Raw genomic sequence first — 56,914 nt, 5'->3', positions numbered from 1 at the left:
TGGTGGCGCCCGAGGCGATGCCCGACCACCTGACCTGGTTCAAATGGGAAAGCTATTCCACCTGGCTCTCCGGTGCGGCGCTATTGATGCTGGTCTATTGGGCGGGGGCAGAGCTCTACCTTATCGACCCCGCCAAGGCGGATCTGAGCACCTGGCAGGGCATCCTGATCTCTGCCGCGTCGCTGACCATCGGGTGGCTGGTCTATGACTTCCTGTGCAAATCGCCGCTTGGCGAGCAGCCCACGGTGCTGATGCTGCTTCTGTTCGTGCTGCTTGTCATCATGGGCTATGGCTACAACCAGATCTTCACCGGACGCGCGATGATGCTGCATCTGGGGGCGTTCACGGCCACGATCATGACGGCCAATGTCTTCTTCATCATCATGCCCAATCAGCGGATCGTGGTGGCGGACCTGAAGGCGGGCCGTGCGCCCGACCCGAAATACGGCAAGATCGCCAAGCTGCGCTCGACCCATAACAATTACCTGACCCTGCCCGTGGTCTTCCTGATGCTGTCGAACCACTACCCGCTGGCCTTCGCCACCGAGTATAACTGGATCATCGCGGCGCTTGTCTTCCTGATGGGGGTCACGATCCGGCACTTCTTCAATTCGATGCATGCGCGCAAGGGGATGCCCTGGTGGACCTGGGCGGTGACCGTGATCCTGTTCATCTGCATCGCGTGGCTGTCCACGGCGGGCAGCGAATATGACAGCTACGAAGACAGCGAGGCCCGCGACCTGACGCATCGCGAAGAGATGCTGATGGCCGCGGAGGGGTTCGAGGATGTCAGCTGGACCATTCCGGGCCGCTGCGCCATGTGCCATGCGCGCGAACCCTCCTGGCCCGGTATTCGGCAGGCCCCGCGTGGGATCCTGCTGGAAACACCTGCCGACATCGCCCGTGCGGCGCGCGAAATCTACCTGCAGGCCGGTGTGACCGATGCGATGCCGCCTGCGAATGTGTCCTATATGGAGGAAGAGGAACGCGCCCTCATTCGCCGCTGGTATCGTGCGGCAGGCGAGGACGTGCCCTTTGGGCTGGCGATGAACTGATCACCCGTTAAGGGCTTGGAAAGGCGGGTCTGCCAGTCTGGCGGGGCCATGACCGATGTCGCACAGCCCTCCGCCCCGCTGCCGCCCGACCAGGCGGCCCTGATCAGCGAAAGCTTTGCCCTGGTGCTTCCTGTGAAGGCGCGGCTCGCGCTGCGGGTCTACGAGCGCTTCTTCGAACTGGAACCGCAGACGCGCCATTTGTTCAGTGCCGATCTGGCCGGGCAACGGGCCAAGATCATGCAGGCCCTGTCCTACACGGTGCGGGCCACGGGGTCGGATGCGGATCTGATCCGCCTGGCGGAGGGGCTTGCGCGCTCTCATGCCCGGTTCCATATCTCCGAAGACCAGCTGTGCCACATGGCCATGGCCATATTGGGCGCGTTCGGCGATTGTCTGGGAGACGCGTTTACATCGGAGATGCAGTGCAGCTGGCAGGCAGCCTTCGATCGGTTCCTGCCGATGATTGTCGCCGCCCAGGATCGGCTCGACGCCGCCGGATAGGGGGCTCAGCGCGCGGCTTCGGCAGCAGCCCGGATGGCGCGGATGTTCTCGCCGTAAACCTGCGGTTGCGCAACCGAGCCGCCCTTGAAGACAGCCGATCCCGCCACCAGCACATCGGCCCCCGCCGCCGCCACAAGGGGGGCGGTTTCGGTGGTCACGCCGCCGTCGATCTGGATATGGATCGGCCGGTCGCCGATCATCTGCCGCAGCCGGCGGGTTTTCTCGACGCCCGAATGGATGAATTTCTGCCCGCCAAAGCCGGGGTTCACCGTCATGATCAAGACCATGTCCACAAGGTCGAGCACATGTTCGATGCTGTCCAGCGGCGTGCCGGGGTTCAGGCTGACGCCTGCCATCTTGCCCGTGGCCTTGATCGCCTGAAGGGTGCGGTGGATATGCGGCCCCGCCTCGACATGGGCGGTGATCATGTCGGCGCCCGCCTCGGCATAGGCCTCGACATAGGGGTCGACCGGCGCGATCATCAGGTGCACGTCCATGAAGGTTTTGACATGCGGGCGGAAGGCCTTAACCGCAGGCGGGCCGAAGGTGAGGTTGGGCACGAAATGCCCGTCCATCACGTCCACATGGACCCAATCGGCGCCCTGGTCCTCGATGGCACGGATCTCCTGGCCAAAATTGGCGAAATCGGCAGACAGGATCGACGGGGCGATCTTGATGGAGCGGTCGAAGGGCATGGGCGGCGTCCTCTTGCATTGGTTGGCGCGGGGTTAACGTCCGCACGCGGTTTGATCAAGGGCGGGGGACGGCTTTTCGAAAAGCCGTTGGAAGCGGTTTCGAAACCGCTTGTCACGGGCTTTGCAAAGCCCGTCCCCGCGCCTAGCCGTGATGGGCCGCGACGGTCTTGAGCACGGAGAAGCCGTAAAGGGCCTCGAACCCCTTTTCGCGCCCATGGCCGGAATGGCCCACCCCGCCGAAGGGAAGTTCCACGCCTCCCGCCGCCCCGTAATTGTTGATGAAAACCTGCCCCGCGCGCAGCTTCTTCGCCATCCGCATGCAGCGCCCGCCATCCTTTGACCAGACCGAGGCGACCAGCCCGTATTCCGTGCCATTGGCAATCTCGACCGCGTGATCCTCGTCGCGGAAGGGGATGATCACCTGAACAGGCCCGAAGATCTCGTCCTGCGACAGGCTGTGATCCGGCCCTACGCCAGAGATCAGGGTGGGGGCAACATAGTGCCCGCCCGCCGGCGCGTCCTCGACAATCCGTCCCCGGCTGAGAATGTGGTTTTCGTCCGTCATCGCGAGGAAGCTTTCGACGATCTCCTTCTGGCGTGCCGAAATCAGCGGGCCCACATTCAGATCATCCAACGCAGGCCCCACCTTCAGCCCGTCATAGGCCGCCGCCATATGGGTGCAAAGCTCGTCATAAAGGCTCTCATGCACCAGGATCCGCGACGAGGCCGAGCAGGTCTGGCCCGCGTTCTGGATGCCTGCGTTCACAAGGAAGGGCAGCGCTTTTTCAAGATCCGCATCCTCGAACACCACCTGCGGGGACTTGCCGCCAAGTTCCAGCGTCACGGGCACGATGTTCTGCGCCGCCGCTGCCTGCACCAGCTTGCCGACGCCAACCGACCCGGTGAAGGACAGGTGCTTGACGCCCTTATGCGCGGTCAGGGCCGCGCCTGCTTCTTCGCCCAATCCCGGCACCACGTTCAAAGCGCCATCGGGCAGCCCCGCCTGTCGGGCGAGGTCCGCGAAGGCCAGCGCCGACAGGCAGGCCTCTTCCGCCGGTTTCAGCACGCAGGCATTGCCCATGGCCAAAGCCGCGCCCACGGACCGGCCAATGATCTGCATCGGGTAGTTCCACGGCACGATATGCCCCGTCACCCCATGCGGTTCGCGTAAGGTGTAGACGGTAAAGCCGTTCTGGAACGGGATCGTCTCGCCCATCAGCTTGTCAGCCGCGCCCCCGTAGAATTCCATGTAGCGGGCCAGCGCGATCGCGTCGTTCTTGGCCTGCGCCAGCGGCTTGCCCACGTCGGTTGCCTCGATCTCAGCCAGTGCGTCCACTTTCTGGGTGATGAGCCACGACAGCCGCATCAGGATGCGCCCCCGCTCGGCGGCGGTCAGCGCGCCCCATTCGCCTGCCAGTACCTCCTCCGCGGCGCTGACCGCGTTGTCGATATCTACCGCATTGCCCCGCGCGATGCGGCCGATTTCTTCGCCGGTCGAGGGGTTTTCCAGCGGCAGCGTCTCGCCGCTGGCGGGCAGGAACCAGCGGCCCCCGATGAACACTTCTGCGGGGTCGAACCAGAGCTGCATGGGATCAGTCCTTTCGTGCATAGTCGGGCAGGCGCGGCGCGGCGGCCAGAAGGGCCTGCGTGTAGGGATGTTCGGGGGTGGCGAAGACGGTGTCTGTCGGGCCTTCCTCCACGATCTGCCCGGCCTGCATCACCATCACCCGGTCGGTGATCGCACGCACGACGGTCAGGTCGTGGGAAATGAACAGATAGCTCAGCCCCATGCGGTCCTGAAGATCGGCCAGCAGGTCGAGGATCTGGGCGCGGACGCGGACATCGAGGGCCGACACGGCCTCGTCGAGAACAAGGATCTTCGGATGGGTGATCAGCGCCCGCGCAATGGCGATGCGCTGACGCTGGCCGCCGGAAAACTCGTGCGGGTATTTGTCCATGTCGGCGGCTTGCAGCCCCACGGCTTCCAGTGCCTTGGCGACCTCGGCCTTCTGTTCAGCGCGAGAAGGTTTTGCGGGCAGCAGGTGGTAGGGCTCGGCCACCAGATGCTCCACCGTCCAGCGGGGGTTGAAGCTGCCATACGGGTCCTGGAACACGACCTGGATACCCGCGCGCATGGCGTGGGGCATGGCGGGGGAAATGGCGTTGCCAAGGGCCCGGATCTCGCCGCCCTGAATGGGGTCAAGGCCGAGAATGGCGCGAGTAAGCGTGGATTTCCCACAGCCGGATTCGCCCACCAGCCCGAGGCTCTCGCCCTCCTTCAGCGTCAGGCTGACATCGTTCACCGCGTGGATGGCATCACCCCGGCGCAAAAGGCCGATCCGCGGGCCGGGGTAGTGGCGGTCGATGGCCTGTCCGGTCAGCAGGGGGGCGCCGGCGGGGCGGGGGGTGCGCCCCGGTCGGTGATGCGAGGCCTCGAAAAGCGCGCGCGTATAGGCGTGGCGCTGCTGGCTCAGCACGTCGCGGGTCGCGCCCTGTTCGACGATCTCTCCGGTTTTCATCACCGCCACATGGTCGGCCATGTCTGCCACGACGGCAAGGTCGTGGGTGATGAGAAGGAGCGCCATGTCTTCTTCGTCGACCAACCCGCGCAGGAGGTCGAGGATCTGCGCCTGCGTGGTGACGTCAAGCGCGGTGGTGGGTTCATCGGCGATCAGCAGCCGGGGGCGGAGCGCGATGGCGGTGGCGATGCAGACACGTTGCCTCTGGCCACCCGACAACTCATGCGGGTAGCGGTCCAGCGCGATCTGCGGCAGGCCCACGCGGTCGAGTTTTTGCCGGGCGACATCGAGGGCATCGGAACGGCTGGCCGCCCCGTGGATGCGCAGGGTCTCGGCCACCTGATCGCCGATGGTGCGCACGGGGTTGAGCGCCGTCATCGGCTCCTGAAAGATCATGCCAAGCTGATTGCCGCGCAGGGTGCACATCTCGGCCTCTGGCCGGTCCAGCAGGTCGATCCCGTCAAGGCTGGCTCGCCCGCTGGTGCGTGACCCGTCCGGCAAAAGCTGCATCAGCGCCAGTGCCGTCATCGACTTGCCCGACCCGCTTTCGCCTACCAGCCCGAAGGTCTTCCCCGGTTCCATGGCGAAGGACACGTCGCGCAGGATGGGCGTGCCGTGAATGTCGAGCGACAGGCGGTCCACTTCGATCATTGACGGACCCTCCGCAACCTTGGGTCCAGCATGTCGCGCAGCCCGTCGCCCATGAGGTTGAGCCCCAACACCATCAGCACGATGGCCAGCCCCGGCAGCACCGCCAGCATCGGGTGGGTGTAGATCATCGTTTGCGCGTCCGACAGCATTCGGCCCCAGCTTGGGGTGGGGGGCTGCACGGAGAGGCCCACATAGGACAGGGCGGCTTCCGCGAGGATGCCAAGGGAAAACTGGATTGTCGCCTGCACGATCAGCAGGTTGGCGATATTGGGCAGGATATGTTCTGCGCTGATCCGCGCCTTGCCCTTGCCCGCCACGCGGGCGGCGAGGATGTAGTCGAGCGTCCAGAGGCTGAGCGCCCCACCCCGCGCGACACGCGCGAAGACAGGGATGTTGAAGATGCCGATGGCGAGGATCGCGTTGAAGGCAGAGGGGCCGAAAACGGCGGTGATCAGGATCGCGATGACGAGGCTGGGGAAGGCGAAGATCAGGTCGTTGCCGCGCATAATGACCTCATCCAGCAGGCTGCCCCGCGTGGCGGCAGCGGCAAGGCCGAGGGGCACGCCGATGATCACGCCGATACCGACGGCGACCAATGCGACGGCCAAAGACACCCGCGCGCCCACCATGAGCATCGACAGCAAGTCGCGCCCAAACTGATCGGTGCCGAGCAGGAATTCAGCGGAGGCCGGTTGCAGCCGCTGCGAGATCACCAGTTGCTCCACGTCATGGGGCGTCCAGACGAAGGACAGCAGTGCCATGGCGAGAAACACCGACGACAGCACCGCGCCGAGGATCAGGGGGACGGGCAGGCGGCTCATGCGCGGCGCCTCAGGCGGGGGTCGGCAATCGCATAGGCGATGTCAACGAGGAAGGTGACGACGATCACCGCAAAGACCAGCAACATGGTGACGGATTCCACCACCACCAGATCGCGCTGCGTGATGCCCTGGAAAATCAGCCGCCCGAGGCCGGGCAGGAAAAACACGTTTTCGATGATGATCGCACCCGCCAGCAGGAAGGAGAATTGCAGCCCGATGATTGTCAGCACCGGAATGAGCGCATTGCGAAGCGCGTGGCGTAAAAGCGCCTGACGGCGGGAAAGCCCCTTGGCCCGCGCGGTGCGCATGTAATCCTGCGCCAGTGTCTCAATGAGGGCAGACCGCATGACACGGGCGAGGATCGCCGCCTGCGGCAAGGCCAGGGCGACCGAGGGCAACAGCAACGACTTGAGGGCCAGCAAAGGCTCCTCCCACCCCGGAAAACCGCCCGCGCTGAACCAGCGCAGGTTCACGGCGAAGACCAGCACCAGTAGCATCCCGAACCAGAAGTTGGGAATCGCGATGCCAAGCTGCGTGCCGCCCATGATCCCGTAATCCGCCGCCCGCCCCCGGTTCGCCGCCGCCAGCAGCCCGACCGGGAAGGCGATGACCGTGGACAGGATCAGGGACAGAACGGCCAGCGGCAAGGACACCCACAGCCGGTCCGCCACAAGCTCCGCCACCGGAACGCGGTAGGTGTAGGAGGTGCCGAAATCACCCTGAATCATGCCTGCGATCCACGCGAGGTAGCGCTCGGCCTTGGAGCCATCGAGCCCCAGATCGGCGCGCAGCGCCTGCACCGTCGCCTCATCCGCGTTGAGCCCGAGCATGAACGCCGCCGGGTCGCCGGGGATGACCTCGATCACCGTGAAGATGACGAGGCTCGCGACGATCAGGCTGAGAGACAGCGAGAGAAGGCGGCCAAGGATATAGCGCAGCATGGTCGCCACCTTAGAGAAACGGCAGCGGTTGGAAAGGGGTTAAGCGCGCCTTCCACGGCGGGATTTCAGCCGCTCATGCGCGGTTTTGGTGCCGTCATGGAAGGTGCCGAACCACTTGTCCCAGGGCATTTCCAGATTGCCGTAGTTCACCTCGAAATAGCGGTGGTGCATCTGGTGGTGGAAGGTGCCAAGCGCGAGGCGTTTCCTGTCCTCCACCAGCAGGCTTTCATAGCCGGTGTGGGAGGTCGCTGCGGTCAGCGCTTGATGCTGCATGTGAAAGAGGATGTGCAGTGGATGCGCTGGCACAATCAGGTGAATGAGGATCGAGCTGAAGAAGATCAGGTGTTCGACCGGGTGCATCGACAGGCCCGACCATGGCCCCACATTGACATTGCGGTGATGCAATGCGTGGGCGATCCGGTAGAGCGGCCCCCAGTGCAGCGCCCGGTGCACCCAGTAGAAATGGAAGGAAATCCACACCGGAGTCAGCAGGAACCACAGCACAAAGATCACCGGATGCTCGGCAGGGGACAGGATCGGCGCATAGCCGTTGCCCATGGCCCAGAACATCAGCACCTCATAGGCCGTCCAGAAGCCGACGCCGCTGCCAAGGCTCCAGAACATGTTGTCGCGCACCTGCCCGCCGAAGGTGAACTGGCGGCCCTTCACCATCAGGTCGCGCGGGTCGAATTTCAGCCGCTCGCCCTGTGCCTTGCGCATGTAGAAGAACCAGTGAAGCGACCCGGCCACGAGGATCATCAGCGCCATGTTCCTCAGCCACAGGCCGAAGATCCAGCCGGGCGCGAGCGTTGCCGTGACCTCCAGCGGCGGCTGAAACCAGAGCCAGCTGATCGTGGCCAGTGCCAGCACCAGAACGTTTTCCGCGATGCCAAGCCAGCGCGCGGCGAGCCAGCGGGCCATGCGGACGGGGTCGGGCGGCCAGCTGAAGAAAGGCGAGACCTGGATGGGCACGTCTGGAACATGGTTCCAGCCGGGGATGCGGTCGGCATTGTCCTGCATGATGGGTCTCCTGTTTCGCGGGCCTAACCTGCCATGCGGTCAAACACCGGAAAATTAGTATTATCAGCTCATGAAACCCTGATTCGGAGATGATATGCCCTCCTCCCCCCGCCTCTCCCTGCGCGCGATGGCGGCCTTTGCCGCAACGGTCGAGGCAGGCTCAATCGCGGGCGCGGCGCGGCAATTGAACATCGCGGCCTCTGCCGTGGCGGCGGCGGTGGATCAGGTCGAGGCCGAGGTGGGCGCGGCGCTGCTTGTGCGGACACGGGCCAAGGGGATTGCGCCGACCGGGGAGGGCCGGGAGCTTGCGGTGCGGTTCCGGGCGTTGCTGGAGGATTGCGACAGCGTGCTTGAGGATGCGCGCGCCGGGGCGGCGACGCTCTCGGGCCACTTGCGGATCGGATATTACGCACCGGTTGCGCCCGCCTTCCTGCCTGGTCTGCTGATTCCGCTGCAACGGGCGAATCCGGGGTTGGAGGTCACATTGACCGATTGTTCCGCAGACGAGGCGCAGGCGGCGCTGCTGGCCGGGCGGCTCGACCTGATCCTCTTTGCCGCCGCGCCTGTCCGGGCCGGGATCGTGACGCGCAAGCTGCTGGACCTGCCGCCATACGCTCTGGCCCCGCTCGGTCATCCGATCACGCGCGGGGGCGCAACACTGGCCGATATGGCGGCCTATCCGCTGGTGCTGCTCGACCGGCCGGTGGCGGAGCCCTATGTGACGGCCCTGTTCCGCGACCGGGGCCTTGCGCCCCGGATCGCCGCGCGCGCCAACACGACCGAGATGGTGCGCAGCATGGTGGGCGCGGGGGCGGGGCTCGCTGTTCTGAACATGCGGCCGCGAACGGACCGGTCCTATGCGGGCGACGGCCTGTCCGCGGTGCCGCTTTCGGGTGACCTGCCTCCGATCCGGCTGCTTCTGGGCCGGGCAGAGGGGCGGCCCAAGCGGGCGGTGGCGGTGGTGCAAGACCTGCTGCTGGCCTGGGCAGAGGGGCCGAAAGCGCGCGAGTTGATCGTGTCGCAAAAAGGCTAGCGGGCGCGGGCTGAATCACGCTATAGCGCGGATCAGGCAGGGGCGATGGCGTCGCCCCGGCGGCATGGCCGCTTGCCTGCGGGCCCTCCCCGCGACCGCCCTGTACGCCGGGGCCTTGGTCATATGAAGGAATTTCCCATGGACCGTCCCGAATTCTACCGCCTGCACAATGGCGACAAACCTGCCCTTCAGTTCACCCAAGCCGAATATGACGCCCGCCTGATGGGCCTGCGCGCGATCATGGACGCCCATGGCGTCGATGCTGCCGTCATGACGTCGATGCACAACATCGCCTATTACTCGGGCTTTCTCTATTGCGCCTTCGGGCGGCCCTATGCGCTGGTTGTAACCGCGTCCGAGGCCGTGACCATCAGCGCCGGGATTGATGCCGGTCAGCCCTGGCGGCGGGGCGCGACCGACAACATCACCTATACCGACTGGAAGCGCGATAACTTCTGGCGGGCGATCCTACATGTGACAGGTGAAGGAAAGGTTATCGGGTGCGAGGCCGACCACCTGACATTGCTGCAACAGGGCAAGATGCGGTCCTTCCTGAACCCGTCCTCCGAGGTCGATCTCGCGGGCCACACCATGCAGCAGCGGATGCGCAAGTCTGCGGCCGAGATTGAGCTGATCCGGGCTGGTGCCGCCGTTGCCGACGTGGGCGGATACGCCATTAAAGACGCCGTAAAACAAGGCGTTAGAGAGATTGACGTGGCCATGGCGGGGCGCGACGCTATGGAGCTGGAAATCGCCCGCCGCTACCCCGATGCCGAGTACCGCGACACCTGGGTCTGGTTCCAGTCCGGGATCAACACCGACGGCGCGCATAACCCTGTCACGGGCCGGGTGCTGCAGCGGGGCGATATCCTCAGCCTCAACACCTTCCCGATGATCTCGGGCTACTACACGGCGCTGGAACGCACCATGTTTGTCGAGGAGGTGGACGACGCCTCTCTGGCCTATTGGGAGGCCAATGTGGGCGCCCATGAATATGGCATGAGCCTGCTGAAACCGGGCGTGTCCTGTTCTGATGTTACCCATAAAATCAATGACTTCTTCGCGGAGCGGAACCTGCTGCAATACCGCAGTTTCGGCTATGGCCACAGCTTCGGCGTCCTCTCGCATTACTACGGTCGTGAGGCGGGGCTGGAGCTGCGCGAAGACATCGACACGGTGCTGGAACCGGGCATGGTGATTTCCATGGAGCCGATGATCACTATCCCCGAAGGCCAGCCCGGCGCGGGCGGATATCGGGAACATGATATCCTGATCATCACCGAGGATGGGGCCGAGAATATCACCGGCTACCCCTACGGCCCCGGCTTTAACGTCGTGGGCTAAAAAAAGGGGGGTGCCCCCCGTACACCGGGCGTACACCCCCTGTACACCCCCCGTACAGACGGAATGGCATTTGCGAAGCCGGGCCTTGTGCCCGGGTTTGTTGCGGTGGAAGGCCCCTCAAGGGCCTTGTCTCTCCCCCTTGTCGGGGGGAGAGTGGCCACTGACCGCAGCCCGGAGAACGATCTCACACGATGCGCAGCTTCCTCAGCCTCGACCTTCCCGACACCTGCCGCGATCCGCTTTTACGGATGGTGGGGGGCCTCAAGGCCGGGCGGGTGGTGCCTTGGGAGAACCTGCATGTGACGCTCTCGTTTCTGGATGACCAGCCCGAGGAGCGGCTGGAGGAGTTGCATATGGCGCTGGAGCCCCTGCGGCTGCCCGCGCCCGAGTTGCGCTTTGCGGGGATCGACTGGTTCGGGCCGGGCAAGGCGCGGATGCTGGCGGCACTGGTGGAGCCGGTGCCGGAGCTGGTGGCGCTACAGGCAGCGGTCGAACGACAGGCCCGCCGGGTGGGTATGCAGCCCGAACGGCGCGCGTTCAGACCGCATGTGACGCTGGTGCGCTTCGGGCGGCATATGTCGGAGGGCGAGGCGGCGGCGCTGCAAAGCTTCCTCGCAGCGCCGCCGGTGGTGGAGGTGCCACCAGAGCGCGCCACCAGCTTCTCGCTTCAGGGGTCGACCCTCACCGATCAGGGCGCACGGTATGAGGCATTGGCGGTTTATCCGCTGGTCTGACCGGGTGGTGCGCGACATTTCGCGATCAAGGCGTGGGCATGTATAGTCGCCCCCATAGAACACTATTTTCAGGCCGATCCATGAAAAGATTTGTTTTCGTTTTATCGCAGCTTCTGGCGACGACCGCCTGGTCGCAGGACCTTATGCCCTTGCCACCAACCATTCAGCTGGCTCCTGTCCCCGAATTCAATTTCCAGCCCGAATTCGACATGCCGGAGCGCACGGTGCTGCCCGAGGTCCCGGACAGCGGCACCTATCCCGGCGGATTGGTTGACCCGTTCATATATCTCTCACCCCTCTGTGATGACGGGCAGGGGTTCGGTCAGCCGCAGACCAGGCCGGAGATAGAAAGGGCCTTTGCAGGGGCAGCTGCGTTTTTCAGCTATCACTGCCCGCTGTTTGAGGAGGCCGCGGCGGCGCTGATGTCGGCCCCGCCGGGGACTGAAACGCCGCTCCTGCCCGAAATCACGGCCTTCGGCGGCTTTGCGTCCCTGACACAAGAACTGGCCTTGCTGGCCTTGCATATCGAGATCGGGGCGGACCCGACCCCCCGCCTTGCACGGGCGGCTGAGATCACCCGCATCCGGTTGTTGGGGGATGATGTCGAAGCGCTGCCGGGGGTTACGCTCAGCGTTGCTTCTGCCGGGACGCCGACCGGTCAGCCGCTGGCCCTGCCGCTGCCGGACGGGTTCCGCGCCCGTCATGCCGAGCTGATGCGCGCCACGGTGACGGCGTCGACCCAAGCGGAGGTCGACTCGCTTCGCTTCTCGACCCGTGGTGCGGAGGTGCGGATCGTCGGGCCCGAGGGCTGCACGCTGGCCTCCTGCGTGGTGCCGGTGATGGGCGGGCAGGCCTCTGTGACCTATGAGTTCGAAGAACCGTTGCCGGATCACACGACGCTGGAACAATGGGCCGATCTGACGATTCATGTCGAGGCCTGGCATGAGGGCACATGGCAAGAGGCCGCGAGCGAGCGCACATCGCTGCAATTCGCCCGCTGCAATGCCGCGCTGACCGAAGAGCTGACCCATGCAACGCTCTACGCCGAGATCCGGGACCGGCTCTTTGCTCTGACCTTGCCCATCGAGGGGATGACGGGTCAACGCCTGACGGACGACCCGCAATATCCCAGTTCACCCGATTTCGGGCCGGACCCGGAGTTTCATCCCGGCGATATTGACGATTTGCAGCCTGATCCCCGGACCGCGACGTTGGTGGCGCATCTAGACGAGGTGGCCGAGATGCGGGGGCTCGACCTCTATCTCGCGGCCAATTCGGATATGACCGGGGGCCTTCATGAAGCAATTGGCGGGATTGATGATTTTCGCGGCATGACCCGGTGTTCGCAGCCCGAGCGCGAGGCCGCCATTGCCCGGATCGAAGATCAGTTGACGATTGTCAGGCGAAACCTAGACCTGTGGGAACTTCGTCATCTGAGCGCGGAATCAGGGGCATACAACTGGCGGCTAAGATATGAGCGCGGGATGAACTGGTTCGATGCCACGCGCATGACTGAGGGGGAACCACTCGATCCGACGCTGATGGCCTATCTGACCGAGGTGGGCGTGGATTCGTCGGTTTTCCGGGCGCAGAGGTCTTTGGTTGGCATCATCCGTGTCGCACTGAACTACACCGTCGGCCCAGAAACCGCAGGCGAGGTGATGGGCCCGGCCGCCATCTTTACCGCCATCCGAGAGACAATTCGCGTCGGCGAAGCGCTGATGGACCTGGAAACGCTCTTCGACCTGCGCGCCGAGATGCGTGAGGCCCTGGGCTGGATGGAAATGGAGGCCTATTTCCGCATCTTGGTCGCCCGTTACCAGCTTGCCGAAGAGGATCTGGTGCTAGCCCGTGACCGGCTGCAGGAACACTGGCGACGCAACTGCATCTGCTGGCAGCCGCCTGCGGGCTAGAGGTGATTACTCGGGCTGCACCATCGCCGCTTCCCATTCCTCGATGAACTGCCGCCGTTTCAGCCGGTCGAGATAGACCAGAAGGCCGGGGCCAAGCTGGATGGGCCGCAGGCTGGCGTTTTCGGAGAGGCGCGCAGGGGTGATGCCGGGGAAGGCGAAGCGCCCGCCGCCTTCTGTCCAGGCGGTTTCGATCAGGTGGTCGATGAAGCGCCCGGCCTCCTCCGGCGCTTCGGCATTGGCGGGGACCAGAACCGTGCGCATCATAACGGTGGTGAAATCCTCGGGCGCGATAATGTGGATGCGGTCATGCAGGTCTTCGCGCACCTGCGCGTAGCTGCCGAGCACATTGTAGGCCACCGCGATGCGGCCAGAGGCGACGTCTTCGATCATGTCCGACGAGCCCCGGTAGAGCTGCGTTTGCAAGCCCCCCATCACCTGCGCCAGACGCCAGAAGGTTTCCGACGTGCGTCCGTCCTGGGTGGCAAAAAGATACCCAAGTCCGCTTTCGCGCACGTCATAGGTGCCGATGCGTTCGCGGAACCGGTCGGGGTGGTCACGCAGGGCGGTGATCAGCTCTTGCCGTGTGCGGGGCAGGTCGATATCCGCGAAATCGGCGCGCGAGAGCACCATGGTCGCCGGTTCCTGTGTGAAGGCGAAGACCCGGTCGCGCCAGATTGCCCATTCCGGCAGGCTGCCCGTGGCACCGGAGCGGTAGGGCAGGGCCAGCCCGTCATTGGCGAGCTTGATCTGCAGGTCCATGGCCGAGGAAATGGCAAGGTCGAAGCGTTCGCCCTCGTCTTGCAGGGCGACCATGATCTCGGACGAGCTGACCACGAAGTAATCCACCGCGATGCCGGGGTTCAGGGCCTGGAAGGCGGTGATGAAGGGGGCGAAGAGATCCGCATCGGCGGTGGAGATCACCCGCAATTCAGCCGTCTGGTTTGCCGCGGGGAACTGCATGTTCTCTTCGATTTCGAAGGCGAGGGCAGGCAGGGCTGACAGGATCAGCGCAAGGGAAGAGATAAACGCACGCATGCGCCGGGGCCTCCTTCGGTATTGGCGATGGTCAGGGTGCCGCCATGGGCGCGGGCGACCTCATCGGCGATGGTCAGGCCAAGGCCCGAGCCGATGACGCCGGTGGCGTTTTCGCCCCGCGCGAAGCGGCCTGTCAGGGCATCGGCCCCGGTCGCGGGAAAGCCGATGCCCCGGTCGCGGATGGTCAGGGTGGCGTTTGCTTCGTCTCGGGTGAGGGCCACGTCGATGGGGGTCTCGGGGGGGGCGTATTTGATGGCGTTGTCCAGAAGGTTGCGAACGGCGTTCTGGATCAGGATCGTGTCGCCCATCACCTCCTGCTCTTCGCTGGCCTCGAAACGCAGGTCCATATCCTTGAGCTCCGCCACCGGGCGCAGCCGGTCCACGAGGTCGGCCACCAGCGGGCGCAGGGCGACGGGCGACAGTTCCAGCTGGTCGGCGCGCAGGGACACCATGGCGTGGTCCAGAAGCTGCCCTGCCGCGCGGCTGCTCTCATCAATGGCGCGGATCATTTCGCGCAGGGACACGCGGTTTTCTTCCTTGCTGACGCGGCGCAGCGTGTTTTCGCCATGGGCGCGGACGGTGGCGAGCGGGGTGCGGACGCGATGCGCGGCCTCGGCGATGAAATCCTCGGTCCGGGTCAGGGCGGCGGAAAGCCGGGCGATGAGGCTGTTGAGCGAGGCCACCAGCGGGCGCATCTCGCTTGGCACCTCTGCCACAACCGGGCGCAGATCCTGCGGTCCGCGACGCGATACCGATTCGGCCAGCCGCGACAGCGAGGCGGCAGTGCTGCGCCCGGCCAGTACCGCCAGCAGGGCAGAGGCGGCGAAGAAGCCGAAGCCGAGCAGAACGGTCATCCTGAGGATGCGGGCCAGAACGTCGGCCTGCGCGTCGCGGGTCTGGCCAACCGTCACGTCGATCCTTGTGGGTGTGCCCCCGACCGAGACGCGGCGGGTCAGCGTGGCGATGCGCAATTCTTCTCCGCGATAGGTGACGGTATCGAAGGCCGGACCGGTGCCCTGATCCTGCCGGGCGCTTGGCAGGTCGTCATAGCCGGTCAGCCCGGCACCGTCCTGGGTGATGCGATAGAACACCCGGTCGTCGACGGAGTTGTCCAGCATGGTGAAGGCGGAATAGGGGATGTCGACGCTGATATTGCCCGACTGGACGGTGGTGGCATCGAGAATCGAGGTGGCCGAGGCGGACAGGATCCGGTCCTGCGATTCCGCGCCGATCTGGCGGGCGAAACTGTAGACGATCAGGAACAGAACCAGCGCCATTACCGCCGCGCCGGTCAGCAGTTGCAGCGTCAGCCGAAGACGGATCGAGCCGGGGGCGCGAAAGGGCCACATCAGGGCACCGCCAGCCGGTAGCCGAGCCCGCGCACGGTGACGATGGACACGTCGCTGCCCTCCAGCTTCTTGCGCAGGCGGCCCACATAGACCTCGATGGCGTTCTCGGACACGTCCTCGTCATAGGAAAACAGCCGGTCCACCAGCTTGGGTTTGGGGATGATCTGGCCCGGTGCGCCGAAGAAGACCTCCAGCAGGCGCAGTTCTCGATTGCGCAGGGGAATGACCCGGTCGCCATTCGTCAGCGTGCCCTCAAGCGCGTTGAAGGCGACATTGCCGAATCGTTTCACGTTGGTCGCGGTGCCGGTCCGGCGACGCAGAACGGCGCGGCAGCGGGCCTCCAGTTCCGCGAAATCGAAGGGCTTGGGGATGTAGTCATCGGCCCCCATGTCGAGCGCGCCAACCCTGTCCGACACCTCGGATCGGGCGGTCAGGACGATCACGGGCGTGTCCTTTCCCCGAGCGCGCTGCGCGTTCAGAAAGTCGCGGCCATCGCCGTCGGGCAGCATGATATCCAACAAAATCAAGTCGTAATCGGTGGCGGAGATGTAGTCCTCGGCCATGCCCAGATCGCCTGCGTGATCCACGACATGGCCATCCAGCGCCAGCCGGTCCAGCACGGCGGCGGCGAGTTGCTGGTTATCTTCTACAAGAAGGAACCTCATCGGCGGGGCGGGCCTTTCTCTGCGCGTGACAGGTGAATGTCAGGTTTGGGTGCTTTCCTTCAGTCATGGGCACTCGCCCCTCTTTGTCAAACTGGGAGGAGACAATGATGAAAATGAACCTGACCCGTCGGGCCTTTGCGGCTGCGGCGGTTGCCGCGATGAGCCTCGGCACCCCTGCACTGGCCGATGGTCACCAGCAGATGGACAGCATCCACTTCCTGATCCCCGGTGGCGCCGGCGGTGGCTGGGACGGCACCGCGCGCGGCACCGGCGAGGCGCTGGTGAACTCGGGTCTCGTCGGCACGGCCAGCTTCGAGAACATGTCCGGCGGCGGCGGTGGCGTGGCCATTGCCCACCTGATCGAGAACGCAGAGTCGAGCCAGGGCACGCTGATGGTGAATTCCACCCCCATCGTGATCCGCGCCCTGACCGGTGAAATCGCACAGAGCTTCCGCGACCTGACGCTGGTTGCCGGCACCGTTGGCGACTACGCCGCGCTTGTCGTTTCCGCCGACAGCCCGCTGAGCTCGATGGACGAGGCCCTGGCAAACTATCGTGAAAGCCCGATGGACTTCGCCATTGGCGGCGGTTCGGTACCGGGCGGCATGGACCACCTGGTGGCGGCCATCGTGATGCAGGCTGCGGGCGAAGACCCGACCGCCTTCAACTATATCGGCTATGACGCCGGTGGCGAGGCCATGGCCGGGCTTCTGTCGGGCGAGATCGACGCGCTGTCCACCGGCTTCTCGGAAGCGGTGGCACTGGCCGAACAGGGCGAAGTGCGCATCCTCGGCGTGACCGCGCCCGAGCGTGTGGCCGCCTATGACGCCGCACCGACCTTCGCCGAGCAGGGCATCGACGCCCAGTTCGTCAACTGGCGCGGCTTCTTCGCGGCTCCGGGCATGCCCGAAGAGACCGTCTCCGCCTATCAGAACCTGCTGGCCACCATGATGGACACTCCGGAATGGGAAGCCGTGCGCGCGCGCATGGGTCTGGTCAACATCTTCCGTCCCGGTGACGAGTTCGAAGCCTTCCTTGAAGCGCAGGAAACCCAGATCGGCGACCTGATGCGGGATCTCGGCTTCCTCTAAGCCCTGCCCTGAACCACGCCCCCGGTCGGCCAGAGGCTGACCGGGGGAATACGCCCCGGACCGCGATCCGGACCGAGATTCGGGCGGCCGCCCTTCCGCGCACCGCGCCGCTCTGGCCCCACCCCGCCCGCCTCAATCGAAAACGGAGGAATGACACATGGCGCTTGATCGCTGGATCGCGCTGGCATTCGTGGCGATCTGCTGCGTCTATGGCTATGCCGCCTTCTTCACCATGGATCACCTGTTGCCGCCGATCCTTCAGCGCAACCCGATCTGGCCTTCGACCTTCCCCAAGATCCTTGCAATCGCGGGCGTCATCGTCGGCCTGTTCGTCCTTCTTTCCCCCAAACCCGCGCCGAAGGACGGCGAAGAGGCCAAGGACGGGGTGATCGATCTGAGCCGCATCGGGGACTATCACGTCGGGCAGGCCATCGCCCTGCTGGCGCTGATGGTCGCCTATGCGATGACCCTGCGGTCGCTCGGGTTTCTGGGGGCCACAATCGGGTTCCTTGTTCTCGGAGGGACGATCCTCGGGGAACGCAAGTTTCACATCATGATCCCCGTCGCGGCCATTGCCGCGGGGTCGATCTGGTATCTGGTGCAGGAGGTGCTTGGCATCTACCTGAGCCCGCTGCCCAGCTTCCTGTAAGGAGACAGCACGATGCTTGAAGGTCTTCTGCTCGGTCTGAGCGCCGCCGTCACCCCGGTGAACCTGATGATGGTGGTGTTCGGGTGCGTCATCGGCACGCTGATCGGCATGTTGCCCGGTCTCGGGCCGATGTCGATCATCGCGATCATGATCCCCGTGGCCATCGGCCTGGGCGATCCGACGGCGGCCCTGATCCTGCTGTCCGGGGTCTATTACGGGGCCATCTTCGGCGGCTCCACCTCGTCGATCCTGCTGAACGCGCCGGGGGTCGCGGGCACGGTTGCGACCAGTTTCGACGGCTATCCCATGGCCCGGAAGGGCATGGCGGGCAAGGCGCTGACCATCGCCGCCATCGCCAGCTTCGCGGGCGGCACCATCGGCGCGATCCTGTTGATGATCTTCGCGCCGGCCCTGTCCAGCGTGGCCCTGCTGTTCCATTCGGCGGAATATTTCGCGTTGATGGTGGTGGGCCTGTCGGCCATCGCCGCCTTTGCGGGCACCGGCCAGGTGGGCAAGGCGCTGATGATGACGATCCTCGGCCTGATCATGGGCACAGTGGGCGAGGGCGCCCTGTCCAACATGCCGCGCTTCACCTTCGGGGTGATGGAGCTGCAATCGGGCTTTTCCTTCATCACGCTGGCCATGGCGATGTTCGCCCTGCCCGAGGCACTGTTCCTGGTGATGAACCCGGCCCGCGCGGCACAGGGGGAAAGCGGCAAGATCACCGGCCTGCGGATCAGCCGCTCCGAGGCGAAGGCGATTACCCCCGTGATCGGGCGGCAGTCGCTGCAGGGCTTCTTCATCGGCGTGCTGCCGGGGGCGGGGGCGACCATCGCCTCGTTCCTGGGCTACGCGGTGGAGCGCAACATCGCCAAGGGCGAGGAACAGGCGGAATTCGGCAAGGGCTCGGTCAAGGGGCTTGCGGCCCCGGAAACCGCGAACAATGCCGCCTGTACCGGGTCGTTCGTGCCGCTTCTGACGCTTGGCATTCCGGGCTCGGGCACCACGGCGATCCTGCTTGGTGCGCTCATCGCCCTGAACGTCACGCCGGGGCCACGGCTGATGACCGACACGCCGGAGGTGTTCTGGGCGGTCATCATCTCGATGTATATCGGCAACCTCGTGCTTCTGGTGCTGAACCTGCCGCTTATTCCCTATATCGCGAAGATCCTCGCGATTCCGCGCAACTACCTGATCCCGTTCATCCTGTTCTTCACCCTGATGGGGTCCTATATCGGCCAGAACAACTCGACCGAACTGCTGTTGCTGGTGGGCTTCGGGGTGGTCGCGACGATCCTGCGGTTTGCGGATTACCCGCTGGCGCCGCTGCTGATCGGCTTCATCCTAGGGACGATGCTGGAAGACAATTTCGCACGGGCCATGCAGCTTTATCGCGGGTTCGGCTTCATCCTGGAACGCCCGATGACCCTGGCACTGCTGGTCATCGCCGCGCTGCTGGTCGTTGTGCCGAGCTACCGGGCCCGGCGCGCACGGCTGCGGGCCGAGGGGGTCGCGGACGACTGAGCGGTTTCGCTGCCTTCGGCATCGATCCGGGGGCGGCCCTCGTCAGGCCCCTCCGGGGCCCTCCTCGGGCCGCGTTGCCACGGATGGGTGGTGAGGGAGTCGCGATAACCAAACGATCCGCCGGAGGCACCGTTGCGTGCCTCCGGCGGGAGTATTTGGCGCCAAGAAGAAACTCAGTAGGGATTCTTCGGGGAACGGTCAGCGGACAGGGTCTGCTGGCGGCGTTCGACCAGAAGCTCGATCGCATCGGCGAGATGTTTTTCCTGAATGTTGTAGTCGCCCGCCGCGACGCGCATCCGGTGCGCCTCGATCATCACATCGGCATGGGTGCAACCCACTGGCGGCTCGAACCGGTAGCAGGCCAGCTCGATCATCAGGCCCATCGGATCCTTGAAATAGATCGAATCCATGAAGCCGCGATCCTTGGGGCCGGAATGGCTGATCCCGCGTTCATCGAGCCGGGTCACGCATTGGCTGAACACGGCCTTGCTGACATTGAAGGCGATATGGTGGACGCAGCCGGGTTCCGTGGGGGTGCGGCGCGGATCGGGGGTGCGGTCTTCATTGGTGAAGATGGTGATGAGCCGCCCGTCGCCGGGATCGAAATAGAGATGGCCTTCGCGCGGATTGTCCAGATTGGGCTGGTCGAAGATGAAGGGCATGCCAAGTACCCCTTCCCAGAAATCAATCGAGGTCTGCCGGTCGGCACCGGTCAGCGTGATGTGGTGAACGCCCTGAACCTGTAGCTTGCGCATGGTATCGTCTCCCCTTCTGTTGGAGGGATGGTAACCCAAACGCGGCCAAAGCCAAATGCCGACTGGCGCAGGGGATCTGTGCGTCAGCCCCAGATATCGCCCACGCGGAAGCCGTGTTGGAATGGATCGGTGGGGTCGAGCATGTATTGGCTGGTGCCGTAGATCCAGGCCTGTCCGGCGATGCTGGGGATGATGGCGGGGTAGGGGCCGACCTGGGTCAGGCCCTCGATCCTTGCGGTGAAGGTGGTGCCGATGGGGCCTTCATTGATGTAGTCTTCACCGGGTTCCAGCAGGCCGCGGGCATGCAGGCAGGCCAGTTTCGCGCTGGTGCCCGTGCCGCAAGGGGACCGGTCGAGCGCGCCGGGAAGCGACAGGGGACTTGGCGGGGCCGAGACGCTGTTCGAGACCGTGACGGCGCTGCGCCCGTGGTTGCCGGCCTGCTGCGCGGGGCCGGTCAGTTGCGAGATCGTGGGGCCGGTGATGGCCGGGTTCTCGGGGTGGGTGACGGGCAGTTGCGCGGCGGCGGCGCGCCGCAGGGCCTCGCACAGGCGCACCATTTCTGCGCCGTTTTCCGGGGTCAGCTCCAGACCGAACTGGGCCGCGTCGGCGATGACATAGAACATCCCGCCCCAGGCCACATCGACGCGGGCCCGTCCATGGCCCTCGACCTCGATCTCCGCATCGAGATGCAGGGCGAAGGACGGCACGTTGTGAAAGGTGACGCGGGTGACCTTGCCGTCCTTGCACTCGGCACGGACCCGGATCAGCCCCGCCGGGGCCTCCAGCGTTAGCTCGGTCACCGGTTCAACCATCGGCAGGATGCCGGTTTCCAGCAGAACCGTCACGGTGCAGATGGTGTTCGAGCCCGACATGGGCGGGTATTCGGTCTGCTCCATGATGATGAAACCGGCATCCGCCGCCGGGTCGCAGGGTTCCACGAGGGCGTTGCAGCACAGCGCCGGGTTTCCGCGCGGTTCGCGCAGCATCAGCAGGCGGATATCGTCGGCATTTGCCTGCAACCACTGCATCTTTTCGAACACCGTCTGGCCGGGAATCGGTGGCAGGCCCCCGGTGATGACGCGACCCGGTTCGCCTTCGGCATGGGCTTCAACAGCGGTGATCATGCGAGAGAAGCGCATCGCGGGCCTTTCCTGTGCGGTTTTGCGGAGGCTAGGCTGCGCAATGACGTCGTGTCCAGCACCTGTTTGGGCGGGTCTTCACTGGTATCGGGGGGCAGGCTGCGGTATCTCCTGCCCAAGCCAAGGTGCAAAGGGACCATAATGACATTCGAGACCCCCGGGCCCGTCGAGACCGATTTCAAGGACGCGATCTCGCCCATCGAGGAGATCATCGAGGAAGCCCGGCAGGGCCGCATGTTCATCCTCGTCGATCATGAAGACCGAGAAAACGAGGGCGATCTTGTGATCCCCGCCAATTTCGCGACACCGGAGGCGATCAACTTCATGGCCACCCATGGGCGCGGGCTGATCTGCCTGACCCTGCCTGCAGAGCGGGTGGAGGAACTGGGCCTGCCGATGATGACGGTGAACAACTCCTCGCGCCACGAGACGGCCTTTACGGTGTCGATCGAGGCGCGGGAGGGCGTGTCTACCGGGATTTCCGCCGCCGACCGCGCCCTGACCGTGAAGACTGCGATTGACCCGCAATGCACCGCCGCTGATATCGCCACACCCGGTCATGTCTTCCCGCTGCGCGCGCGGCGTGGGGGGGTGCTGGTGCGCGCGGGCCATACCGAGGCGGGCTGCGACGTAGCGCGACTGGCGGGGCATTACCCGTCTTCGGTGATCTGCGAGATCATGAAGGAAGATGGCACCATGGCCCGGTTGCCTGATCTGGTGGACTATGCAAGGAAACACGGGCTGAAGATTGGCACGATCTCGGACCTCATTACCTATCGCTCGCGGAGCGATAACCTGGTCGTTGAGACGGCCCGCGATATGGTGACCTCTGAATTCGGTGGTGAATGGGAGATGCGGATTTTCACCGATCAGACCCATGGCGTTGAACATGTGGTGCTGGTGAAGGGGGACATCACCACCGATGAGCCGGTTCTGATCCGCACCCATGCGTTGCAGGCCGGGGCGGATCTGTTGGGACTGGGTCCGAAGCCGACCGCAGAGCTGCCGACCGCAATGCGGATCATTGCAGAGGAGGGCCGGGGGGCGATCTGCCTGATCCGTGCGCCCCGGAAAGAGGCTTTTGCGGCGGAAGATGAACACGGGCCCCGCACCATCAAGCGTACCGGATTGGGCGCGCAGATCCTGTCCAAGATGGGCCTGCACGAGCTGATCCTTCTGACCGACTCGCCCTCGACCCGCTATCTGGGTCTCGACGCCTTCGGGCTTTCCATCGTGGGCACGCGCCCGATCATGAAAGGCTGACACTATGGCTGGTTCCGAATCCCACTACACGCTGCCCCTGCCGTCCTTTGACAAGCCGGTGAAAGTGCTGATCGTCGTCGCGCCCTATTACAAGGATATCGCCGACAACATGATCGCGGGTGCGATTGCGACGCTGGACGAGGCGGGCGCGGATCATGAGATCATCGAAGTGCCCGGCGCGCTGGAGGTGCCCACGGCGATCCGCATCGCCTATCGGCAGGCCAATTTCGACGGGTTCGTCGCCATCGGTTGCGTGATCCGGGGCGAGACCACCCATTATGACACGGTCTGCAATGACAGTTCCCGCGCGATCCAGCTTCTGGGGCTGGAAGGGGCCTGCATCGGCAATGGCATCCTGACCGTGGAAAACCGCAAACAGGCGGAAGTGCGCGCCGATCCCGCCGATCAGAACAAGGGCGGCGGGGCTGCTGCGGCGGCGCTCCACCTTATCGCGTTGACGCGGAAGTTCGCAGCGCCTAAAGGCGGCATCGGATTCAAACCGGCGGGCAGCGAGATGCTGATTGCCGGCGATGCAAAAGGACCAAGCCGCGCATGACCACCCAAAAGGGCCCCACGAAAGACGAAAAGCGCCAGATGAAATCGGCGGCCCGGCTTTACGCCGTGCAGGCGCTCTTCCAGATGGAGGCCGCGGGGCAAACGGTGGAGAAGGTGCGCCGCGAGTTCTTCGATTTCCGTTTCGGACAGGAAGTGGCGGGCGAGGAATTGGCCGAGGCCGATCCCGACCTCTTCACCAAGCTGCTGGATGACGCGGTGAACTGGCAGGCGAAGATCGACCAGATGACCGACCGGGCGCTTGTTGCGAAATGGCCGATTGCACGCATCGACCCGACGATCCGGGCCTTGTTCCGGGCTGCGGGGGCGGAGCTGCTGGACTCGGCGACACCACCCAAGGTGGTGATTACCGAGTTCGTGGACGTCGCCCGCGCCTTCTTTCCCGAAGGGCGCGAGCCGAAATTCGTGAATGCCGTTCTTGACCACATGGCGCGCGAAGCCCGGCCCGAGGCGTTCTGAGACGGAAAACTCTTCCAGAAGAGTTTTCCGGTCTGCAAATTTTTCCAGAAAAATTTGGTGCTTGGAAGAATTTTCTGGAAAATTCTTCCGCGTCGATCAGCGCCCGTCCACGCGGAAAAACCGGGTCCATTTCTTCAGCGCCATCATCACGATCTGAAGCGCGATCACCGCCAGCATCGCCACATGCCAGGCCGTGGCGTCTGACAGGGCCTCACCCTTGCGCCAGGTCGAGAGCATCTCGAGCGCATACATCATGGTCATGGTGCTGAGCCAGCTTGGATGCTCGCGGCGGAAGACGGTGCGCCAGCTGAAGGGCAGAGCAGGGTTCACCCAGCCAGACAGGCGCGGGAAGAAGGCCGGGGTGCGCGCGGCCCAGTCGCTGTAGTCCTGGCCGAACTTGTCCGACAGGAAGCGTTCCTCGGCGGCGATGATCCGTTCGAAATAGATCACCAGCACTAGCGCCATCAGCGCCCCCACCCAGAGCCACTGGGTATAGAGCGCCACCCCCATGTAGCCGATCGCATTGGCCAGGTAGAGCGGGTTGCGCACCACGGAATAGATCCCGGTGGTATTGAGCGAATCCGCAACCTGCCCCTTGGTATTCCGCCCCGAGGTGCGCGCGGGCACATATCCCACCGTAAAGGCCCGAAGACCCACACCGGTCAGCACCAGCACGAGGCAGATCGCCTCGTAGATTTCCCCCACGGTGTCGCCGAAGCGCAGCTCGATTGCCTCGCCCTGCCAGATGGCAAAGAAAACGATGGGAATGAACAGTGTCAGAACGAAGCTGCGCCAGCGGAACAGGGTTTCGCCCATGTTCGCGAGGTGGTCATTGATAAGCATGCGGGAGGGTCCTTCCAGAAATCATCGGCCTGAACGGTCGTGCCTGCGGATAGGCCGAAGGCCGCGAAAGGCGCAATAAACCCCGGTTCATGGGCATGGGCTTGCGGTTGAAACCGGGGCTATTGCCCGCGCGAGGGGATCACCCAGTCCTCGCCCCGCGCTGTCGAGATGTATTCCGGCCAGCGGAATTGAAGCGGCGGGGCGTAATCGCAGAGTGGCGGAATATGCTCTTGGGCGGTGCGCTTGCGGAACTCGGCCTGTGCCGTTTCCAACAGGGCCGGGTCGGTCAGGCAGTCGAGCGCCGTCATGGCGATGACCTGCGCCGCGACCTCGGTCATCGGGTCGATCGTTGCCGGATGCCCGCCAAGCGCGTTCATCGCCCAGGCCGGGTAGGCGAAGCCCTCGGGTGCGGCGAGCGCCGGGCGCCCGATATAGAGCCGCACCGTGGGCGCGTGCCAGCAATATTCGGTGTAGTCGTCCGAAGTGAAGTGGCGTTGCGAGGGCGGCAGGGTCCGGCGCAGCCTATGTTCGGCCTCTTCAGGTGGCATGAGCTCCGAGATCATCGGCAGGAAGGGGGCTTCCATGGGCTCCAGCCCCAGTTCGCCCTGAATCGCACGGGCGAAGGCGGCGGCTTCCTCGCCCCACACCGGCGCGCCGACCGCTTCTAGATTGGCATAGGTGGCGCGGGCCATGGCGTGGTTGGGCAGGCCGGGGCGTGATTTCGCCACCCAGTGCCGCCGCCACGAACAGTGGCAGAGCCGTGCCGCAGCCTCGGCGAAATGATCAAGCCCACGGATGATATGTTCGGCCTCGCTGACCTCGCTGATGCGGATAAAATACTGGATCTGCGCGATCTGCGCGGGGATGTTGTCGGCGGTGGCCTGCCCGTGGCTGAGGATGGTTTCGTTCATCGACCAGCTTTGCCCCGGCGCCATCACGTGTTCGCGCAGGGCTTTGGCCGATTGATACATCTGCACCATCGCATCCGTGGCCCCCGGCGCGCGGGCCGCGGCGTGGCTGGCGGGGATGGGCGAGGCATCTTCGCCCGCCATCCAGGTTTCGGGTGCATCACAGGTGAATTCGTAGATGACGCCGTAGCCCACGCCGCAATGGGTGTCCCACCTGACGGTGTTGCACAAGGGCGCCATGTAGAACGGGTGAAAGCTGATCGCGGCATCGAGGTCGTCGTAATAGCCCGCTGCCGCGTGAATGGGTTTTGATCCCCTGACCTTTTCCGCCGGTTCGCCGAAGAACTTGAGCCGCCCGGGGATGTTATGTGCCTCCATCGCCGCCTTGGCCGCGAGGAAGCCGCCGAGTGATCCCATGCCAAGCGCGGAATGCGGATCGGTATGGCCACCCGCATGGGGGCCGAGGCCAGGACGGGGAGCTTTCCGCGGCTCTGCCGCCTGGCAGTTGCCAGGAATGCCGTCATATTCCGCGTAGCCGCCGATCACCGGCCCGTCGCCGTTTGACCATGTGGCGCAGAAGGCCGTGGGCATGCCGGCGCTGCCTTCCTCGACCTCGAAGCCCTCGCGGCGCAGAAGGTCCACGTAATAGGCGCAGGATTTGTATTCGCGCCAGGCGGTTTCTCCGAACTCCCAGATGTCGCGCGTCCAGCGGGAAATCTCGCCCATACGCGCCCTGACCGCTGCCCGCGCCGTGTCTTTTGCCGCCGTCATGCCTGCCTCCGTTTTCAGCACGACGCTAGGACGCTGCCCCCATGGCAGGCAAGCGCTTTTCAGACGGGCGAAATGTGGCCCATGGGCGGCTCTGCCGCAGGCTTGCGGGTTGCAGAGCAAGCAACCAGTGCTAACATGATTGACAAGGTCAAGGAGGACATCATGCCAGACCATATCAGGATGATCATTCGCCACGCGTTCATCGGCTTCGGGATCTCGGTCGCCTTCACGGTGATGATCCTCGCCTTCAATGTCGGCAACCTGTGGCACCTTGTAACCCACACGTCAGAAGGGCCGGTGGCGGTTCTGATGCTGATCGTGTTCGGCACCATCACCTTCGGGTCGGCGCAGATCGGCTACAAGATCATGTCCATGGGTGACGAGGATGACGACCAAAGCGGCGGCAAGCGCGATGCCTTGCCCGTGGCCGATCCGGTCGCGCTTCCGGTTCGGATCACCGACCACTAGCCCCCCACAAGAAAGAAGGCCCGAAGCATGCGCCTCGGGCCTTGGTCTTTCAAAGGTGACGGGACCACCACAACCGTTGGGAATTCAATTCCCGAGGACCTGTATATACAGGTGGGCGCCAGGTAAACGGACCACGGCCCGCACAGAGCCAGCTCCCTCGGATTTGCTTAAGGCCACCGGAATATTACCCGATACGAGAAGGGCAGACCCCGTCAGTTCCCCACATAGGCCCTTCCACGGAGTCCGACAAGGCCAATGCAGGCAATTGCATTTGTTCTTGAATTGTTCCAATCTGGTGGCATGGCAAACGACGCTCTCTTTCCCGATCTCATGCCCGGCCAGTTGCTGGCCCGGGGCGTCTGCCGTCATCTGCGCCAGCATGATTTCGCCAGCCTGGAGGAATTCGTGCCGGAGCGGGGCAAGCGGGTGGATGTCATGGCGCTTGGCCCCAAAGGGGAAATCTGGGTGATCGAGTGCAAATCGAGCCGCGTCGACTTCACATCCGATTCGAAATGGGATGGCTACCTGGAATGGTGCGACCGGTATTTCTGGGCCGTGGATCAGGAATTTCCGACCGATTTGCTGCCAGAGGGCACGGGGCTGATCATCGCCGATGCCTATGATGCGGAAATCCTGCGCTTCGGACCCGAAACCAAGCTCGCCCCCGCCCGGCGCAAGGTGCTGACGCAGAAATTCGCCCGCACCGCCGCGCAGCGTCTGCACGGCTACCGCGACCCCAAACCGGGCAGCATTTGACTAAAACTGTCCCCGCCCCCTTCTTCTTGGCCCAAATACTCCGGGGAGCGCGAGGGGCAGCGCCCCTCGTATGACAGGCCATCAAGCGACGATGCCGTGGGGCAGGGGATCAGCCCTTGGCGCCCTTGCGGATGGTTTCCGCCGCGACGCGCAGTTCCTCGGCGATTTCCAGGGCTTCTTCCGGGTCGAAATCCAGCGGCAGGTCGACGCCGTCGGCCTCTATATAGATGCGGACCATGCCCAGGGTGGTGGGGCCGATCTGCAGATTGGCGGCGATGTCGCTTTCGCTGTCGATGCCCATGATATCCTCCGAGAAACCGGTTTTCCCCTCGATAGGGGCTGGCGAGCGGCCTAGACCCTTGCCCATTACGATACAAGGCAAAATACTGGAACTGCGCGGCATCCACAAAGGGGAAATCGCATGAATGACGAGATCGAGCTGCGGGATCTGGCCATCGGCGATGCCGGCTGGCTGATCCAGCAACATGCGGAGCTCTATGCTCGAGAGGAAGGGTTCGACGCCAGTTTCGAGCCGCTGGTGGCCGAAATCCTTGCCGCCTATCTCCGCACCCGCGACCCTGCCTGCGAACGGGCCTGGATTGCCTGGGACGGGGAGCAGAGGCTCGGCTCCATCTTCTGTGTCAAAGGGCCGGAACCGGGGCAGGCCAAGCTGCGGCTGTTCCTGCTGACCCCGTCTGCGCGCGGTAAAGGGCTTGGCAAACGGCTGCTTGACGCCTGCATCGCCTATGCCCGCGAAAGAGGTTACGGGGAATTGGTGCTCTGGACCCATGCCAGCCACCGGGCCGCCTGCGCGCTCTATGAAAAGGCCGGGTTCACCTGCACCGACAGTCATCCGGTCACCTCGTTTGGGCAGCGGCTGGAAGAACAGACATGGAAGCTGAAATTGACATGACAGAGAGGCTTGCATTCCGGCGCAACGGGGGCTATCCACCCCGCCAGTGCCGCCTTAGCTCAGTTGGTTAGAGCGCTGGATTGTGGATCCAGAGGTCCCCCGTTCAAGCCGGGGAGGCGGTACCACACTCCGATCACATGGGCAGATGCGCCGAAAAGAGACAGTCCCCTGTCCTCAAAGCGCGTGGCCGGATTCGTGGAGGCCTTATATGCTACCTTCTGTCGAACGCGGGTGATCCTGCGTCAGTGCCCCCGCCTGCATTGGCCCTATGGTGCTTCCAAACAGTCCGGCAAGTGGTTCGGGACGTCGAGGTGCCTGCTTTCACTCGTAATTCGCAAAGGTCGGTGCTAGGCATAGTCGCGCTAAGGATGCGGGCAGGCGATTGGGTTAGAGGGATCGGGTTCAGATGCGTATTGCGATGATCGGAACGGGCTATGTCGGGCTTGTTTCCGGAGTGTGTTTTTCGGATTTCGGCCATGACGTGATTTGCGTCGATAAGGACGCCGAGAAGATCGCGCGGCTTGATGCCGGCGAGGTGCCGATTTTCGAGCCAGGCCTGGAAGATGTGATGGTGCGCAACGTGGCTGCCGGACGCCTGACCTTCTCGACGGATCTGAACAAGGCGATTGACGGGGCCGATGCGGTTTTCATCGCTGTTGGCACGCCGACACGCCGCGGAGACGGGCACGCCGACCTGACCTATGTGATGGCCGTTGCCGAGGAGATCGCCAAGGCATTGACGGGCTATGCTGTGATCGTGACGAAATCTACCGTTCCGGTAGGAACCAACCGAAAGGTCAAGCAGGTGATTGCCAAGGCCAATCCTGATGCCGAATTCGACGTGGCCTCGAACCCGGAATTCCTGCGCGAAGGGGCGGCAATCGACGATTTCATGAAGCCTGACAGGGTGATCGTCGGAGTCCAGAGCGAACGCGCAGCCGAGGTCATGGAAGAGATCTATCGCCCTCTATATCTGCGCGAATTTCCGATTGTGACCACCGATCTGGAAAGCGCCGAGATGATCAAATACGCTGCAAACGGTTTTCTCGCCACGAAGATCACGTTCATCAACGAGATCGCTGCCCTGTGCGAACGGGTTGGGGCCGACGTAAAGGAGGTGGCGCGTGGAATGGGGCTTGATGGCCGCATCGGGCAGCATTTCCTGCATGCCGGTCCCGGCTATGGGGGATCGTGCTTTCCAAAGGACACATCGGCCTTGGCCCGGATTGGTCAGGAAAACGCGGTACCGCAGAATATTGTCGAGACGGTGATCCGCGTGAACGACTCGGTCAAGCAGCGCATGGTCGAGAAACTGCGAGATCTCTGTGGTGGCAGCTTCAACGGCAAGACCATCGCAATCCTTGGCGTGACCTTCAAACCCAATACCGACGACATGCGCGAAGCGCCATCGTTGACGATTATTCCGGCGCTCGTTGGGTCGGGTGCCAAGGTGCGCGTCGTCGATCCACAGGGGCGGCGCGAGGGCGAGGCCCTGCTTCCCGGCGTAATCTGGACAGAGGACCCCTACAAGGCTGCGAACAATGCCGACCTGCTGGTGGTCCTTACAGAATGGAACGAGTTCCGAGCGCTGGACCTCAAGAAGTTGGCTCGCCGCATGGCCACGCCGCGCTTGGCTGATTTGCGCAACGTCTATTCCGCAAAGGACGCGAAACGGGCAGGGTTCAACGGCTACGACTCTATCGGCAGGCGAACTATTCCGCCAGCAGAATGCGGATAGACAATGAGCCCGTCTGGCGAAGTCGCCCGGAGTAGGAACCGAGTAAAAAAATACCAGGCTGCCGACAATGCGCACTGTATTTCGGCAACCAACCGCAGACCGCGGTCCAAGCCTGGCCAGTACTGTTGCAACACCCGTTTCTCTGTGCAAAGAACTGCTTCGCGGAATCGGGCTATGGTGCAGGGGGCAAAGGTGCGAATAGGTCAAGTGACATATAGTGTCGAAGACAGATCACCTCTCGCTTTAATTAGTTGAAAAAAAGACGACTTTTACGCGAAACAAGGTTTAGGTTTGGTTCATGAAGGATTCTCTTCCGCTCAGTAGTGAGCTCTACGAACTATATAGTGCAGTGGTCGAAAAGCGGGTTCACGATGTAGACCGCAAGCTCTCGTGCATCCGGGACAAGATCTCTCCAGATGCACCGCAGTACATTCGACAGTCCTATCTGAACTTCTCGCGATTGATCGCAGGATATGCTTCGGTGCGTGAAGTCTGTTTGACGCTGCCGGAAGCAGCCCTGGACGGGGGCGCGATGCAGCGCGATATCATGCTCGGTGGTATCGAGTTTGGCGGCGCACCGGGCGTCAGCCTCGTGACCTGCGCCATGAACCGAACGGATAACCTACTCAAGGCTCTCGGCAGCTGGCTGGCACATTCGCAGGTCTCCGAAGTGATCATCGTGGATTGGAGCTCTCGTGTGCCGGTTTCACAGTCTTTGGAGGACGCAGGGTTCGACGACCCACGCATCCGGGTGATCCGCGTCGAGGATGAGCCTCGCTGGATCCTGTCCTACGCGTTCAATGTCGGCTTCCGTATGGCCAGGTGCGAACGGATATTGAAGGCTGATGCGGATATCGTGATCTCAGATGGATTCTTCGACAGCAATCAGCTGCCAAACCTCGACACCTTCATCGCAGGCAACTGGCGCACGGCTGCGGCAGATCAGGTGCATGTGAACGGTTTCTTCTACACGTCGCGCTCGGCGCTGGCGGCAGTGGGGGGATTCAACGAATTCATCACCACATATGGCTGGGATGACGATGACCTTTACACTCGGCTAGAATCTGCGGGATTCATCCGCCGGGATGTGGCACCGGACACGATCCACCACCTGGATCACTCTGATGAAGAACGCACCGGAGAAGGCGACAATGAGCAGCGCCCTGCTCGTGACGTGATCTCTGCCAGCCCGCGCTTCATGATCCAGCGCAACCGCATCCTGTGCGATATGATGCCGGACTGGAATGGCCAGCGACAATTGCTGCCGCTCAGGTTCACGCAGCAAGACCATCGCATCAGCAGTCTGACCCGTGCCGGACATCATGAAAACGTCGTGCCCGCTCACGTATTCGACGCGGCGTCGCGCCAGATGCTGCAGGAACTCATGTCTTGGGACTATGGTCCGGAAGTGCGTGACCTGAACGCCGAAGCCTTTGAGCGCGTGATGCAGCGCCCACTCGGGGAGCTATCCAAGCAGGCCTTCCTCAACGCGATGGCCAGCCCACCTGACGCGGTTCCGCCAATGCCCGCAGTCGCAGTGCCCCGGAACAAGATTTTCATCGACGCACAGCACGGGCTAGGCAACCGCCTGCGCGCAATCGGATCGGCCGCCGCAATCGCCGAAGCAACGGACCGGGAACTGGTGATCGTTTGGGAACCCGATCACCATTGTGACTGTCATTTCGGGGACCTGTTCGACTTTGATGGCGCCGTAATCGACAAGGGCTTCCTGAGCGACGCCGATGAGATCGGTTGCGATGTCTATAACTACATGACCTCCGAACCCGGCGCTGAGAAAAATGCGCTGATAAGTCTCAATGACGGTCGCGGGGTCTACGCCCGCGCAGCTTTCGTCCTGAACTCCGAGCACAGTCACTGGACTGCCGAGAACACGTTCATCCAGTCGCTGACCCCGGTCAAGATGATCCGAGACCTCGTGGCCAGCGTGCGCAATCCCAATGACGTCACTGCCCATGTGCGCATGGAAGGTGGCAAACAGTTCGAGCATTTGCCCTATGAAAGTGCGGAGAACTGGACGCAGGAAGACCATGACCTTATCGCAGAATGGCGCGCCAAGAGCCATTTCGCGCATTTCATGAAGCGACTCGATCAATTGACGGCCGAAGGGCGTGCTGAGCGGATCTTCGTGGCTGCGGACCGGCCGGAAACCTACGACGCCTTCACCGCTCGCTACGGGTCTCGTGTTGCCTTCCTGCCGCGCACAGCCTATGACCGGTCGGCAGAACAGTTGCGTTATGCGATGGCTGACGCAATCCTGCTATCGCGGGCGCCACTGATGCTGGGCAGCACCTGGAGTTCGTTCTCGGAATTGGCCATGCGGCTGGCACCGGGGGGGATGGCGGTAGAGATGAGCGGGAAGGATTTTTAGTGGCCTCGGCATCCATTCTTGAAAGCAGTCAAATATGAAACCTGTAGCTCTCTCTGGAACCCGTGGCCATGTGCCCGGCCTACCTTTCATGGACACCGCGACCGCAATGCAGCGCGTCGGAAATAATTGCGGCAACCTTGTTTTTCAATATGCAGCCTGCAGCATCATAAACGATCCTATCAATGTGATCGGTCAGGACATTCCGTGGCAACCTGATCGCATAAAGAAAGATCACAAGGCCGTCGTGATTCCATCTGCAAACTTTCTTCGCGAAAACTTTGACATGAGCGGTTTTGTCTCATTTCTTGAGAAATGTGACCTTCCTCTGGTCTTTCTCGGCCTAGGTGCGCAAGCCGACGATTTCAACAAAAGCAGTTTCGATTTCCATTCGAGTATTCTTCGTCTGACCGACCTAATGCGGGAACGCAGTCCCAAGATTTCCATCCGTGGCGAATTCACTGCGCGGGTACTGGAAAAATATCGCCTCAACAATTTTGAAATCACTGGATGCCCCTCAAATTTTATTAACCCGTCTCCTAGTCTTGGCGACATAATTGCAAGAAAACTGACATCGCCCATGAGGAATTTCATCGCCCATGCGGATGAACCCTGGCCGAAAAAACCTACTAAGGCTCAAGTTGAAAGGCGTCTTGTATCCTGGGCTGCCGGAGGACCCGGAATAATGGTCCAGCAGGCCGTTCCAGAGATGATAACCTTCTTACGCCAAAAAAATCCGTTTGCGCTCAATAATAAGGAGCCAAAGTTCGAAGCTAGTCTCGCAAGAGCGTTGATGCCAGGGGAAGAGATCGAGACGTTCCGGACCTTCATGGCGACCAAAATGCGCACCTACTTCAGCGTCGATCAATGGCTAGAAGACAGCAGCCATTTCGACTTTTCCGTTGGATTGCGACTTCATGGGAATATGGCCGCTTGGCAGGCTGGCACACCTGCACTATGGATCACGCACGATTCACGCACACAGGAACTGTCTGAAACCATGGCATTGCCGCATATCGGAATAGAAGATTTCCTTGAGAATTGCGAAACCGTAGAAGACGCTTGGAAGCGGGTTGAGTTTGACAGTTCGACTTACAAAAGCCGCAGAAGAGAATTATATTCAAGAATTTCAGACGTAGCCTCGGTAGCTGGAATTTCCACCAGAGAAGTGAATTAGCGAGAAAAGGGCAGGGCGTCTCGAAATGTCATTCACAAGCACTTTCGGTTTCGGCGTCCTAAATGGCGCTGAGGGTTTGATTGCGGAGATGAAGGAGTGTAAATATGAATTTGGAAATTGGTTTCTCTCAAATGGATCCCTATCTGAGAACGTCGTTTTCACAAGAGAGTTTGAGCGGATTTTTTCTTTAAAGGTCATTTAGGCGCGTATCGCTTTCCCGATGTTGTCGTTTTGTCCAGTATTTGATCAGGATCTAGCAACAGTTTCCAAATGAGTGAGAAGGAGTGACCATGACTAGGCAAACCAGTAAAAGATCAGTAAAATCAGTTGCAAAGGAAGGAGTGAACGAGATGCAAGATGCAATTGTTATTGAGGTGTTCAAAGAGCTTGCAATTCTGAACGGTCATCGCACAGTTGACGGCCGTTGGGAAACGGATAACCCCTGGATTATCCAGAAGACGCTTTCAGATGCGATGTCAATGGTTGAAAAAGCCAAGGCGTCGGTCGATAAGTAGGCTATTCTCGGGGCTGGGTTCAGCACCCGGAACGACCGTGACCGGCTCGATCGACACAGCAGGCTTGGATTGCTCGGATTTCGGCGGTCCAAGTCCTCCAATTAGAATTCAGGCTCTATACCCAAATGACCAAAAAAGCGCTGATTACCGGCATCACCGGACAGGACGGATCCTACCTCGCTGAGTTCCTGCTCGAAAAAGGCTACGAGGTGCATGGCATCAAACGCCGCGCCTCCTCGTTCAACACGCAGCGGATCGACCATATCTACGAGGATCCGCATTCCAACCATGCACATCTCAAACTCCACTATGGTGACCTGACCGATACCTCCAACCTGACACGCATCTTGTCGGAGGTGCAGCCGGACGAGGTTTACAATCTGGGAGCGCAATCCCATGTCGCCGTCAGCTTCGAGGCGCCGGAATATACCGCCGATGTGGACGCGATCGGGACCCTGAGACTGCTGGAGGCGATCCGCTTTCTCGGGCTGGAAAAGACAACGCGGTTCTATCAGGCCTCAACCTCCGAGCTTTATGGCCTGGTGCAGGAAACGCCTCAGCGTGAGACAACTCCGTTCTATCCCCGTTCGCCTTATGCCGTGGCCAAGCTCTACGCCTATTGGATCTGCGTGAACTACCGTGAAGCCTACGATATGTTTGCCTGCAACGGTATTCTCTTCAATCACGAGAGTCCGCGCCGCGGCGAAACATTCGTGACCCGAAAGATCACCCGGGGTTTGGCAAATATCGCGCAGGGTCTTGAGCCATGCCTTTATATGGGCAACATCGATGCACTGCGTGACTGGGGCCATGCCAAGGACTATGTTCGCATGCAGTGGATGATGCTGCAGCAAGACGAGCCGCAAGACTTCGTGATTGCAACCGGCCAGCAGTTCTCGGTGCGCCAGTTCATTTCGTGGTCGGCTGCGGAACTGGGCGTTAAGCTGCGCTTCGAGGGCGATGGTGTGGACGAAGTCGGAGTTGTGGATTCGGTTGAAGGGGCCAATGCTCCTGCGGTCAAGCCTGGCGATGTGATTGTGCGTATTGATCCACGTTACTTTCGTCCCGCCGAGGTGGAAACGCTGCTTGGCGATCCGTCCCTGGCCAAGGAGAGATTGGGTTGGGTGCCGGAAATATCCACACAGGAAATGTGTGCGGAAATGGTCTCCGAGGATCTTAAGACCGCTAAACGTCACGCACTGCTTAAGGAGCATGGAATGGACCTGCCAATTAGCCTGGAGAACGGCTGGTCCATATCGTGAGCGAGGACTTGTAACTTGACACCTGCGCCCATGCCTCTGCCGCTGTACTACCAAGGTAAGTCCCTTGCCGATATGGAGCAGGCGCTCCGAAATGGTTTCCTGAAGGACTCTGGATGGCTCGACAGCGCGGACCGGAAACTCTCGGTCCGTGAAGGAGCGCCGCTGCCCTGGTTCACCTACGGTGCCATCGAGTTCCTGGAACGCGAACTGCCCACTGACCTGTCCATGTTCGAATATGGTGGGGGGCAGTCATCGGTTTACTGGGCCGGCCGTCTTCGCCGACTTGTCAGTATCGATCATGATCCGGCATTCGGTGCATTGATACAGCCGCAGCTGCCGCCCCATGCTGAATTCCGGATTGTCGAGGAAGCGGCACCCTTGCCCCGACTGCTGGAGGAACGGGCACAGGGTCACCCGGTGCTCGTAGACCCTGAACGGAGCGTTCGATCATACCGTAGCGGTCAGTTGAATAACGCCTTCCGAACCTATGCGCTGCAAATTCTGGACAATCCGCCGGATAGTTTCGATGTGGTGGTCATCGACGGAATGGCGCGCGTGCTGTCGACCTGGGCGGCGATCCAGCATTTTCGGCGCGGCGGGTTCATCGTGTTCGACAATTCGGATCGGGATTTTTATCAGCCCGCATTCGATCTTCTGGCGGACTCCGGCTATCGGCGCATAGACTTTGGGGGGCTCGGTCCGATCAATCCCTATGCTTGGTGCACTTCGGTCTTCTACGCATATCGGAACTTCACCAGTGTCCGTTGGTTCGAGGACGCGCGGCAAGTTGAGGTTGAGGCCCTACGGAAACCGAAACTGGGGATCCTGGTCCTCGGCTATAGCCGCCCGCACCACCTGCAATCAGTACTCGAAAGCCTTCGACAGCAGGACAGGCTGGGTTCCACCCATGTTTGGATCGACGGGACGAAGGGACGTGCCGAACTGGCTGGTGTCAACGAAGAGAGCATCGCACTCGCGGAACGCTACGATTTGGCGGAGCTGAGAGTACATCATTCCCATCTGGGCATTGAAAAGCTGATGCTCGATGGATTGGAGTGTATGGCAGCGAAGTATGATTGCGTGTTGGTGCTGGAAGACGACTGTTTTCCCAAACAGGGTGCTGTCGGTGCCTTCGAATCCGAGCTAGCGAGAATCGAGAAGAACCCAAATTACTTTTCTGTTTATGGGCACCATTTTGGGTGCGAAGATCCGGATGATGGTGACTTCTCGCGTTTCCAAGGATGGGGGTGGGCGGCTCATTCGGAGCAGCTGTTGGCGCTTCTACCGGAGTTGAAGCGGCTGTTTCTGCTGGATGAAGAAACCTACTGCGCCGAGATCGCAAGCCGAATGACGGACGACATTCAGGCGAGGCTGGACGTGACCCCGGGGCGCGATGTCCTCAAGGTGCTTGGGCGCGGTTACTCCTGGGACTCTGCCGTGTCCTTTCTATCCGCTGAGCGGGGCATGAAGCACCGTCGCACGCAGGAAGCCAGTATTGCGAACACCGGTATTGTGGCAGAGGTCGGACATTTCAATCGCGATATTCCGTTCTTTCGTCGCCCTCCGTTCAATATGATTACGCTGAATGAAGCCTGGGCGCAGTATGATCGCAGATCGATACCCTGCGACTTCTCGCGTGAAAGCTATGGACTTGAAGGGCTTGATTTGCGTCTTGTGGATGCGCTTGGCGATGAGCCTCCGGGGTTTCTGGTCGAGATCGGTGCAAATGACGGTCTTCGACAGAGCAATTCCGTGCTGCTTGAAAAGCTTGGATGGTCGGGCCTTCTTATAGAAGCTAATCCTGCGAGCTATGCCCGATGTGTCCGAACGCGCCCGAATATGATGACGGCGCATGCGGCCTGCGTCGCATCTGATTTTGAGGGCAGTCATGTGACGCTGACCGATGTCGGCCTGATGGGCATGACGGACCGGAGCATGTTGGAGTCTGAGGATCGAGAGATCTGGATTTCCAGAGGCGAACGATCCGCAGGGATGCCACGACAGGATATAGAGGTTCCAGCGATTCCGATGAGCAGGTTGCTGGACGAGCGACAGGTTGAGCGGCTCGATCTGCTGTTGCTTGACGTCGAGGGGGCAGAGATTGATGTCTTGCGTGGGCTGGATTTCGCTCGTCATGCGCCTCGTCATATTCTTGCTGAAGATGATTATTCTGACGATGTGGGAACATTCTTGATTCAACATGGGTATGAACGGATAGCGAAGCTGTCTGAAAGAAAGTACACTCGAGATTGCCTATACCGTCGCAAGGACCCAGGCGATCCATTCTCCAGTTTTCCGTCGCAATCGACTTGAGGATATCAAAGGTCATGCAGAAAATTTACGTTGCGGGCCACCGTGGCATGGTTGGAGGCGCGATCCTGCGCAAGCTTGAAGCGCGTGTGCATGCGGGAGAGAAGATCGAGATTGTTACCCGCATATCCTCGCAGCTTGATCTGACGGATCAGACGGCAGTGCGGGAATTCATGCAGGCGGAACGGCCGGATGTCGTCATTCTGGCTGCTGCAAAAGTGGGCGGCATTCACGCCAACAATACCTACCCCGCAGATTTCATTTACGAAAACTTGATGATTGAATGCAATGTCATCCATCAGGCCTTTGCCGCTGGCGTACAGCGCCTGCTGCAGCTTGGATCATCCTGCATCTATCCCAAGGGCATTCCGCAGCCAATGCGAGAGGATGCACTGCTGACGGGCACCCTGGAACCCACGAATGAGCCTTATGCCATTGCCAAGATTGCCGGGATCAAGCTTTGCGAAAGCTATAACAGGCAGCATGGAACGGACTACCGTTCGGTTATGCCGACCAATCTTTATGGACCAGGTGACAACTTCCATCCCGAGAATTCGCACGTTCTCCCTGCGCTGATCCGGCGTTTTCATGAAGCCGTTCAGGAAGGCAGCGACGAGGTCGTCATGTGGGGTACGGGCAAGCCGATGCGCGAATTCCTGCATGTGGACGACATGGCCGAGGCGAGCCTGTTCGTCCTTGACTTGGACAAGACGAGCTACAGCGCCAACACTCAGCCGATGCTGAGCCATATCAATGTTGGTAGCGGCACGGATGTTAGCATTGGAGATCTGGGTCGGATGGTGGCCAGAGTGACCGGTTTCGAGGGCCGAATTACCAACGACACGAGCAAACCGGATGGCACCATGCGAAAGCTCATGGACGTAGGCCGCCTTGCCAATATGGGTTGGACTGCGCGCATAGGACTCGAAGACGGGATTGCCGAGACTTATCAATGGTTCCTCGACAATCAGGGCAGCTTCAGAGGCTGAACAATGCCCCTACTGGTTTTGGGACGCCTGCTGGCATAGAACGAATACAGACAGTAGAACGCAGGGTGCGCTTGCAAGTAGAAAAGTCGAGGTCAGGCGAAGTTCGGAATACCGAGCCTGTATCATGCGATCTGAACCGATGGGAAAGACGGAGGCTCGGGCGGAGATGGAAAAAAGCCCTCACATGGCGGCAGGGAGCCTGATCATTGTCGGGTGTGGCGGCGAGTCTGAGATGCTGCCGAGGATCGGTCAGAAGATTGGGCCCGTGGGCCAGATTGCCCTGTTTGATCCAGTTGCCGAAGCGACCAACCACTTGCCCGACTCGCTCAATGAACTCGGGCCGACACAAATCCTCGCGGTTCCGGGTCCCAGGTCAGGCAAGGCTGAGGTGATCCACTATTCGCTGCCGGGACTCGTGGGTCTCGGTCAACCGACAGAGGCTCTGATGGCACTCTTCCCGGGCCTGAAGGAACGGAACAGGACATCGGCGGACCGAATAATCGGCAAGGACCTTGCTGCGCAGCTGGGCGATTTGCCTGATCCTGTGAATTGCGTGATCGATCTGCCCGGAGGCGAAGCCGAGATCCTTGATGCGCTGGACGCCGCGGGCCTGCTGCAGAGACTTTCCTCTCTTTGCGTGCGCTGCGGCGTGGAGCAGTTTTTCGATGGAGCATTGGCCAGTGAAGAGATCGAGAGCCGGCTCATCGAGGGTGGCTTTGCGTTGCGAAGTGTGAACACGGACGATTCCGACTGGCCGGAACTGCATTTCACTGCCGATCCCAAGGCGCGCCGACTTGCCGAGTTGGAGAGTGAGCTAAGCTCACTCGGTTCGACCCTGTCGGACCGTGACCAAAGCCTGAAGAAAGCGCAGGCGGATCTGCAAGCGCAGGCCGAGGAGGGCGAGCAGCGCGACAAGGAAATCGCGACGCTCAGGGAGCAGCTAGCTGCTCGCACGCTTGAGGTCGAACAATCCGTAGGCGAGTTGTCAGAACGGGAAAAGGCCCTGCAGGCAACCAACAGTGAGCTCAAGACCAAGGTGAGATCACTCAGCGCGAAACTGTCCAATCGTGACCAAAGCCTGAAGAAAGCGCGGGCTGACCTGCAAAAACAAACCAAGGCGGTCGAGCAGCGTGACAAAGAAATCGCGACGCTCAGGAAGCAGCTTGATGCCCGCACCCTTGAGATTGAGGAAGTCGGCGGCGACCTCGACAGAACAAATGCTGAACTCGCCAGCAGGGCCTCGGAGCTTGAAAAGTCTGAGGAGGCACTGTCCCGGGCAAATAGTGAACTTGACGAGGCAAGCCGCGCTTTGGCTGCCAGCCTTGCAGCGAATGACGAAGCAAACCAGAAGCTTGAAGGCAAGGAGCAGGAGCTCTCCAGCAAACGCGAAGCGCTTGAGAATGTAGGTGTAGATCTTGCCGATCTACGTCGCCAGCTTTCCCAGAAGCAGGCATTGCTGGATGAACGAAATCAGGCATTGGCTGACCACAGTGCAGAGATCGTGGATCGCGATAAGTCTCTGCATTCAGTCAGAAAAGAGCTGGATGAACTGAACAAACAACTGAAGGACAAGACCGTTGCGCTTGAAAATACTAGGGCGTCGCTAGAATCGAAGGAAGCGGCGCTCGCAGAGCGGGATCAGTCGATTGCTGTCTTAAGCGAAGAACTGGCGGCGGTCAGAGATGACCTGACTGAGAAGAGCGAAGCCCTGGCGAAAACGCAAATGGCTTTGGCAATGCGGGACGAAGCCCTGGAAGAGGCTCGGCAGGCAACGGCGGATCTGAAAACTGCCGTGTCAAGCGCGCAATCGGCTTTGGCAGAGCGCGATGCCATCCTGGCGGAGCGGAAGAATGCTGAAGAGCAGCTCAAGGCTGACCTCTCCGCGCTGCAATCGGAACTGCAGGACCAAGCGCAGGTCGTTGAGGGGCACTCGCAGAAACGTGAAGAGCTAGAAGGGCATCTTGCGGAGCGCGATGCCATCCTGGCGGAGCGGAAGAAAGCTGAAGAACAGCTCAAGGCTGACCTCTCCGCGCTGCAATCGGAACTGCAGGACCAAGCGCAGGTCGTTGAGGGGCATTCGCAGAAACGTGAAGAGCTAGAAGGGCATCTTGCGGAGCGCGATGCCGTCATCTCGAAGTTGCAGGCGAAGGTGGCGGCTGGTGAGGCCGAACTCACCGAGTGTGCGGACCAGCTGTCCGACATCGAGGCGAGGTTGGCCGAAGTCACACCAGCCCTCGAAAGGGCCGAGCGGCGTGCCGAACAGGCCACGACTGAACAAGCCTTCCAAACCAGGGTCAACGCCATGTTGCAGGTCGACCTAGACAATCTACGCACCCGATTTGAAATCAGCGAAGGCAAACGCCGCCAACAGGAGGAACTGCTGCGCAAATTAACTCCTAAGCTGACTCAAGCGTCTGAACATCTTCAGCTTCTACAACTCGCCCAAGCCGAAAAGACGCCCAAGGTGGAGGAACAAGCAGCTCCTAGGTCTGCGAAAAAGAGGCCTGGGGCCAAAAAAGCTTCGACCAAGCAACGTCGGAGTGCGGCCGCATCCAAGCAGGGGAACTGAGGATGGCGTCCGACATAACTACGGATGTTCTGGCAGGCGAACTGGCGGATGCGCTGGCAATGCTGGAAGACTATCGTCAAGACGGAGCGAACGCGGTGGCAGAGCCGCTGCCGAGCCTTCTGGAGCAATGTCAGGCGTTGTGCGAGGACTTCGCCCCACCTGAACCGGTGCGCAGTATTCACCATCTTGCATGTTCCGGCGGCACGTTGATTTCCAAATGCATCGCTGCTCTGCCGAATGTCATGCTACTCAGTGAGATTGACCCGCTCAGCCGCATGCAGGTCGCAGACCTGGGTGAAAAGCCCAAATTCGCACCGACCGATGTTATCCACGCGCTCAATCATGCGAACCGAAAGGTCGATGACGAGATCCGTATGGCGGCCTTCCGTGCCAGCATAGACAGCGTGCTGACAGGTTTGGAACGACGCGGGATGCGCATGGTGCTGCGCGACCACCCGCATTCACAGTTCCATACTGGTGTTGATTACACCGCACGTCCGACCGTGTTGGAGATCCTCCGCACCGCCTTTCCCACACTGTCCCTGGTCAGTGTGCGCCATCCGCTCGATACCTATCTGGCTCTTGCCAGCAACGGTTGGATCGGTTTCGAGCCGGATACGCTGGAAGAGTACAGTCTGAGGACAATGGCCTTCCTGAATCGGCACGAGTCTTCCCCGCTGATAAAATACGAGCAGTTCATCGCTGATCCCGAAGGACAACTGGAACGGATTTGCGAGATCCTCTCGCTGCCCTATGAACCGTTGGCTCTGGATCTGATAGGCGCAGTCCGGATCAGCGGGGACAGTGGCCGAAGCAGCCCGGTCATCGGTGCCCGCCCGCGTAGGCCCGTACCAGAAGCAGTTGAGTCACAGCGCTGTTCTGAGGCCTACACCATCCTTTGTGAGAAACTCGACTACGAACCTTGATCTGTGAAGCCCGCAGATGCGTCGACAAGGCCGGTAAATGGGACTAGAAAGCATGAAACAGATATTAGACACCGGAAAGCCCGTTCAATCCATGCAAACTGGCTCATTATTGTCCGCTTCAACCGTTCTTGTGACCGAGGATGTTCCTGGTCTCGTCTTGCAGGCGCTACTGGGTGCTGGACTCGGTGTTGAACGGATTGATACCGAACAACTCCGCGAAAGGTTGGAGGGGGGCACCGGGCAAATTTCCCTGTTTTGGGATATCCCGTCGGAGACTGTGGCGTCCGCGCTCCGAAACGAGGGACAAGCGGTAGAAATAATAACCGACTGGCTTGATAGGATGCGTGGTCTGCTGTCGCTGATGCGCCGTCACCGCCGAGAGTTGAAGCTGCTTGATGCCCGCCTCGTATCGCCACAAGCCGAGCCTTCTGACCGAGAAAGGCTCGCGTCTGCCCTTGGTCTGGCGAGTTTGCCGGAGGTGCAGCTTGGTGGGGACGGACCTGACGATACCGTGTCACAAATGCTGGCAGTTCTGACCCTTTCCCGCCTGGACATGTTGCGTGACTGTCTTGACGAACTGGAAGCAAACAGTCTGACCTCCGGAAACGATGCATTGGCGACGTCATGGCTCGAACCGGCTGCACAAGGGTTGCGGCGCATTCGCCAATTGTCCTTAGACCTGAAGGACAAGACGGAACAGGACGACAGAGCGCTTGCTGCGGCAAAGGCCGACTGTGCGCGCTTGAGCGCTGAGCTTGCGACGACAGTCTCATCTGCCGAGGCGCATGCACAGGAAATCAGCTTGCTGCGTGATGAACTTGGTGTGCAACTTGCCGAAATGTCGAGGTGCGAAAAGGAAATCAGCTTGCTGCGCGACCAACTTGGTGTGCAACTTGCCGAGATCGCAAGGCGCGAAGAAGATGGACTTCGCAAGGAGGAGCTTCGCGACAAGGCCGCGTATGAATCCGAGCGCGCGCTGTCTCGGGCCCTGACCGATCTGCGCCGCGAAGCGAGAGAGCGTAATTCCCTGCAAGCGCGGTTGCAGGACACCGAAGCGCGCCTTGCTTCGGTTGAAGCGGAGCGAAACATCCTCAGTCAGCAAATGACCGAGATTTATGAGTCGCGGTCCTGGCGGATTACCAAGCCGCTAAGGCAGGTTCGGTTGTTGGTTGCCCCAATACGTGAGGCGGAGCCAAGCAGTCAGGCGGACTCTTGAGCACCATGGCGACTCCTCAGGAAAGGTGCCAAGTAAAGGTATGATCCCTGTCTATTGCTTTGGCGGGTACCGAGACCGGAACCCATTGAGCTATGATGCAATCCGAACCAGGCTCGGTGACAGGGTGAGCTTGGTTGACACTCCGGCAGATGCCCGCCTTCTCGTCATCAGCCACCATGCGGATTTCGACCTTTTCGGCAGTCAGATCTACGAGATGCTAGCGGCGGTGCCGAACCTTCGTCTGGTATTGCTGTCGGAAGAACCTTTCTGGGACAGCATCTGGATGCCAGATCCGGTATCACGCCATCAAGTCCGCGAAACGGTGCACGGCGTTCTCCCTTTCACGGTCCTCAATCATGTGACATCTGACATCTACAAATCGGAAAGAGTTCCATATTTTCTGCTGACCGACCCGCGCTATATTGCGCATTATCGCCCCATGACTGCCCGCAATGCAGGGATGTCGGCGAGAGCATGGCATCATCATTTTTCCCAGGCGCGCGCTGATGCAGTGTTCTTGAACATTCGACGCACGGGGCAAGTTTTTTCTCCGTGCTTTGTCGCTGCTGACATGTGGGCCCTTTCCGTGTATCGCAGCAAGTTTGCGGCGCAATGCATCGGTCGAAGCGTGGTTCGCAAAGGTCAGGGGTGGGAGGACGCGCCTCCACGGCAGGAGTTGGACGACTGGCACCAAGACAAGCTGGTCAGGTTCGATCATTCTTGCCGATACATGTCAGCTTTTGAAAACACGCATCATCCCGACTACGTCTCCGAGAAGATCTATGATGCCTTCGCGGTTGGCGCTATACCGCTTTACTACGCCTCGTCTGACCATCGCGTGTCCCGACTTCTTGGAACCGATGGCTGGCGCAATTTCTTTGATCACAACGATACAATTCCGGTTTTCGATGCAGAACAGCCTGTCGACCAAAAGACCTGCGAAGGCTACGCCAGAACCCAGGAATATCTGGCGCGTCTTTTCGATGACAGGCAGGCTATCGAGGCAGAGTACGAAAGACTTTGCGTCGCGTTGGTCCATGAATTGAATTCGGTGATCTCTGGGCGGCGGACATAGGGTCTCTTAAACGCCCTTTCCTTCCGTCGGCTGGTCCTGACCTGCCCGTCTCAGTTCTCTCCGATCAACGATGTCTGAAGCGTGAGCGACAAGGGTGCGTAGCGTGTCGCACGCAAATCTGTCAATGTCCAAACCAGTTGGAAAACGGCATCCAGTGGCGTAAAAGAAAACTATCAAAATTAGTTGTTTGGGCAATGGGCCAAAGTGGAAATGTCATCTGAAAAAACTGCACAGGATTATTTGCTTGATGCCCGGCGGCACTTTCACGCCAAAGACCATTCTGCGGCGCTTCGAATTGCAGAAGACGGTCTTGCCCAGTTTCCGTTCAACGCCAGTCTGTGCGACTTAAAAATAGCGACACTTCGGGCCATGGAAGGGCCAGAGCTCACTTTAACCTTTTCCGAAACCTTGCCGCGAGAGCTTTTGGCGAGTTGGCTTGTCAACCGAATGGTTGTCTTGCTGATCGAAACGGAGCGATTGCAGGAGGCAAACGAGCTGCTGAACGAGGCGACCGCAGATACTCGTGCCCGACAGCCATACCAGATGGCTCGGATACGCGTGACCGAAATCATTGAAGGGAAAGAGGCCGCTCTGTCTCAGGCGCAAGTTTTTTGTCGGGCTCATCCCGACCGCCAGGAACTCATCTTGCGTTTGGCTGGATTGCTGGAAGACCTGGATCGCTGCCACGAGGCCATCGATTGCCTTGAACCACTGATCACGCCGGATGCGCCTTGGCCGCATCGAAAACAGTTTGCGCGGGTGTGCAAAAAGGCGGGCTATCTCATCTGGGCGATTTCTGTCATGGAGGATGCGGAACGGGACCTTCAAAACCCCCCGCCCGGGCTGTTCTATGATCTGGCGCGAGCGCTGGAAGAAAAGGGCCGTTCAGAGGAAGCGCTGGCGGTTCTGGACCGCAGCCAGCAACGTTACTCAAACAATTCATATCTGTGCTGGATGAAAGCCCGAATTCTTCGTGAATTGGGGAGGGCTGAAGAGGCACTCGATTTCGTTTTTTCATTAGCGCCCGAGGCCTTGGATGAACAACTACAGAACATGGTTTGTAGTCTGTTAATCGAGCTCGAACGCCATAAGGAGGCGGAGGAATTCATCGCTTCCCTGCCAATAGACGCGCAAAACCGTCCAGCGATCCTGCTGTCCCGGCTTCGGATATGCCATGCAACGATGGGCCCGTCGGAAGCTCTTGAATTTGCAGAGAAATCAATCGGCTTTCGACCTTCGAATCAGTTTCTCGCCTTGGAGATTTCGCATCTATTGCAGCGTGCTGGCCGTATCCACGAGGCAATATCCATCCTGTCCCCCTTCGCAACCGATGCTGTGGCAGCGCCGGTCGCGGGCAAACTGGCGAGATTGTATTTGGCGACGGGCCAACCGGATAAGGCCGTTTGGCTTCTTGCCCCTTTGGCTGACGCGAAAGCGACCAATGCTGATATGCAGAGCCTCCTGGTTCAGGCCTACGAAGAAGACGGGCGGCAGGTTAGCGCACTGGACGCTGTGGAAAAGGGGCTTCAGCGCTTTCAGGGCGATCCGAATCTCTTGGCACAGTACTGGCGTTTGTTATCGGGCCTTCAAGGTCGTGAAGCAGCCATTCAAGCCTGCTATAGCGCACAAACCGACTGGCCCGGGTCCGTGCAGGTTCAGATCAAGGCGTTGCAATTCTTGTCGCTAATGGAAGACGAGGACGGCTGTAAGAATGCAAGTGAGAGAATCGAGCACGCGGACCCGGACAATCAGCAAGGTGCTGTCGTTCGGGCGAACTATCTGTTGCAGCAGAAGGATGCCATCGGGGCGCGGAACCTCCTAATGGCAACGCGAAAAAAAAATGGGTCCTCAGCCTCACTCGACAGGACATTGGCCGTTGCCTGTCATCACCTCGGCCTCAACGATGAAGCCATGAGCCTGATCGAACCGCTGGCCTGTGGTTCAGAAACCAACGCGTATGCAGTAGTCGAACTGGTTAAATTTAGACAAGCCGTTTGCGACTACGATGGCGCAAGGGCCGCGCTGGACAGTATTTCTGTGCGCAATCGAGACGATGAAAAACGCAGACGTGATCGCTTGGCTGACATGGCCCTTGGAAGGGCCGATGTGGAAAGCGCTTTGGAACTGGCGCAAGCGACGGTTCTGGACAACCCAGACGATGTCTATGGCTGGTCACGCAAGGCACAAGCAGAACTTATGGCAGGTGATGTGGATTCAGCTTGGGATAGTCATCGGACATGGGTCAACTTGCGCTGGATGCAGGACAAGACAGGCAAGCTGACCAAAAAGGTCAAACGTTCCCTGAACGGTCAGATCATGAATGAATACCGCTTGCTGGGTGATGATCCCGCGCTTGCACTAAGCCGCCCAGGCCTAGACCAGCGGATTGCAGCACGAGCGTACAAACGCAGCCTGATGGGCAACCCGTCAAGCACGGCATTGGCCTTGGGGCTGATGGTATCCCTGCGCCGCTGCGGCGAGGTGCTGGATAAAGCGTTTGACGAGGCTGAACTGCAGCCCGTCCCAGATCGGATTCCGCGTAAGATCTTCCAGTTCTGGGATGAGCCGGCTCCGCCCCATCAAGTTGCAGATCTGATGGAAGAGAACCGCCTTGCCAACCCGGGTTACAGCTATCGGCGCTTCGATCAGAAATCCGCGCGCGAGTACTTGCAGGAAAAGGGTGAACAGGCGGCCATTGAAGCGTTTCGGCTGGCGCCGAATGCCGCCGGCAAGGCTGATATCTTCCGATTGGTCGTGCTTTGGCACGAAGGTGGAATCTACCTGGATGCAGACGACCGTTGCACCGTCCCTCTGGATACATTCATAGACCACTCGCTCCGCTTTCTGGGCTATCAGGAACCGCAGATGAGCGTAGGTAACAGTTTTCTCGCCGTTCAGCCACGCGACCCGATCATCCGCGCTGCTCTGGATGATGCCGTTAATGCCTTTGGCGGGCCACAGGGGGAAATCCTTTGGCTGAGCACAGGGCCGGGTGCCATAACACGGGCGGTCGCGAAGGTGGGAACCGACGAGGCGGGATTGCTCTTGCCTGGGGTCTGTATCGTTTCCATCAATCTGCTACGAAATGGCGTTTGGCCCCATCTTAAACTATCATACAAATCCACCGAACGAAGCTGGATACGTTCCTTTCTGAACCCGGACGCGGGGAGCTTGCACGCTACTTTTCGAGTCACTGGTCGCAAGGCAACATCATGAGTCCTTCAATTGTGGCAGTTAGAGCAAGCCCCTGTTATGTGCATCTATCGGATTGCTGTAGTGCCGATGGTGCATGAAAGTAGTCGGAGCGCCTACCGTTATCCCCCCGGAGATTCGGGGCGTTTGAAAGCAGAATTCTCTCAACGGAGGAATGAGAGGACACTGGTCAAGAAATCGAAGTACAGTACGCTCGTCGTCCAATCTTGGCCTCTTCTGGATTGGATCCTTGGCCTCTTCTGGATCGGATCTGGGATGAGACTGTCTGGCTGTGATGTCCGGATCTTGCAGATGACGGGACAGAACAGCCATAGCCGCCTCAACTGCCGCGTGGTCTTGATCGATCTGCCTTCGCCAAACCTTTTGCGGCTCGGGTCTTCTGTCAAACGGCACCACTGTCTGGGAAACCTGACCTCAGCCCCACTTGGCGCGGCAAGCCAAAACGGTTAAGTCTGACTCTTGTAGGCAGGACGGGCCTTTAGACATGAGTGCAGACCACAAGTTCCTGATCGAGCAGATCGCGCAGGGCGACAAGCAGGCCTTGGCGGCGCTTTACCGTGCGCTCGAACGGCCCGTCTACAAGTTTATCGTGTCCAGATTGAACGATCCCCACGAGGCGAGCGACATACTCCATGAAGTGTTCATGGATGTCTGGTGTTCCGCCGGCCGCTTTGAAGGGAGATCGAAGGTGCAAACTTGGATTATGGGCATAGCCTACCGAAAGAGCATCGACGCGATGCGCAAGCGCGGCCGTATGGACCTGACCGATGAAACACCGGACATGGCAGATGACGGCCCCGACCAGGAGACCTGCCTTGCAGCCGGCCAGGAGGCCGAACATGTGAGGCACTGCCTGGAGACGCTGAAGGACGATCACCGTTCGGCGATCACGCTCGCGTTCTACCAGGACATGACCTATGGCGAGATCGCCGAGGTCGCGGGGGTGCCCGAGGGCACGATCAAGACCCGTATCTTCCATGCCAAGAAACTGTTGATGCGCTGCCTGTCTGGTCGCGTGGAAAGGGGTGTGGCATGACCTACCAGGATATTCACGAATTGCTGCCCTTCCGGGCGAACGGAACCCTAGACGGCGCCGATCTGGCCGCCGTGGACGCGGCCCTGGCCGAGGATGCCGACCTGCGCGCCGAACTGGCGGCGCTGACCGCCATCCGCGCCACGATGCGGGCCGAAGAGGTCGCCAGCCCCGGTGATTTCGGACTTGCCCGGCTGATGCGCGATGTCGATGCCGAAACCCGTGTGGCCGCGCCTGTCGCCGCCAATGACAACGTGGTGCCGCTGATGCGCCTGCGTATCTGGCAGGTCGCCGCCGCCGTGGTGCTGGCTGTGGGCATCGGGTTCAACCTGCCGCAATTCGGACCCTCCACCGCGCCCATGGACAGCGCTGAACCGGCAGGCTTTACCCTGGCCAGTGGCGGTGCCGCAGCCGACTTCACCGTGGTCTTCGCCCCCGACGCCACCGAGGCCGAGATGCGTTCCCTTCTGCTGCAGGCCGGTCTGGAGATCGTTTCCGGCCCTTCGGCGCTTGGCATCTACGGGCTTGGCCTGATCGACGCAGAAACCTCGGATGCCGCATTTGCAGCGCTGTCGGCTTCGGCTATTGTCGAGGACGTGCAATAGTCCCTTTCGAAGGCCCTGCTTATGTATCGTCTGATCATCCTAGTCGCCGCAGCTTTTCTGCTCATGCTTCAGGTGGGGGCTGCGCAAGCCCAGATCGAACCCACCGACCCGGCAACCGGGGGACCGACCAGCCCCGGAGAGTGTGACGGGCCGTGCTACCCCGACGATTACCAAGACGGATATGATCATGAAGATGAACGGGTGGATGCCGACCGTTCGGCACAGCCTCGCGTGGTGACATCTCCTTCGGGCCTTCCCGAATACATCGTCAGCGGTCCGATCTCGGAATTCGACGCCTCGCGGAATGGCCTGACCGAAGCCGGGGCGCAGCTGTTGCGCTATCGAGATCTGCCTCTGCTCGGCATCCGCATCGCCATCTACGATTTCCGCCTGCGCCTTGGTGTGCGCCGGGCCAACATGATTCTCGACGATGTGGCCCCGAATACCCAGGTGGGGCGTCACCATATCTATGAGCTGTCGCAAGCCCGCCCCCGCGTTTACGCCGCCGACATGATTGGGGATGCCTCCCCCGGGGCCTGCCCGGTCGGGCGCCGGTCGATCGGTCTTATCGACGGGCCGGTTGACCCCGACCATCCGGCACTGGCCGGGGCGCAGATCGTGACTCAGAGCTTCCTCGGCGATGGGGAACACCCGCCTGCGGGCAATCATGGAACCGCCGTGGCGGCGCTGATCGTGGGGCAGGACCCGTCCGGCGCGCTTGGCGGCTTTGCCCCCGGTGCCGCGCTGTACGCCGTATCGGCCTTCACGGAGTCGCGCGGTGACGTCGGCGCGGATATCGAACGCATTGCCACCGCCATCGAATGGCTGCTGCAACAGGATGTGCGACTGATCAACATGTCCTTCGCGGGGCCGGAAAACACCGTGCTGACGGCTGTGCTGGACAGTGCCGCCGCACGCGGGGCGATCATGATCGCCGCTGCGGGCAATGACGGGCGCGAACGGGCGGCCTATCCGGCGGCGCACTCTTCGGTCATCGCCGTAACCGCCGTGGACGCCGCTTTCCGCCGGTATCGCGATGCCAATTACGGCGACCATATCGAGTTCTCGGCCCCTGGTGTCGATCTCTACGTCGCCTCCTCGCGCGGCGGCAACTACGCCTCCGGCACCTCCTATGCCGCCCCCATCGTCACCGCATTGGCGGCTCGGCTGGGGGCAGGCGGCGGTTTGAGCCTGAGCCAGATTCGTGACCGCCTGCGCGGTTCGGCGGTGGATCTTGGGCCCGATGGCTTCGATTCCGAGTTCGGTTGGGGTCTTGTGCGCGGCGGCTGCTGAAACCGCATATTGCAAGAGTGAGCCTTGGGGAACCGGCCTGTTGCAGGCCGGTTTCTTGCGTTTTCGGGTTTTGTCACGGTGTAATCTGGGTGGGATTTTGAACCGAGGCCAGCCCCCGTCCGACCAACAGGTATAAGGGCGGTTTTTCCCGCCGGATGCCATAGCGATCAGGACCCAAGCCATGACCCGTTTTCTTGCCCCCTTTTCCTCTGCCGCCCGCCGCGTCATCGCGGGCGATCACCTTCGGGTCCGCAGCATTGCCGCCGGGTCGCAGCGTGACCTGGTGGCTGTGCCCACCCGCGACACCGCGCCTGCGTCCCGCGCCCGGCTGAGCAACTTCCGCCGCGCCATTCAGGGCTGAACCACCGGTGTTCCCGTGGCCACCGTTACTTGCCACGGGCTTGTCCCTCGTCTGACCGATCCCGCTTTTCCGCTTTGATCGGCACCTTTACGGCCCGCATTCTTCAAGAGTGCGGGCCTTTTTTGTACGGGGTCCGCCAGCTCGGCGCGTGGATCGAAAAAAAACAGAAAAAACTTTGAACCAACTCGACGCGCCCCCCGACCTATCCCTGTATCGCGCAGATAGTCTGCGCTGCAGGTGAGGGAGCACAACGTGTCACGATTTCTCAAGTGCATGCTGACATTTGTCTCGGTCAGTGTGAAACGCGTTCCTTCCCCGATTGCCTTGGATTTCTGGCAACCGCTGCCCGCTTGTTATGGCCAGGCGATCAGTGGTGATGACGAAATCATTTTCCAATATCGCAGCCACTTGTTTTCCGTCTGACGGCTGCTTTCCCGGCGCTGAACACCCCCCGTCCTTAGTTCGGTGCCCCGATGCCCGGTCCTCCCCCGGACCGGGCATCTTCTTTTTCTTTCCCGTCAAGTGCTCTTGAAGTCCGTTGCACGATGCGCAACGCCGGTCTCATCCTCTTTGCGCGGCCCCTCCACAGGCGTATCACAGGGGTATGAACACCTGGCTGCCCCCAGATCCCGCAACGCTCGTCACCACGCTGGCCGTGGGCGCTATTGGTGCGATGGCGGCGGTCTTGCTGCACGTTCCAGCCCCCTACCTGACCGGGCCTGCCGCGTTGGTGACGCTGGCGGGTGTCTTGGGCTTGCGCACGCGGGTGCCGCTGCCGCTGAGGGATGGCTGCTTCCTGGTCATCGGCACGTCCATGGGGGCCGGCGTGAACCCCGAGATCCTGGCCGCCGCAGCGCAATGGCCCCTGAGCCTCGCGGCGCTTGCATCGGCGCTTCTGGTCATTTTTCTGGGCGGTGCCACGCTCTTGCAGCGCTGGCTTGAATTCGACCGCATATCGGCCCTCTTGGCGGCGACGCCCGGACATCTGAGCTATATCCTGTCCCTGTCTGCAGATACCAAATCGGAGCTTTCGACCATCACCGTGGCGCAATCCCTGCGGGTGCTCATCCTGACATTGCTGGTGCCGCTGGCTGTTGCCCTGCTGACCGATGTGGATCTGAGCATGTCGGCGCGCCCCGACGCTGTGATGTCACTGGTGCATCTGGGGGTGATCATGGTGCTGGCCGCGGCGCTTGGCGCAGTGCTGAAACGCCTGAACATGCCGGCGGCCTTCCTGATGGGCGGCTTCATCGTTTCGGCGGTCAGTCACGGCACCGGAGCAACCCCTGGGCTGGTGCCCGGATGGGTGACGATCCCCGGATTTGCCATCATGGGCACTTTGATCGGCACCCGCTTTTCAGGCATCTCGCTGGCCCAGATCCGGCGGGCCTCGGGCGCGGCGGCGGTGCTGACGACGCTGGCGCTGATCGCCACCGTGGGGGCGGCGCTGTCCATGCACTGGGCCCTGGGCCTGCCTGTCACCAACCTGCTGATTGCCTATGCCCCCGGCGGGTTGGAGACCATGGCCGCGATGTCGGTGATGCTGGATGCCGATCCGGCCTTCGTGGCCTTCCACCACGCATTCCGCATCCTGCTGCTGACCTTTCTCGTGCCCGCCTTCCTGCCCAGATCGGAGCCCGAGACATGACCGCCCCCAAGCCCCTTGCCGGTATTCGCGTGCTGGACCTGACCAATGTGCTGGCCGGTCCCTTCGCCTGCCATCAACTGGCCCATATGGGGGCCGAGGTGATCAAGGTGGAGGCTCCGGGCCGGGGCGATCTGGCGCGGCAGTTGGGGGCCGATCCGGCGCTGAACGCCAAGGGCATGGGCGTGTCCTTTCTGGCGCAGAATGCCGGGAAGAAATCGGTGACGCTGAACCTGAAGCATCCGCGCGGGGTGGCGCTTTTGAAGGCACTGGTGCGGGGCGCGGATGTGCTGGTGGAGAATTTCCGCCCCGGCGTGATGGACCGTCTGGGTATAGGGCCTGACGTGTTGCGGGCCGAAAACCCCCGGCTGATCTACTGCGCGATTTCGGGGTTCGGGCAGGATGGGCCATGGGTCGACCGCCCCGCCTATGACCAGATCGTGCAGGGGGTGGCGGGCGTGATGTCGATCACCGGGGACGCAGAAAGCGCGCCTTTGCGGGTGGGCTATCCGATTGCCGACACGATCGGCGGGCTGACGGCGGCGATGGCGATTGCGTCCGCCCTGAACGCGCCCGAGCGGGGCTGCGTCATCGACGTGTCGATGCTGGAGGCGGTGCTGGCCACGATGGGATGGGCGGTGTCGAACTACCTGATCGCGGGGGTGGAGCCGGGCGCCCATGGCAACGAGAACACGACCTCCGCCCCCTCGGGTGCCTTCCGCTGCAAGGGCGGACTGGTGAACATCGCCGCCAACAAGGATGAGCAGTGGGAGGCGCTGGCCCGGCATCTGGGGCTGGAGGCGCTGCTGGACGATCCCGACTACGCCACGCGGGAGGATCGCAAGCGAAACCGCTATGCGCTGAGGTCGCTGATCGAGGCGCGCTTGGAGGCGAAATCCGCGCGGGACTGGGCGAGGGAGTTGAACGCATTGGGCGTGCCGGCCGGGGCGGTTCTTTCGGTGCCCGAGGCGCTGGCGCATCCACAGGTGGCCGACCGGGGGCTGGTGGCCTCATTCGAGGATGTGCCGGGCGTGGACGGGCCGGTACGGGTCCTGCGACCGGGTGTGAAACTGGATGGGGCCGCGCCCGAGGTGGCGAAGGGGCCGCCCGCGCTTGGGGCCGATGCGGCGGAGGTCTTCGGTGCGCTCGGGCTGGATACGGCAGAGCTGGAGCGGCTGGCGCGCGACGGGGTGATCTGAGCGACGGGGAGCGGCCCGGCTCAACCTGCCCCCGAATGGCGGAGGCCGCGCTGCCGCGGGATATCGGGTGGGTTAGGTTTGCGGTCCTGTCGCCTGCGCGGGGTGGTCGGTCGGGATGCCTCCGGCGGGAGTATTTGGGCCAAGAAGAAGGGGTAGGGGGTCAGTTGGCCTCGGTGTCGATCCAGATCGTGACCGGCCCGTCATTGACAAGCGAGACCTTCATATCGGCCCCGAACTTGCCGGTTTCGGTCGGGATGCCGAGCCCTGACAGATGCGCCGCGAAATGCTGATAGAGCCGGTCGCCCTCTGCCGGTGGGGCAGCGGTGGAGAAGCCGGGGCGGTTGCCGCGCGAGGTGTCGGCGGCCAGCGTGAACTGGCTGACCACGAGGGCCGAGCCACCCATGTCGAGGATTGAGCGGTTCATCTTGCCCGCCTCGTCGGTGAAGATCCTGAGTTTCGAGATCTTGGTGGCGAGCGTTTCCGCCTGCGCCTCGCCATCGCCCTGCATCGCGCAGACGAGGATCAGCAGGCCGGGGCCGGACTGGCCGATGATTTCTCCGTCGACGCGGACGGCGGCTTCGCTGATGCGTTGGATGAGGGCGCGCATGTTGGGTCCTTTCGCTGATCCGGGGGAGAGTGCGGGTTTCTTGACCGGAATCAAGGCGAATCCAAGCGGGATGGGAGAGACTCCGGGACGCAGGCAGAGGCGTGATCTGCCGCGCATCAAGGAGGATCGCTATGGTTGAGAAATCGCATACATCCGGCGGATGGCCTTCGGTTTTCGAGCCTTTCCGCACAATGGGTCGGCAAGTGGCCGACTGGTTTGCGCCGGCGTCAGAGGCGGCTGTGGATGAGGCCAGTTACAGGATCGTGGTGGAACTGCCCGGTGTTGAGGACAAGGATATCGATGTGAGCGTCCATGACGGGGTGTTGACCGTGAAGGGCGAGAAGAGGTCGAGCCGCGAGGAAAAGGGAGAGACTTGGTACTTCAGCGAACGGCAATATGGGGCGTTTTCCCGCAGTTTCCGGCTGCCGCCCGACGCGGATGAGGGGGCTGTGAGTGCCGATCTGAAGGATGGGGTTTTGACGGTGTCGGTGGCGAAATCTGCGCCCGCCAGCCCCGAGACCAAGCGGATCGAGGTGCGCAAAGGCTGAGGTCGGGCGCGGGGAAGGGGCTTGCAAGCCCCTTATAACGTCCTTGCAAGGACGTTGGCCGCGCCTAGCCTTGCCAGCGGAGTGTTTCGTCAAGGCCTGCGCGCGTGGTGCGGAAGCTGTTGGCCGGGTGGTCCTCATCCGCCCGGCCCATGCTGATCGCGCAGACGATGGTACGGTTCTCGGGCAGGTCAAAGAACCGGTGCAGGAAGGGCGCGTAACTCGCCAGCGCCGCCTGCGGGATGGTGGCGACGCCGCGCGCGGTGGCCGCCAGGGTCAGGGCGGTCAGGAAGCCGCCGCAATCGACAAGCCCGTAAGGGCCAAGCTCTGCCTCCGAGGTCAGGACCGCCACATGCGGCGCACCGAAGAAGCGGAAGTTCTCCATCATCTGCCGGTGCGATCCCTCGCGGTCGCCCTTCTGCACGCCTACAGCCCCGTATAGCTGCCAGCCGCAGGTCGACCGACGTTCCTTGTAGATGCCGGAATACCGCTCGGGGAAGGGGATGTCGGGCGTGTGGCTGGCTGCTGTCATCTCCTCGGCCAGAGCTTCACGTAGGCGGTCGGTCTCCTCGGCTCTCGTCACCACCAATTGCCAGGGCTGCGCGTTGCACCAGCTGGCGACCTTTTGCGCGTCGCTCACGATCTCTTCGATCAGGTCGCGCGGCAGGGGATCAGACCGGAACGCCCGGCAGGAATACCGGTCGTCCAGAATGCGGGTCAGCGCCTCGGCGTCGCTCATTGCTGAGTCATCATATAGAGATAGGCCGCCCCTGCGGCCAGCGCCGCCCCGATGACGACGGCAATGGCGATCTTGATCGCCGACCAGGGCCGCTCGCCCTGTACCTTGCCGGTCTGGCCATTGACCACGAAGCGATAGCTTTGGCCCTTGTATTTATAGGCGGCCATCCAGACCGGCAGCAGCACATGTTTGAAGGTGATCTCGGACACATCCGTGTTCACATGGCTGATGCGCTGCCGGTCGCCGCCGATATCGGCATTGATGTCGCGGCGGATCTGCGCATCCATGATGTCGCGCGCTTCCTCGAACCCTTCTTCCACATCGACTGTGTAGCCCTCGGCCATGAAGCCAGCGAGGTAATGGGGCTGATAGGGCTCCAGCTCGCTCAGGTTCCAGGGCTTGAGATTGTCGGTGTAGCTTTTCGGCAGCGAGCGCGAGCCGAGGATCAGGATATCGTCGAAGAAGCGGCTGACGCGGCCCCGGACATTGGTCCAGCGGATTTTCTGTTCCCGGACCTGTGTCGGCTTGCCCTCGCGCATCACCGTGCGGGTCACGTAGTAGATCGTCCCGCGCTGGCCCTGATAGCGGCTGGCGGTTTGGGCGTCATAGGTCCAGTAGGGCACATAGATGCCGTCGAGGCTGCGGCCCTGGCGGGCATATTCCTTGAGCCCGTTCGGCGCGAACCAGAGCCGCCCAAGCCAGGCGGTCATGGCCTTGTGGGCGTCGCGTTCTTCCAGCTTGAAGGGCAGAACGGCCTTGGGCTTGATATGCCTGTGGGTGCCGGTGTCGGTCACCACCGGTGTGGCGCAGAAGGGGCATTCGGTGGAATGGACGTCCGAGTTGAACTCCACCTGCGCGCCGCAATTGGGGCAGGGGGTGACGCGGATCTCCTCCATCTCGGCGCTGTCGAGGCCCGAGCGCAGCGCGGTTTCGAAATCCATCTCGCGGATCTCGGGCAGGTCGGCGGTCTCGAAATCCTGCTCATTGCCGCAATGGTCGCAGATCAGCTTGCCCTCTTCCGGGTCGAAGCGGAAATCCGAGCCGCATTGGTTACAGGGAAAGCGGTGTTCCTCGTTGGCGAGGGCATCGGCGGGCTCGGTGGCCTCCGGCTCGGGGTCAGATC

The 56,914-nt window shown here is 61.6% G+C and carries 52 protein-coding genes and 1 tRNA gene (1 of these 53 cut by a window edge); 36 read left to right on the top strand and 17 right to left on the bottom strand.

Features of this window, described 5'->3' with window-relative positions; translation table 11 throughout:
- Together RBB16_RS04090 and RBB16_RS04085 are read left to right on the top strand one after the other, a co-directional pair.
- Positions 1–1,055, top strand: partial view of a urate hydroxylase PuuD gene (locus RBB16_RS04090; RefSeq protein WP_306044939.1) — the 3' portion only. Its footprint begins 202 nt before the window's first position; only the last 1,055 of its 1,257 coding nucleotides appear in the window; its start codon lies off the left edge, out of view; the stop codon is at positions 1,053–1,055.
- 48 nt (positions 1,056–1,103) lie between these two features.
- Positions 1,104–1,556: a globin domain-containing protein gene (locus RBB16_RS04085; RefSeq protein WP_306044938.1), complete on the top strand. Its 453-nt coding sequence runs from the start codon at positions 1,104–1,106 to the stop codon at positions 1,554–1,556.
- A gap of 5 nt (positions 1,557–1,561) precedes the next feature.
- Here RBB16_RS04085 and rpe read toward each other — a convergent pair whose 3' ends face one another.
- The 6 genes from rpe to RBB16_RS04055 all read right to left on the bottom strand — a co-directional run bounded on the left by rpe (position 1,562) and on the right by RBB16_RS04055 (position 8,203).
- Positions 1,562–2,251 carry a ribulose-phosphate 3-epimerase gene (rpe, locus tag RBB16_RS04080; RefSeq protein ID WP_306044937.1) on the bottom strand — a complete coding sequence of 230 codons (690 nt, stop codon included), beginning with the start codon at positions 2,249–2,251 and terminating at the stop codon, positions 1,562–1,564.
- Positions 2,252–2,393: 142 nt separating this feature from the next.
- On the bottom strand, positions 2,394–3,839 hold the full coding sequence (locus RBB16_RS04075; RefSeq protein WP_306044936.1) for an aldehyde dehydrogenase family protein: 1,446 nt from the start codon (positions 3,837–3,839) through the stop codon (positions 2,394–2,396).
- Positions 3,840–3,843: 4 nt separating this feature from the next.
- The gene (locus RBB16_RS04070) at positions 3,844–5,421 is read right to left on the bottom strand and encodes an ABC transporter ATP-binding protein (RefSeq protein WP_306044935.1); all 1,578 of its coding nucleotides are present in this window, start codon (positions 5,419–5,421) and stop codon (positions 3,844–3,846) included.
- Entirely contained in the window at positions 5,418–6,242 is an 825-nt protein-coding gene (locus tag RBB16_RS04065) for an ABC transporter permease (protein ID WP_306044934.1), read from the bottom strand. Before RBB16_RS04065 ends, RBB16_RS04070 begins: the two co-directional genes overlap by 4 nt.
- Positions 6,239–7,183, bottom strand: coding sequence for an ABC transporter permease (locus RBB16_RS04060; protein ID WP_306044933.1), 945 nt, complete (start codon positions 7,181–7,183; stop codon positions 6,239–6,241). Before RBB16_RS04060 ends, RBB16_RS04065 begins: the two co-directional genes overlap by 4 nt.
- A 39-nt stretch (positions 7,184–7,222) precedes the next feature.
- Positions 7,223–8,203: a sterol desaturase family protein gene (locus RBB16_RS04055; RefSeq protein ID WP_306044931.1), complete on the bottom strand. Its 981-nt coding sequence runs from the start codon at positions 8,201–8,203 to the stop codon at positions 7,223–7,225.
- 94 nt (positions 8,204–8,297) lie between these two features.
- Between RBB16_RS04055 and RBB16_RS04050 the strand changes: the two genes are divergently transcribed.
- The 4 genes from RBB16_RS04050 (at position 8,298) to RBB16_RS04035 (ending at position 13,227) form a co-directional block, all read left to right on the top strand.
- Entirely contained in the window at positions 8,298–9,236 is a 939-nt protein-coding gene (locus tag RBB16_RS04050) for a LysR substrate-binding domain-containing protein (RefSeq protein ID WP_306044930.1), read from the top strand.
- 138 nt (positions 9,237–9,374) lie between these two features.
- Positions 9,375–10,580: a M24 family metallopeptidase gene (locus RBB16_RS04045; RefSeq protein ID WP_306044929.1), complete on the top strand. Its 1,206-nt coding sequence runs from the start codon at positions 9,375–9,377 to the stop codon at positions 10,578–10,580.
- 191 nt (positions 10,581–10,771) lie between these two features.
- Positions 10,772–11,314, top strand: a complete 543-nt coding sequence (thpR, locus tag RBB16_RS04040; RefSeq protein ID WP_306044928.1) for an RNA 2',3'-cyclic phosphodiesterase — start codon at positions 10,772–10,774, stop codon at positions 11,312–11,314.
- Between the two features lie 80 nt (positions 11,315–11,394).
- Positions 11,395–13,227, top strand: a complete 1,833-nt coding sequence (locus tag RBB16_RS04035; protein ID WP_306044927.1) for a hypothetical protein — start codon at positions 11,395–11,397, stop codon at positions 13,225–13,227.
- Between the two features lie 6 nt (positions 13,228–13,233).
- On the opposite strand, the gene RBB16_RS04030 is transcribed toward RBB16_RS04035, so the two are convergent.
- Genes RBB16_RS04030 through RBB16_RS04020 form a run of 3 tightly spaced genes read right to left on the bottom strand, consistent with a single transcriptional unit; the run spans position 13,234 to position 16,276 of the window.
- Positions 13,234–14,262: an ABC transporter substrate-binding protein gene (locus tag RBB16_RS04030; protein ID WP_306044926.1), complete on the bottom strand. Its 1,029-nt coding sequence runs from the start codon at positions 14,260–14,262 to the stop codon at positions 13,234–13,236.
- A complete protein-coding gene (locus RBB16_RS04025) occupies positions 14,232–15,611 on the bottom strand; it encodes a sensor histidine kinase (RefSeq protein ID WP_306044925.1) in 1,380 nt (459 codons plus the stop codon). The genes RBB16_RS04030 and RBB16_RS04025 overlap by 31 nt, the downstream gene beginning before the upstream one ends.
- The gene (locus tag RBB16_RS04020; protein WP_071690535.1) at positions 15,611–16,276 is read right to left on the bottom strand and encodes a response regulator transcription factor; all 666 of its coding nucleotides are present in this window, start codon (positions 16,274–16,276) and stop codon (positions 15,611–15,613) included. The genes RBB16_RS04025 and RBB16_RS04020 overlap by 1 nt, the downstream gene beginning before the upstream one ends.
- A 107-nt stretch (positions 16,277–16,383) precedes the next feature.
- Here RBB16_RS04020 and RBB16_RS04015 point away from each other — a divergent pair, with 107 nt between their 5' ends.
- From RBB16_RS04015 to RBB16_RS04005, 3 genes are all read left to right on the top strand, one after another.
- Positions 16,384–17,367, top strand: a complete 984-nt coding sequence (locus RBB16_RS04015; RefSeq protein WP_306044924.1) for a tripartite tricarboxylate transporter substrate binding protein — start codon at positions 16,384–16,386, stop codon at positions 17,365–17,367.
- 157 nt (positions 17,368–17,524) lie between these two features.
- Positions 17,525–18,016, top strand: coding sequence for a tripartite tricarboxylate transporter TctB family protein (locus tag RBB16_RS04010; protein ID WP_071690537.1), 492 nt, complete (start codon positions 17,525–17,527; stop codon positions 18,014–18,016).
- Positions 18,017–18,028: 12 nt separating this feature from the next.
- Positions 18,029–19,540: a tripartite tricarboxylate transporter permease gene (locus RBB16_RS04005; protein WP_306044923.1), complete on the top strand. Its 1,512-nt coding sequence runs from the start codon at positions 18,029–18,031 to the stop codon at positions 19,538–19,540.
- Positions 19,541–19,713: 173 nt separating this feature from the next.
- Here RBB16_RS04005 and RBB16_RS04000 read toward each other — a convergent pair whose 3' ends face one another.
- Together RBB16_RS04000 and RBB16_RS03995 are read right to left on the bottom strand one after the other, a co-directional pair.
- Positions 19,714–20,295: a VOC family protein gene (locus RBB16_RS04000; protein ID WP_306044922.1), complete on the bottom strand. Its 582-nt coding sequence runs from the start codon at positions 20,293–20,295 to the stop codon at positions 19,714–19,716.
- 83 nt (positions 20,296–20,378) lie between these two features.
- Entirely contained in the window at positions 20,379–21,434 is a 1,056-nt protein-coding gene (locus tag RBB16_RS03995) for a proline racemase family protein (protein ID WP_306044921.1), read from the bottom strand.
- Between the two features lie 141 nt (positions 21,435–21,575).
- On the opposite strand from RBB16_RS03995, the gene ribB reads away from it, so the two are divergent.
- Genes ribB through nusB form a run of 3 tightly spaced genes read left to right on the top strand, consistent with a single transcriptional unit; the run spans position 21,576 to position 23,729 of the window.
- Complete coding sequence (ribB, locus tag RBB16_RS03990; protein WP_306044920.1) at positions 21,576–22,697, top strand: 3,4-dihydroxy-2-butanone-4-phosphate synthase; 1,122 nt, start codon at positions 21,576–21,578, stop codon at positions 22,695–22,697.
- A gap of 4 nt (positions 22,698–22,701) precedes the next feature.
- Positions 22,702–23,253 (top strand): 6,7-dimethyl-8-ribityllumazine synthase, encoded by a 552-nt coding sequence (locus tag RBB16_RS03985; RefSeq protein WP_306044919.1) that lies wholly within the window; start codon positions 22,702–22,704, stop codon positions 23,251–23,253.
- Positions 23,250–23,729 (top strand): transcription antitermination factor NusB, encoded by a 480-nt coding sequence (gene nusB, locus RBB16_RS03980; protein ID WP_306044918.1) that lies wholly within the window; start codon positions 23,250–23,252, stop codon positions 23,727–23,729. Before RBB16_RS03985 ends, nusB begins: the two co-directional genes overlap by 4 nt.
- Before the next feature lie 96 nt (positions 23,730–23,825).
- Here the strand turns inward: nusB and RBB16_RS03975 are convergent, their stop codons facing one another.
- Together RBB16_RS03975 and RBB16_RS03970 are read right to left on the bottom strand one after the other, a co-directional pair.
- A complete protein-coding gene (locus tag RBB16_RS03975; protein ID WP_306044917.1) occupies positions 23,826–24,572 on the bottom strand; it encodes an isoprenylcysteine carboxylmethyltransferase family protein in 747 nt (248 codons plus the stop codon).
- A gap of 119 nt (positions 24,573–24,691) precedes the next feature.
- Positions 24,692–26,251 carry an amidohydrolase gene (locus RBB16_RS03970; RefSeq protein ID WP_306044915.1) on the bottom strand — a complete coding sequence of 520 codons (1,560 nt, stop codon included), beginning with the start codon at positions 26,249–26,251 and terminating at the stop codon, positions 24,692–24,694.
- Between the two features lie 162 nt (positions 26,252–26,413).
- On the opposite strand from RBB16_RS03970, the gene RBB16_RS03965 reads away from it, so the two are divergent.
- Entirely contained in the window at positions 26,414–26,719 is a 306-nt protein-coding gene (locus tag RBB16_RS03965; protein WP_306044914.1) for a hypothetical protein, read from the top strand.
- A 300-nt stretch (positions 26,720–27,019) separates the two neighbouring features.
- Positions 27,020–27,475: an MmcB family DNA repair protein gene (locus RBB16_RS03960; RefSeq protein ID WP_306044913.1), complete on the top strand. Its 456-nt coding sequence runs from the start codon at positions 27,020–27,022 to the stop codon at positions 27,473–27,475.
- Positions 27,476–27,584: 109 nt separating this feature from the next.
- Here the strand turns inward: RBB16_RS03960 and RBB16_RS03955 are convergent, their stop codons facing one another.
- A complete protein-coding gene (locus RBB16_RS03955; RefSeq protein ID WP_306044912.1) occupies positions 27,585–27,776 on the bottom strand; it encodes a DUF6324 family protein in 192 nt (63 codons plus the stop codon).
- A gap of 120 nt (positions 27,777–27,896) precedes the next feature.
- Here RBB16_RS03955 and RBB16_RS03950 point away from each other — a divergent pair, with 120 nt between their 5' ends.
- The 21 genes from RBB16_RS03950 (at position 27,897) to RBB16_RS03850 (ending at position 53,900) form a co-directional block, all read left to right on the top strand.
- Positions 27,897–28,388 carry a GNAT family N-acetyltransferase gene (locus RBB16_RS03950; protein ID WP_306044911.1) on the top strand — a complete coding sequence of 164 codons (492 nt, stop codon included), beginning with the start codon at positions 27,897–27,899 and terminating at the stop codon, positions 28,386–28,388.
- A 48-nt stretch (positions 28,389–28,436) separates the two neighbouring features.
- A tRNA-His gene (locus RBB16_RS03945) sits at positions 28,437–28,513 on the top strand.
- A gap of 281 nt (positions 28,514–28,794) precedes the next feature.
- The gene (locus tag RBB16_RS03940; protein WP_306044910.1) at positions 28,795–30,126 is read left to right on the top strand and encodes a UDP-glucose/GDP-mannose dehydrogenase family protein; all 1,332 of its coding nucleotides are present in this window, start codon (positions 28,795–28,797) and stop codon (positions 30,124–30,126) included.
- 298 nt (positions 30,127–30,424) lie between these two features.
- Entirely contained in the window at positions 30,425–32,515 is a 2,091-nt protein-coding gene (locus tag RBB16_RS03935) for a glycosyltransferase (protein ID WP_306044909.1), read from the top strand.
- Positions 32,516–32,603: 88 nt separating this feature from the next.
- The gene (locus tag RBB16_RS03930; RefSeq protein WP_306044908.1) at positions 32,604–33,689 is read left to right on the top strand and encodes a polysaccharide pyruvyl transferase family protein; all 1,086 of its coding nucleotides are present in this window, start codon (positions 32,604–32,606) and stop codon (positions 33,687–33,689) included.
- A 290-nt stretch (positions 33,690–33,979) separates the two neighbouring features.
- Entirely contained in the window at positions 33,980–34,204 is a 225-nt protein-coding gene (locus RBB16_RS03925) for a hypothetical protein (RefSeq protein ID WP_306044907.1), read from the top strand.
- Positions 34,205–34,329: 125 nt separating this feature from the next.
- Complete coding sequence (gmd, locus tag RBB16_RS03920) at positions 34,330–35,466, top strand: GDP-mannose 4,6-dehydratase (RefSeq protein WP_306044906.1); 1,137 nt, start codon at positions 34,330–34,332, stop codon at positions 35,464–35,466.
- Positions 35,467–35,481: 15 nt separating this feature from the next.
- The gene (locus RBB16_RS03915; protein WP_306044905.1) at positions 35,482–37,779 is read left to right on the top strand and encodes an FkbM family methyltransferase; all 2,298 of its coding nucleotides are present in this window, start codon (positions 35,482–35,484) and stop codon (positions 37,777–37,779) included.
- Positions 37,780–37,793: 14 nt separating this feature from the next.
- On the top strand, positions 37,794–38,765 hold the full coding sequence (locus RBB16_RS03910; protein ID WP_306044904.1) for a GDP-L-fucose synthase: 972 nt from the start codon (positions 37,794–37,796) through the stop codon (positions 38,763–38,765).
- 166 nt (positions 38,766–38,931) lie between these two features.
- Positions 38,932–41,334 carry a hypothetical protein gene (locus tag RBB16_RS03905; protein ID WP_306044903.1) on the top strand — a complete coding sequence of 801 codons (2,403 nt, stop codon included), beginning with the start codon at positions 38,932–38,934 and terminating at the stop codon, positions 41,332–41,334.
- Between the two features lie 2 nt (positions 41,335–41,336).
- Positions 41,337–42,260: a sulfotransferase gene (locus tag RBB16_RS03900; protein ID WP_306044902.1), complete on the top strand. Its 924-nt coding sequence runs from the start codon at positions 41,337–41,339 to the stop codon at positions 42,258–42,260.
- A 52-nt stretch (positions 42,261–42,312) separates the two neighbouring features.
- Positions 42,313–43,476: a hypothetical protein gene (locus RBB16_RS03895; RefSeq protein ID WP_306044901.1), complete on the top strand. Its 1,164-nt coding sequence runs from the start codon at positions 42,313–42,315 to the stop codon at positions 43,474–43,476.
- 124 nt (positions 43,477–43,600) lie between these two features.
- Positions 43,601–44,551 (top strand): glycosyltransferase family 10 domain-containing protein, encoded by a 951-nt coding sequence (locus RBB16_RS03890; RefSeq protein WP_306044900.1) that lies wholly within the window; start codon positions 43,601–43,603, stop codon positions 44,549–44,551.
- Between the two features lie 210 nt (positions 44,552–44,761).
- Positions 44,762–47,767 (top strand): glycosyltransferase, encoded by a 3,006-nt coding sequence (locus tag RBB16_RS03885; protein WP_306044899.1) that lies wholly within the window; start codon positions 44,762–44,764, stop codon positions 47,765–47,767.
- A gap of 481 nt (positions 47,768–48,248) precedes the next feature.
- Entirely contained in the window at positions 48,249–48,800 is a 552-nt protein-coding gene (locus RBB16_RS03880; protein WP_306044898.1) for a sigma-70 family RNA polymerase sigma factor, read from the top strand.
- A complete protein-coding gene (locus RBB16_RS03875) occupies positions 48,797–49,402 on the top strand; it encodes a hypothetical protein (RefSeq protein ID WP_306044897.1) in 606 nt (201 codons plus the stop codon). The genes RBB16_RS03880 and RBB16_RS03875 overlap by 4 nt, the downstream gene beginning before the upstream one ends.
- Positions 49,403–49,423: 21 nt before the next feature.
- Positions 49,424–50,695, top strand: coding sequence for a S8 family serine peptidase (locus RBB16_RS03870; RefSeq protein WP_306044896.1), 1,272 nt, complete (start codon positions 49,424–49,426; stop codon positions 50,693–50,695).
- Between the two features lie 181 nt (positions 50,696–50,876).
- Entirely contained in the window at positions 50,877–51,056 is a 180-nt protein-coding gene (locus tag RBB16_RS03865) for a hypothetical protein (protein ID WP_306044894.1), read from the top strand.
- Positions 51,057–51,308: 252 nt separating this feature from the next.
- Positions 51,309–51,479 (top strand): hypothetical protein, encoded by a 171-nt coding sequence (locus tag RBB16_RS03860; RefSeq protein ID WP_306044893.1) that lies wholly within the window; start codon positions 51,309–51,311, stop codon positions 51,477–51,479.
- A 181-nt stretch (positions 51,480–51,660) separates the two neighbouring features.
- Positions 51,661–52,704, top strand: coding sequence for an AbrB family transcriptional regulator (locus RBB16_RS03855; RefSeq protein ID WP_306044891.1), 1,044 nt, complete (start codon positions 51,661–51,663; stop codon positions 52,702–52,704).
- Positions 52,701–53,900 carry a CoA transferase gene (locus RBB16_RS03850; protein WP_306044889.1) on the top strand — a complete coding sequence of 400 codons (1,200 nt, stop codon included), beginning with the start codon at positions 52,701–52,703 and terminating at the stop codon, positions 53,898–53,900. The genes RBB16_RS03855 and RBB16_RS03850 overlap by 4 nt, the downstream gene beginning before the upstream one ends.
- Positions 53,901–54,060: 160 nt before the next feature.
- On the opposite strand, the gene dtd is transcribed toward RBB16_RS03850, so the two are convergent.
- On the bottom strand, positions 54,061–54,507 hold the full coding sequence (dtd, locus tag RBB16_RS03845; protein ID WP_306044888.1) for a D-aminoacyl-tRNA deacylase: 447 nt from the start codon (positions 54,505–54,507) through the stop codon (positions 54,061–54,063).
- A 131-nt stretch (positions 54,508–54,638) separates the two neighbouring features.
- On the opposite strand from dtd, the gene RBB16_RS03840 reads away from it, so the two are divergent.
- Positions 54,639–55,055 carry an Hsp20/alpha crystallin family protein gene (locus tag RBB16_RS03840; protein WP_071690557.1) on the top strand — a complete coding sequence of 139 codons (417 nt, stop codon included), beginning with the start codon at positions 54,639–54,641 and terminating at the stop codon, positions 55,053–55,055.
- A gap of 64 nt (positions 55,056–55,119) precedes the next feature.
- Here RBB16_RS03840 and RBB16_RS03835 read toward each other — a convergent pair whose 3' ends face one another.
- Positions 55,120–55,791 (bottom strand): nitroreductase, encoded by a 672-nt coding sequence (locus RBB16_RS03835; RefSeq protein WP_306044887.1) that lies wholly within the window; start codon positions 55,789–55,791, stop codon positions 55,120–55,122.
- Positions 55,788–56,914, bottom strand: a 1,127-nt coding sequence (locus RBB16_RS03830) for a TFIIB-type zinc finger domain-containing protein (RefSeq protein WP_306044886.1), incomplete at its 5' end; no start/stop codon positions are given. The genes RBB16_RS03835 and RBB16_RS03830, both read right to left, overlap by 4 nt.

Source organism: Nioella sp. MMSF_3534 (assembly GCF_030732985.1).
Classification (GTDB): domain Bacteria; phylum Pseudomonadota; class Alphaproteobacteria; order Rhodobacterales; family Rhodobacteraceae; genus Nioella.
The sequence above is the reverse complement of the archived record's forward strand: the minus strand, read 5'-3'. Positions and strand labels throughout refer to the sequence as shown.

What these genes read in the sequence shown, in the direction of transcription:
- RBB16_RS04085 (WP_306044938.1), top strand. Translation starts at nt 1,104, where the DNA reads ATGACCGATGTCGCACAGCCCTCCGCCCCGCTGCCGCCCGACCAGGCG.
- RBB16_RS03975 (WP_306044917.1), bottom strand. Translation starts at nt 24,572, where the DNA reads ATGCTTATCAATGACCACCTCGCGAACATGGGCGAAACCCTGTTCCGC.
- RBB16_RS04045 (WP_306044929.1), top strand. Translation starts at nt 9,375, where the DNA reads ATGGACCGTCCCGAATTCTACCGCCTGCACAATGGCGACAAACCTGCC.
- thpR (WP_306044928.1), top strand. Translation starts at nt 10,772, where the DNA reads ATGCGCAGCTTCCTCAGCCTCGACCTTCCCGACACCTGCCGCGATCCG.
- rpe (WP_306044937.1), bottom strand. Translation starts at nt 2,251, where the DNA reads ATGCCCTTCGACCGCTCCATCAAGATCGCCCCGTCGATCCTGTCTGCC.
- RBB16_RS04055 (WP_306044931.1), bottom strand. Translation starts at nt 8,203, where the DNA reads ATGCAGGACAATGCCGACCGCATCCCCGGCTGGAACCATGTTCCAGAC.
- RBB16_RS03965 (WP_306044914.1), top strand. Translation starts at nt 26,414, where the DNA reads ATGCCAGACCATATCAGGATGATCATTCGCCACGCGTTCATCGGCTTC.
- RBB16_RS03925 (WP_306044907.1), top strand. Translation starts at nt 33,980, where the DNA reads ATGACTAGGCAAACCAGTAAAAGATCAGTAAAATCAGTTGCAAAGGAA.
- ribB (WP_306044920.1), top strand. Translation starts at nt 21,576, where the DNA reads ATGACATTCGAGACCCCCGGGCCCGTCGAGACCGATTTCAAGGACGCG.
- RBB16_RS03850 (WP_306044889.1), top strand. Translation starts at nt 52,701, where the DNA reads ATGACCGCCCCCAAGCCCCTTGCCGGTATTCGCGTGCTGGACCTGACC.
- RBB16_RS03885 (WP_306044899.1), top strand. Translation starts at nt 44,762, where the DNA reads ATGTCATCTGAAAAAACTGCACAGGATTATTTGCTTGATGCCCGGCGG.
- dtd (WP_306044888.1), bottom strand. Translation starts at nt 54,507, where the DNA reads ATGCGCGCCCTCATCCAACGCATCAGCGAAGCCGCCGTCCGCGTCGAC.
- RBB16_RS03955 (WP_306044912.1), bottom strand. Translation starts at nt 27,776, where the DNA reads ATGGGCATCGACAGCGAAAGCGACATCGCCGCCAATCTGCAGATCGGC.
- nusB (WP_306044918.1), top strand. Translation starts at nt 23,250, where the DNA reads ATGACCACCCAAAAGGGCCCCACGAAAGACGAAAAGCGCCAGATGAAA.
- RBB16_RS04005 (WP_306044923.1), top strand. Translation starts at nt 18,029, where the DNA reads ATGCTTGAAGGTCTTCTGCTCGGTCTGAGCGCCGCCGTCACCCCGGTG.
- RBB16_RS03910 (WP_306044904.1), top strand. Translation starts at nt 37,794, where the DNA reads ATGCAGAAAATTTACGTTGCGGGCCACCGTGGCATGGTTGGAGGCGCG.
- RBB16_RS03905 (WP_306044903.1), top strand. Translation starts at nt 38,932, where the DNA reads ATGGAAAAAAGCCCTCACATGGCGGCAGGGAGCCTGATCATTGTCGGG.
- RBB16_RS03900 (WP_306044902.1), top strand. Translation starts at nt 41,337, where the DNA reads ATGGCGTCCGACATAACTACGGATGTTCTGGCAGGCGAACTGGCGGAT.
- RBB16_RS04000 (WP_306044922.1), bottom strand. Translation starts at nt 20,295, where the DNA reads ATGCGCAAGCTACAGGTTCAGGGCGTTCACCACATCACGCTGACCGGT.
- RBB16_RS03985 (WP_306044919.1), top strand. Translation starts at nt 22,702, where the DNA reads ATGGCTGGTTCCGAATCCCACTACACGCTGCCCCTGCCGTCCTTTGAC.
- RBB16_RS03950 (WP_306044911.1), top strand. Translation starts at nt 27,897, where the DNA reads ATGAATGACGAGATCGAGCTGCGGGATCTGGCCATCGGCGATGCCGGC.
- RBB16_RS03970 (WP_306044915.1), bottom strand. Translation starts at nt 26,251, where the DNA reads ATGACGGCGGCAAAAGACACGGCGCGGGCAGCGGTCAGGGCGCGTATG.
- RBB16_RS03935 (WP_306044909.1), top strand. Translation starts at nt 30,425, where the DNA reads ATGAAGGATTCTCTTCCGCTCAGTAGTGAGCTCTACGAACTATATAGT.
- RBB16_RS03940 (WP_306044910.1), top strand. Translation starts at nt 28,795, where the DNA reads ATGCGTATTGCGATGATCGGAACGGGCTATGTCGGGCTTGTTTCCGGA.
- RBB16_RS03865 (WP_306044894.1), top strand. Translation starts at nt 50,877, where the DNA reads ATGACCCGTTTTCTTGCCCCCTTTTCCTCTGCCGCCCGCCGCGTCATC.
- RBB16_RS04010 (WP_071690537.1), top strand. Translation starts at nt 17,525, where the DNA reads ATGGCGCTTGATCGCTGGATCGCGCTGGCATTCGTGGCGATCTGCTGC.
- RBB16_RS04060 (WP_306044933.1), bottom strand. Translation starts at nt 7,183, where the DNA reads ATGCTGCGCTATATCCTTGGCCGCCTTCTCTCGCTGTCTCTCAGCCTG.
- RBB16_RS03960 (WP_306044913.1), top strand. Translation starts at nt 27,020, where the DNA reads ATGGCAAACGACGCTCTCTTTCCCGATCTCATGCCCGGCCAGTTGCTG.
- RBB16_RS03995 (WP_306044921.1), bottom strand. Translation starts at nt 21,434, where the DNA reads ATGCGCTTCTCTCGCATGATCACCGCTGTTGAAGCCCATGCCGAAGGC.
- RBB16_RS04020 (WP_071690535.1), bottom strand. Translation starts at nt 16,276, where the DNA reads ATGAGGTTCCTTCTTGTAGAAGATAACCAGCAACTCGCCGCCGCCGTG.
- RBB16_RS03870 (WP_306044896.1), top strand. Translation starts at nt 49,424, where the DNA reads ATGTATCGTCTGATCATCCTAGTCGCCGCAGCTTTTCTGCTCATGCTT.
- RBB16_RS03855 (WP_306044891.1), top strand. Translation starts at nt 51,661, where the DNA reads ATGAACACCTGGCTGCCCCCAGATCCCGCAACGCTCGTCACCACGCTG.
- RBB16_RS03875 (WP_306044897.1), top strand. Translation starts at nt 48,797, where the DNA reads ATGACCTACCAGGATATTCACGAATTGCTGCCCTTCCGGGCGAACGGA.
- RBB16_RS04035 (WP_306044927.1), top strand. Translation starts at nt 11,395, where the DNA reads ATGAAAAGATTTGTTTTCGTTTTATCGCAGCTTCTGGCGACGACCGCC.
- RBB16_RS03895 (WP_306044901.1), top strand. Translation starts at nt 42,313, where the DNA reads ATGAAACAGATATTAGACACCGGAAAGCCCGTTCAATCCATGCAAACT.
- RBB16_RS03840 (WP_071690557.1), top strand. Translation starts at nt 54,639, where the DNA reads ATGGTTGAGAAATCGCATACATCCGGCGGATGGCCTTCGGTTTTCGAG.
- RBB16_RS03880 (WP_306044898.1), top strand. Translation starts at nt 48,249, where the DNA reads ATGAGTGCAGACCACAAGTTCCTGATCGAGCAGATCGCGCAGGGCGAC.
- gmd (WP_306044906.1), top strand. Translation starts at nt 34,330, where the DNA reads ATGACCAAAAAAGCGCTGATTACCGGCATCACCGGACAGGACGGATCC.
- RBB16_RS04025 (WP_306044925.1), bottom strand. Translation starts at nt 15,611, where the DNA reads ATGTGGCCCTTTCGCGCCCCCGGCTCGATCCGTCTTCGGCTGACGCTG.
- RBB16_RS04015 (WP_306044924.1), top strand. Translation starts at nt 16,384, where the DNA reads ATGAAAATGAACCTGACCCGTCGGGCCTTTGCGGCTGCGGCGGTTGCC.
- RBB16_RS04065 (WP_306044934.1), bottom strand. Translation starts at nt 6,242, where the DNA reads ATGAGCCGCCTGCCCGTCCCCCTGATCCTCGGCGCGGTGCTGTCGTCG.
- RBB16_RS03835 (WP_306044887.1), bottom strand. Translation starts at nt 55,791, where the DNA reads ATGAGCGACGCCGAGGCGCTGACCCGCATTCTGGACGACCGGTATTCC.
- RBB16_RS04050 (WP_306044930.1), top strand. Translation starts at nt 8,298, where the DNA reads ATGCCCTCCTCCCCCCGCCTCTCCCTGCGCGCGATGGCGGCCTTTGCC.
- RBB16_RS04070 (WP_306044935.1), bottom strand. Translation starts at nt 5,421, where the DNA reads ATGATCGAAGTGGACCGCCTGTCGCTCGACATTCACGGCACGCCCATC.
- RBB16_RS04075 (WP_306044936.1), bottom strand. Translation starts at nt 3,839, where the DNA reads ATGCAGCTCTGGTTCGACCCCGCAGAAGTGTTCATCGGGGGCCGCTGG.
- RBB16_RS04030 (WP_306044926.1), bottom strand. Translation starts at nt 14,262, where the DNA reads ATGCGTGCGTTTATCTCTTCCCTTGCGCTGATCCTGTCAGCCCTGCCT.
- RBB16_RS03930 (WP_306044908.1), top strand. Translation starts at nt 32,604, where the DNA reads ATGGACACCGCGACCGCAATGCAGCGCGTCGGAAATAATTGCGGCAAC.